Annotated in this window: 39 protein-coding genes (1 of these 39 running past the window's edge); 26 read left to right on the top strand and 13 right to left on the bottom strand. The window is 68.5% G+C overall.

The genetic code is table 11. The features are described from left to right. The first annotated feature begins 214 nt into the window (after nucleotides 1-214). Nucleotides 215-1,765 (top strand): serine/threonine-protein kinase, encoded by a 1,551-nt coding sequence (locus tag AC4D14_RS17305; protein ID WP_490903902.1) that lies wholly within the window; start codon nucleotides 215-217, stop codon nucleotides 1,763-1,765. Next, nucleotides 1,762-2,433 (top strand): hypothetical protein, encoded by a 672-nt coding sequence (locus tag AC4D14_RS17300; RefSeq protein WP_490903901.1) that lies wholly within the window; start codon nucleotides 1,762-1,764, stop codon nucleotides 2,431-2,433. The genes AC4D14_RS17305 and AC4D14_RS17300 overlap by 4 nt, the downstream gene beginning before the upstream one ends. Nucleotides 2,434-2,449: 16 nt before the next feature. Here AC4D14_RS17300 and AC4D14_RS17295 read toward each other — a convergent pair whose 3' ends face one another. From AC4D14_RS17295 to AC4D14_RS17285, 3 genes are all read right to left on the bottom strand, one after another. Further along, a complete protein-coding gene (locus AC4D14_RS17295) occupies nucleotides 2,450-4,291 on the bottom strand; it encodes an acetyl/propionyl/methylcrotonyl-CoA carboxylase subunit alpha (RefSeq protein WP_490903900.1) in 1,842 nt (613 codons plus the stop codon). 122 nt (nucleotides 4,292-4,413) lie between these two features. Next, nucleotides 4,414-5,046 carry a Maf family protein gene (locus AC4D14_RS17290; protein WP_490903899.1) on the bottom strand — a complete coding sequence of 211 codons (633 nt, stop codon included), beginning with the start codon at nucleotides 5,044-5,046 and terminating at the stop codon, nucleotides 4,414-4,416. Nucleotides 5,047-5,079: 33 nt separating this feature from the next. Continuing rightward, nucleotides 5,080-6,807 (bottom strand): DUF885 domain-containing protein, encoded by a 1,728-nt coding sequence (locus AC4D14_RS17285; protein WP_490903898.1) that lies wholly within the window; start codon nucleotides 6,805-6,807, stop codon nucleotides 5,080-5,082. A gap of 134 nt (nucleotides 6,808-6,941) precedes the next feature. Between AC4D14_RS17285 and AC4D14_RS17280 the strand changes: the two genes are divergently transcribed. Then, the gene (locus AC4D14_RS17280) at nucleotides 6,942-8,195 is read left to right on the top strand and encodes a serpin family protein (protein ID WP_490903897.1); all 1,254 of its coding nucleotides are present in this window, start codon (nucleotides 6,942-6,944) and stop codon (nucleotides 8,193-8,195) included. 48 nt (nucleotides 8,196-8,243) lie between these two features. On the opposite strand, the gene AC4D14_RS17275 is transcribed toward AC4D14_RS17280, so the two are convergent. Continuing rightward, nucleotides 8,244-8,462: an acyl-CoA carboxylase subunit epsilon gene (locus tag AC4D14_RS17275; RefSeq protein ID WP_490903896.1), complete on the bottom strand. Its 219-nt coding sequence runs from the start codon at nucleotides 8,460-8,462 to the stop codon at nucleotides 8,244-8,246. Further along, complete coding sequence (locus AC4D14_RS17270) at nucleotides 8,459-10,042, bottom strand: acyl-CoA carboxylase subunit beta (protein ID WP_490903913.1); 1,584 nt, start codon at nucleotides 10,040-10,042, stop codon at nucleotides 8,459-8,461. The genes AC4D14_RS17275 and AC4D14_RS17270 overlap by 4 nt, the downstream gene beginning before the upstream one ends. 241 nt (nucleotides 10,043-10,283) lie before the next feature. Between AC4D14_RS17270 and AC4D14_RS17265 the strand changes: the two genes are divergently transcribed. The 6 genes from AC4D14_RS17265 to ligA all read left to right on the top strand — a co-directional run bounded on the left by AC4D14_RS17265 (nucleotide 10,284) and on the right by ligA (nucleotide 17,094). Next, nucleotides 10,284-11,150: an SDR family oxidoreductase gene (locus tag AC4D14_RS17265; protein ID WP_490903895.1), complete on the top strand. Its 867-nt coding sequence runs from the start codon at nucleotides 10,284-10,286 to the stop codon at nucleotides 11,148-11,150. A gap of 36 nt (nucleotides 11,151-11,186) precedes the next feature. Next, entirely contained in the window at nucleotides 11,187-12,068 is an 882-nt protein-coding gene (locus AC4D14_RS17260; RefSeq protein ID WP_490903894.1) for a biotin--[acetyl-CoA-carboxylase] ligase, read from the top strand. A gap of 44 nt (nucleotides 12,069-12,112) precedes the next feature. Further along, on the top strand, nucleotides 12,113-12,700 hold the full coding sequence (locus tag AC4D14_RS17255) for a PH domain-containing protein (protein ID WP_490903893.1): 588 nt from the start codon (nucleotides 12,113-12,115) through the stop codon (nucleotides 12,698-12,700). Further along, nucleotides 12,697-13,863 (top strand): adenylate/guanylate cyclase domain-containing protein, encoded by a 1,167-nt coding sequence (locus tag AC4D14_RS17250; protein WP_490903892.1) that lies wholly within the window; start codon nucleotides 12,697-12,699, stop codon nucleotides 13,861-13,863. Before AC4D14_RS17255 ends, AC4D14_RS17250 begins: the two co-directional genes overlap by 4 nt. A 148-nt stretch (nucleotides 13,864-14,011) precedes the next feature. Continuing rightward, nucleotides 14,012-14,782 carry a PP2C family protein-serine/threonine phosphatase gene (locus AC4D14_RS17245; RefSeq protein WP_490903891.1) on the top strand — a complete coding sequence of 257 codons (771 nt, stop codon included), beginning with the start codon at nucleotides 14,012-14,014 and terminating at the stop codon, nucleotides 14,780-14,782. A 44-nt stretch (nucleotides 14,783-14,826) separates the two neighbouring features. Next, nucleotides 14,827-17,094, top strand: a complete 2,268-nt coding sequence (ligA, locus tag AC4D14_RS17240) for an NAD-dependent DNA ligase LigA (protein WP_490903890.1) — start codon at nucleotides 14,827-14,829, stop codon at nucleotides 17,092-17,094. Between the two features lie 132 nt (nucleotides 17,095-17,226). On the opposite strand, the gene AC4D14_RS17235 is transcribed toward ligA, so the two are convergent. From AC4D14_RS17235 to AC4D14_RS17220, 4 genes are all read right to left on the bottom strand, one after another. Next, nucleotides 17,227-18,762, bottom strand: coding sequence for a glycoside hydrolase family 3 N-terminal domain-containing protein (locus AC4D14_RS17235; RefSeq protein WP_490903889.1), 1,536 nt, complete (start codon nucleotides 18,760-18,762; stop codon nucleotides 17,227-17,229). Further along, on the bottom strand, nucleotides 18,759-19,646 hold the full coding sequence (locus AC4D14_RS17230) for a carbohydrate ABC transporter permease (protein WP_490903888.1): 888 nt from the start codon (nucleotides 19,644-19,646) through the stop codon (nucleotides 18,759-18,761). The genes AC4D14_RS17235 and AC4D14_RS17230 overlap by 4 nt, the downstream gene beginning before the upstream one ends. Further along, nucleotides 19,643-20,515 carry a carbohydrate ABC transporter permease gene (locus AC4D14_RS17225; protein WP_490903912.1) on the bottom strand — a complete coding sequence of 291 codons (873 nt, stop codon included), beginning with the start codon at nucleotides 20,513-20,515 and terminating at the stop codon, nucleotides 19,643-19,645. Before AC4D14_RS17225 ends, AC4D14_RS17230 begins: the two co-directional genes overlap by 4 nt. 108 nt (nucleotides 20,516-20,623) lie before the next feature. Beyond that, nucleotides 20,624-21,898 carry a sugar ABC transporter substrate-binding protein gene (locus tag AC4D14_RS17220; protein WP_490903887.1) on the bottom strand — a complete coding sequence of 425 codons (1,275 nt, stop codon included), beginning with the start codon at nucleotides 21,896-21,898 and terminating at the stop codon, nucleotides 20,624-20,626. A 194-nt stretch (nucleotides 21,899-22,092) separates the two neighbouring features. On the opposite strand from AC4D14_RS17220, the gene AC4D14_RS17215 reads away from it, so the two are divergent. Beyond that, nucleotides 22,093-22,638, top strand: a complete 546-nt coding sequence (locus AC4D14_RS17215; protein WP_490903886.1) for a GNAT family N-acetyltransferase — start codon at nucleotides 22,093-22,095, stop codon at nucleotides 22,636-22,638. Between the two features lie 11 nt (nucleotides 22,639-22,649). On the opposite strand, the gene AC4D14_RS17210 is transcribed toward AC4D14_RS17215, so the two are convergent. Beyond that, nucleotides 22,650-23,021, bottom strand: a complete 372-nt coding sequence (locus AC4D14_RS17210) for a nuclear transport factor 2 family protein (protein ID WP_490903885.1) — start codon at nucleotides 23,019-23,021, stop codon at nucleotides 22,650-22,652. Nucleotides 23,022-23,213: 192 nt separating this feature from the next. On the opposite strand from AC4D14_RS17210, the gene gatC reads away from it, so the two are divergent. The 10 genes from gatC to ectB all read left to right on the top strand — a co-directional run bounded on the left by gatC (nucleotide 23,214) and on the right by ectB (nucleotide 35,071). After that, nucleotides 23,214-23,510, top strand: a complete 297-nt coding sequence (gatC, locus tag AC4D14_RS17205) for an Asp-tRNA(Asn)/Glu-tRNA(Gln) amidotransferase subunit GatC (RefSeq protein ID WP_490903884.1) — start codon at nucleotides 23,214-23,216, stop codon at nucleotides 23,508-23,510. A 3-nt stretch (nucleotides 23,511-23,513) separates the two neighbouring features. Next, the gene (gene gatA, locus AC4D14_RS17200) at nucleotides 23,514-25,019 is read left to right on the top strand and encodes an Asp-tRNA(Asn)/Glu-tRNA(Gln) amidotransferase subunit GatA (protein ID WP_490903883.1); all 1,506 of its coding nucleotides are present in this window, start codon (nucleotides 23,514-23,516) and stop codon (nucleotides 25,017-25,019) included. Beyond that, complete coding sequence (gatB, locus tag AC4D14_RS17195) at nucleotides 25,019-26,533, top strand: Asp-tRNA(Asn)/Glu-tRNA(Gln) amidotransferase subunit GatB (protein WP_490903882.1); 1,515 nt, start codon at nucleotides 25,019-25,021, stop codon at nucleotides 26,531-26,533. Before gatA ends, gatB begins: the two co-directional genes overlap by 1 nt. Before the next feature lie 205 nt (nucleotides 26,534-26,738). Then, a complete protein-coding gene (locus AC4D14_RS17190; protein ID WP_490903881.1) occupies nucleotides 26,739-27,704 on the top strand; it encodes an aminoglycoside phosphotransferase family protein in 966 nt (321 codons plus the stop codon). A gap of 230 nt (nucleotides 27,705-27,934) precedes the next feature. Beyond that, entirely contained in the window at nucleotides 27,935-28,978 is a 1,044-nt protein-coding gene (tdh, locus tag AC4D14_RS17185) for an L-threonine 3-dehydrogenase (RefSeq protein WP_490903880.1), read from the top strand. Between the two features lie 18 nt (nucleotides 28,979-28,996). Then, nucleotides 28,997-30,196, top strand: coding sequence for a glycine C-acetyltransferase (locus AC4D14_RS17180; RefSeq protein ID WP_490903879.1), 1,200 nt, complete (start codon nucleotides 28,997-28,999; stop codon nucleotides 30,194-30,196). A gap of 98 nt (nucleotides 30,197-30,294) precedes the next feature. Continuing rightward, nucleotides 30,295-31,422, top strand: coding sequence for an NAD(P)/FAD-dependent oxidoreductase (locus AC4D14_RS17175; RefSeq protein WP_490903878.1), 1,128 nt, complete (start codon nucleotides 30,295-30,297; stop codon nucleotides 31,420-31,422). An 88-nt stretch (nucleotides 31,423-31,510) separates the two neighbouring features. Beyond that, nucleotides 31,511-31,993 (top strand): cation:proton antiporter regulatory subunit, encoded by a 483-nt coding sequence (locus tag AC4D14_RS17170; protein WP_490903876.1) that lies wholly within the window; start codon nucleotides 31,511-31,513, stop codon nucleotides 31,991-31,993. A gap of 3 nt (nucleotides 31,994-31,996) precedes the next feature. Then, the gene (locus AC4D14_RS17165; RefSeq protein WP_490903875.1) at nucleotides 31,997-33,181 is read left to right on the top strand and encodes a cation:proton antiporter; all 1,185 of its coding nucleotides are present in this window, start codon (nucleotides 31,997-31,999) and stop codon (nucleotides 33,179-33,181) included. A 570-nt stretch (nucleotides 33,182-33,751) separates the two neighbouring features. Next, entirely contained in the window at nucleotides 33,752-35,071 is a 1,320-nt protein-coding gene (gene ectB, locus AC4D14_RS17160; protein ID WP_490903874.1) for a diaminobutyrate--2-oxoglutarate transaminase, read from the top strand. A 157-nt stretch (nucleotides 35,072-35,228) separates the two neighbouring features. Here the strand turns inward: ectB and AC4D14_RS17155 are convergent, their stop codons facing one another. Next, nucleotides 35,229-36,236, bottom strand: a complete 1,008-nt coding sequence (locus tag AC4D14_RS17155) for a M20/M25/M40 family metallo-hydrolase (protein ID WP_490903873.1) — start codon at nucleotides 36,234-36,236, stop codon at nucleotides 35,229-35,231. Between the two features lie 178 nt (nucleotides 36,237-36,414). Between AC4D14_RS17155 and AC4D14_RS17150 the strand changes: the two genes are divergently transcribed. The 4 genes from AC4D14_RS17150 to AC4D14_RS17135 all read left to right on the top strand — a co-directional run bounded on the left by AC4D14_RS17150 (nucleotide 36,415) and on the right by AC4D14_RS17135 (nucleotide 44,171). After that, nucleotides 36,415-37,143: a 4'-phosphopantetheinyl transferase family protein gene (locus AC4D14_RS17150; RefSeq protein ID WP_490903872.1), complete on the top strand. Its 729-nt coding sequence runs from the start codon at nucleotides 36,415-36,417 to the stop codon at nucleotides 37,141-37,143. A gap of 199 nt (nucleotides 37,144-37,342) precedes the next feature. After that, on the top strand, nucleotides 37,343-38,656 hold the full coding sequence (locus tag AC4D14_RS17145) for an aspartate kinase (RefSeq protein WP_490903911.1): 1,314 nt from the start codon (nucleotides 37,343-37,345) through the stop codon (nucleotides 38,654-38,656). Between the two features lie 155 nt (nucleotides 38,657-38,811). Beyond that, complete coding sequence (locus tag AC4D14_RS17140; protein ID WP_490903871.1) at nucleotides 38,812-42,969, top strand: Pls/PosA family non-ribosomal peptide synthetase; 4,158 nt, start codon at nucleotides 38,812-38,814, stop codon at nucleotides 42,967-42,969. A gap of 320 nt (nucleotides 42,970-43,289) precedes the next feature. Next, nucleotides 43,290-44,171, top strand: a complete 882-nt coding sequence (locus AC4D14_RS17135; protein ID WP_490903870.1) for an AfsR/SARP family transcriptional regulator — start codon at nucleotides 43,290-43,292, stop codon at nucleotides 44,169-44,171. A 28-nt stretch (nucleotides 44,172-44,199) separates the two neighbouring features. Here the strand turns inward: AC4D14_RS17135 and AC4D14_RS17130 are convergent, their stop codons facing one another. Further along, complete coding sequence (locus tag AC4D14_RS17130; protein ID WP_490903869.1) at nucleotides 44,200-45,030, bottom strand: siderophore-interacting protein; 831 nt, start codon at nucleotides 45,028-45,030, stop codon at nucleotides 44,200-44,202. Between the two features lie 102 nt (nucleotides 45,031-45,132). Then, nucleotides 45,133-46,734: a histidine ammonia-lyase gene (gene hutH, locus AC4D14_RS17125; protein WP_490903868.1), complete on the bottom strand. Its 1,602-nt coding sequence runs from the start codon at nucleotides 46,732-46,734 to the stop codon at nucleotides 45,133-45,135. 85 nt (nucleotides 46,735-46,819) lie between these two features. Between hutH and AC4D14_RS17120 the strand changes: the two genes are divergently transcribed. Together AC4D14_RS17120 and hutU are read left to right on the top strand one after the other, a co-directional pair. Further along, nucleotides 46,820-47,506 (top strand): IclR family transcriptional regulator, encoded by a 687-nt coding sequence (locus tag AC4D14_RS17120; protein WP_490903867.1) that lies wholly within the window; start codon nucleotides 46,820-46,822, stop codon nucleotides 47,504-47,506. Then, a protein-coding gene (gene hutU / locus AC4D14_RS17115) for a urocanate hydratase (protein ID WP_490903866.1) crosses the window boundary here: on the top strand, nucleotides 47,503-48,025 show its 5' portion. 1,175 nt of this gene lie beyond the right edge of the window; only the first 523 of its 1,698 coding nucleotides appear in the window; it begins with the start codon at nucleotides 47,503-47,505; its stop codon lies beyond the right edge, outside the window. The genes AC4D14_RS17120 and hutU overlap by 4 nt, the downstream gene beginning before the upstream one ends.

Here is a 48,025-nt window from a genome sequence, read left to right as displayed (position 1 = left end):
CCCCCCCCCCCCCCCCCCCCCCCCCCCCCCCCCCCCCCCCCCCCCCCCCCCCCCCCCCCCCCCCCCCCCCCCCCCCCCCCCCCCCCCCCCCCCCCCCCCCCCCCCCCCCCCCCCCCCCCCCCCGCCGCTTGTGCCTGCCATCCCGTTGCCGGGGAACACCGGCCTGCCCGTACAATCGGATAAACGAAGCTGGCTTACGATAAGGACTGCGTGCATGACTGGGGAGACACTGGCGGGTGGCCGCTACGCCCTGGGCCGCCGCGTGGGGGCCGGCGGGATGGCTGACGTATACATCGCGCGGGACATCCGGCTCGACCGCGACGTCGCCGTCAAGGTGTTCCGGCCGGGCACGGCCGACGGCATTGCCCGCGGCTCAGCGGAGGCCCGGCTGCTCGCGGGCCTCGACCATCCGGGCCTGGTGCGGGTGCTCGACATGGACACAGGGGAGCGGCCGGGCGACAGCGCCTACCTCGTCATGGAGTACATTCCGGGCCCTGACCTCGGGCAGCTGCTGCGCGGGGGCCCGCTCGACCGTGAAGGGGTACGCCATCTTGGCCTTGACCTCGCGCGGGCGCTAAGCCACATCCACCAGCGCGGAGTGGTGCACCGCGATATCAAACCATCGAATATCCTCACCCGCGACGCCGACCCGGACAGCGGGATCTTCACCTACCTGTTGACCGATTTCGGCATAGCGCGCTTCTTCGACGGCGGCGGCATGACCGCCACCGGGCAGGTGATCGGCAGCGCCGCGTACTTCAGTCCGGAGCAGGCACGCGGGGACGCCGTGGGCATGGCGACGGACATCTACTCGCTGGGGCTGGTCCTGATCGAAAGCCTCGCCGGCGAACGCGCCTTCCCGGGCACCGGCGTAGAGAGCGCTTTGGCCCGGCTCCAGCGCAGCCCGTCCATACCGGCGTCGGCCGGTCCGGAGCTGACCGAACTGCTTGCCGCGATGACACTCGACGACCCCGCGGCGCGCCCCGACGCCCAGGCTGTTGCCGCCGCGTTCGGCGCGCTGCACGCGCGCCCGGGGCCGCCTCCCGTGCTCCCTTCGCCGCCTGTCCCCGCGGTGCCGCTCACGTCCCCGACGAGCGTCCTGCGGCCGCACGGGGCAGCGGCGGCCCCCGCGGAAAGTGCCGCTGACGCAACGGCGCCTTCACCGGCTGCCGGCGCCGCGGCCGCAACGGCACCGCTGAGGGGCGCCGAGCAATCAGCGCCGGTTGGCAGCGGCTGGGCGGAACCGGCCACCGAGGCTTTCGAGCGGGTCCACCAGGACGCCGCGGGGCACCCCCCGGCCACCCGCGCCCTTCCAGGGCACCCGCCCGCGCAGGCTCCCCGCGCCGGCGGCCCGGAGGTTCCAGCGGGGTATCCGGTGGGGCTCCAGGGCGGCTCAGGGCGCCGGCCGCAGCTTCCGCCGCTGACGGTTGACGACGACGGTGAAGCCGAGTGGAACCGAGCTCCGCACGCGGACCCCGTCGCGGGCGGCTATTCGACGGGCGGCCCAGCCCGAGGGGGCGTCGTCTCAGGAAACCCGGCCCAGGGTTCCCGGCAACCGCGCGGAAACGCGGCGGGAACCGGGGGCAGGCGCAGGGGGGCCCGGGTGGGTTTAATCCTGATGGCGGCCGCGCTGCTGGTAGTCGCCGTGCTCGCCGCCGCCGTTACGCTGGTCCCCGAAAGGCGCGCCACGCCCGAGCCGCTGCCCGCGGTGTCGGGGCCGGCCGGTGAAAAGCTCAAGGAACTCTACGAAAGCGTGACTCCGTGAATCCCAACGCTCCGCACCGCCGCCCGCGGCGGCTCGCACTGACCGCAGTCCTCGCCGGAGGCCTCCTGCTCCCGGGCTGCGGGAGCCCGGCCCTTGACCCGGCCGCCGCGGAGGGGCTCCAGGCCGCCGTCCGCGAAGTAGCCTCACTGGCGGCATCCGGTGACGAGGCGGCGGCGATAGCGCGGGCGGAGCGGCTGCGCGGCGACGTTGACACAGCGCAGGCCGAGGGGTCGGTTTCACTGGACCGTGCCGCGCGCATTACGGCGCGCATCGACGAGGTGATCGAGTCGCTCCGTGCGGCGGGGGACGACGCTCCCGCGCCGGTCGAATCAGCTCCGCCGGCTCCGGTTCCGGTGCCGACTCCCGAGCCCGAAGTACCGGCACCCGCGCCCGCGAACCCGGAACCGGGCGTCGAGGAACCCGCGCCCGCCGAGCCCGAGGCCCCGGAGGAGGATCAGCCGGACCCGGGCAGCGGGGACTCCGACGAGGATAAACCTGACAAGCCGGACAAGCCGGACAAGCCGGATAAGCCTGACAAGCCCGACCTTGACTCGTTCAAGAAGGAAATGCAGGAGAAGTTCGACAAAGCCGGAGAGAAAGCGGCAGAGAAAGCGGCAGAGAAAGCAGGGGAAAAGGCCGGGGAGAAAGCCGGAAAAGACAACGGCTGACCCTCCGCTGCGGCGGTCAGTCGCGGATTGCCGCGATCACCGTACCGGCCGAGACTGTGTCTCCCGCTGCGGCGGTCAGCCCCGCGACAGTGCCTGACTTGTGGGCGGTGAGGGGCTGTTCCATCTTCATCGCTTCGAGCACGACGATCAGGTCTCCCTCCGAAACCCGGTCGCCATCGGACGCGGCGACCTTCACGATCGTGCCCTGCATCGGCGAGGTGAGTTCGTCTCCGTTGGCCACGACTGCCCCGGCACGGGGCCGTGTTGACTTCCGGGGCTTGCCTGGGGCGGCCTGCCGGGGGGTGCCCGCGCCGAGGCCGGCCGGGAGCACGACTTCGAGCCGCTTCCCGGCAACCTCGACGGTGATGCGCTGCCGGGCATCGTCCTCGGGTGCCGAGGGATCGGCGCCGTCGGGAACCCAGGGCGCGATCCGGTTGTCGAACTCGGTCTCGATCCACCGGGTGTGGACCCGGAAGGGCCCCGCCGAAGGGGCGAACGCAGGGTCGGACACGACGGCGGCGTGGAAGGGCAGTACCGTCGGCATCCCCTCGATCTGCATTTCGGCAAGTGCCCTGCGTGAGCGCTGCAGGGCCTGGTCGCGGGTGGCGCCCGTGACGATGAGCTTGGCGAGCATTGAGTCGAAGTTCCCGCCCACCACCTCTCCGGCTTCGATGCCGGAATCAACGCGCACGCCCGGGCCGGAGGGCAGCCGGAGGGTCTGTACGGTGCCGGGGGAGGGCATGAACCCGCGGCCGGCGTCCTCGCCGTTGATGCGGAACTCGAAGGAGTGGCCCCGGATCTCCGGGTCCGGGTAGCCCAGCGCTTCACCGCGCGCGATCCGGAACTGCTCGCGCACCAGATCGATTCCGGTTACCTCTTCGGAGACGGGGTGCTCGACCTGCAGGCGCGTATTGACCTCGAGGAAGGAGATGGTGCCGTCCTGGCCTACGAGGAATTCGCAGGTGCCGGCACCCTGGTAGTTGGCTTCACGGAGGATCGCCTTCGACGCCGAATAGAGCCGCTCGTTCTGCTCGGGGCTCAGGAAGGGAGCCGGTGCCTCCTCAACCAGTTTCTGGTTGCGGCGCTGCAGCGAGCAGTCACGCGTCGAGACGACGACGACGTTGCCGTGGGCGTCGGCCAGGCACTGGGTTTCGACGTGGCGCGGGGCATCCAGGAAACGCTCAACGAAGCATTCGCCCCTGCCGAACGCGGCGGTGGCTTCGCGGACGGCAGATTCGTAGAGTTCGGGGATTTCCTCGCGGGTCCGGGCGACCTTGATGCCGCGTCCGCCGCCGCCGAACGCGGCCTTGACCGCCAGCGGCAGCCCGAATTCGTCGGCGAAGTCGAGGACTTCCTGCACGGATTCGACCGGGTCCTTCGTGCCGGGCACCAGGGGCGCGCCGACGCGTTCGGCGATGTGGCGGGCCTGCACCTTGTCACCAAGCTTGGAGATCGACTCGGGGGAGGGGCCGATCCAGGTGAGGCCTGCATCGAGAACGCGCTGGGCGAACTCCGCGTTCTCGGAGAGGAACCCGTAACCGGGGTGGATGGCGTCGGCGCCGCTGCGCCGGGCCGCCTCCAGAATGCGGTCCATGACCAGGTAGGAGTCGGTTGCCGTGTTGCCGCCGAGCGCAAAGGCCTCGTCGGCGAGGCGCACGTGCAGCGCGTCGCGGTCGGGGTCCGCATAGACGGCGACCGAGGCGATCCCCTCATCCTGCGCCGCCCTGATCACCCTCACGGCGATCTCGCCCCGGTTGGCGATCAGGACCTTCGTGACGGAGGCCGGGCCGGCAGGGGACGTTGCGGTGTGGGGGGCTGCAACAGGCTGCTGTGCTGCTCCGGAGGGGGTCTCACTCATGGGGTTTCGTGCTCCTTCGTTCCTGTTCGGAGCCTAGCGTCTATTTGTTGGATCCGCCTATAAACCGTGGCCATGGCGCGTGTTGTGCCCCCTTCCTTTGTAGGGATGCTACAAAGCCCGGCTCACACGTCAGTCGGAGGCGCCCACAGGTCCGTGATTCCCACGCCTGCCTCGGCGAGCAGGTTCCGCAGCGTCGAGATGCTCAGCCCGACCACCGCGTGGTGGTCGCCCTCGATGCGGTCGATGAAGGCTCCGCCCAGGCCGTCGATGGTGAACGAGCCCGCACAGTGCAGCGGCTCGCCGCTGGCGATGTAGGCCTCGATCTCCTGCTCGGAGAGGGCGGAGAAGTGGACCGACGCGGAGGTGACGGCGCCGACCCCGGCGCCGTCGCCGCCGTCCCGGTTGTCGATGAGCCAGTGGCCCGAATGGAGCACCCCGGAGGATCCGCTCATCCGGCGGATGCGCGAGCGCGCCACCTCGGGAGTGTAGGGCTTGCCGTGCGCTTCCCCCTCGAACTCGAAGATCGAATCGCACCCGATCACCAGCGCCCCGCCGGCGGCAGGCACGGCCGCCACCGCCTCCGCCTTCGCCCGGGCGAGCAGCAGGGAGGTGTCGTGCGGGTTCAGCTCCCCGGCGGCAGCGGCGACGGCGTCCTCGTCGACGTCGGAAACCAGTACGTCGTGCGCGATGCCGGCCTCACGCAGGAGTTTGCTGCGGGCGGGGGAGGCCGAGGCGAGGATGAGGCGCTGAGTCATCCCCCTACCCTATGCACCGGTTCCGGCGCGGTCCTAGCCGAGCAGCGCACGCCGCAGCGTGTCAAGGCCGACCGAGCCGAGGTTCAGGGCCCTGGTGTGGAAGCTCCGGAGGTCGAAGGCGTCCCCCTCGCGCTGCCGGACCTCGTCGCGGATCTGCTCCCACAGCCGCTGGCCGATCTTGTAGGACGGCGCCTGGCCGGGCCAGCCGAGGTAGCGGTTGAACTCGAAGTTCAGCTGGCCCTCGCTGATGGCGATGTTGCGCCGCAGGAAGTCGTACCCCTTTTCCGGGGTCCAGGTTCCGGTGCCCCACCGCTCGGGGACTTCAAGCTCGAGGTGCACGCCGATGTCGAAGACAACGCGGGCCGCCCGCATCCGCTGGGCGTCGAGCATGCCAAGGCGGTCCCCGGGATCGTCGAGGAAGCCGAGGTCCTGCATGAGCCGCTCCGCGTAGAGGGCCCAGCCCTCGCCCTGGCCCGACACCCACACGGCATTGCGCCGCCAGGAATTGAGCAGGCGCCGCTGGTAGACCGCCGTGGCGATCTGCAGGTGGTGGCCCGGGACGCCTTCGTGGTAGACCGTCGTTGTCTCCTTCCACGTGGTGAAGGAGTCCTCTCCCTCGGGCACCGACCACCACATGCGGCCCGGCCGCGAGAAGTCGTCGCTTGGCCCGGTGTAGTAGATGCCGCCCTCATGGGTCGCGGCGATCCGGCACTCGAGGGTCCTCATGATGTCGGGAATGTCGAAGTGCACTCCGGCAAGGGTCGCGACCGCACGGTCGGAGAGCTCCTGCATCCAGGACTGCAGGGCGGCAGTGCCCTGGAGTTGGCGCGCATGGTCCTCATCGAGGAGCCGCATCGCCTCCTCGATCGATGCGCCTTCCCGGATTTCCGCGGCGACAGCTTCCTGCTCGGCGATGATCCGGTCGAGCTCCTCGACGCCCCACTTATATGTTTCGTCGAGATCGACGGCCGAGCCGAGAAAGAGCCGCGACATGAGGGAATAGTGTTCCCGGCCCACCGCATCCTTCTCGGGGGCGGCGGGAAGCAGTTCCTCCTGCAGGAAGGTTCCGAGATCGCGGTACGCCTGCCGGGCCGACTCGGCGGCGGCACGCAGCTCGGCGGCAAGCGGCCCGGGAAGCTGCCCGTCCTCGGTCACCGCGCCGGCGGCGAAGCTGTCGAAAAAGCCTCCGTCACCGGCGTACCGGGAGGCCTGCTCGATGACGTTGAGGACCTGCCGGCGGGCGGCAACGATTCCGCGGTCCCGGGCGGCGCCAAGGGAGGAGGCGTACTGCGAGAGCGCCTCCGGCACGTTGGCCAGCCGGCCGGCGATGAAACCCCACTGCTCGGCGGTGGCCGTGGGCATGAGGTCGAAGATGTCGCGGATCTCCTGGGCGGGCGACTCAAGGTTGTTGAGTTCGGCGAGGCGGAGGCCCGTTTCGTGGATCTCGAGTTCAAGGCCGAGCCGCTCGCGCATCGCGTCGAGGGTGACGGCGTCGACGTCGTCGGCCGGCTCGAGGCCGGAGAGGCGTTCAAGTGCCTCCCGGGCAGCCTGTGCGAGCGCCTCAAGGCCGGCGGGGGAGAAGTCCCGGTATTCGCTTTCGTGGCCGGAGACCCCGAGCACCGTGGCGAAGCCGGGGTTCAGTTCGATGAGCCGCTCGGTATAGGACTCGGCGACGGCGTCGACCGCCGTCGGCTGGCGCACGGCGGCACCGGCGGAGCCCGGGTCGGAGGAGTCAGGGGCAGGAGTGGTCTCGTTGTTCACAGCCCGAGCCTAGCGCCGTCCGTTGCCCCGGGCTACGGGTCGCCCGAAAAACCCCCACAGTCCCGGCGCGGCCGGGTTGCACCGTCTGCGGCCGATGAACCCCGCGCGCCTCGATGAGCACCTAGGGTGGGGGAATGAACGAAGCGGCGGGGGACCCGCAGAAGCAGCCACAGGACAGCGAGCGGAAGAACGGATTGGGCAACGCGCAGGGGCCCGTTCCGCCGCCGGAGGAGGCGCTGCGCCGGTCGGCCTACCGGGTGGGCGCGGCGCTGCTGGCAGGCCCGGGCGGAAAGAACCGCGTCACCAGCCCCGTCAGCGCCCTGTGCGCCCTGATATTGCTGCGTGCCGGTGCCGGCTCGAGCACGGCCGCCGAGCTTGACGAGGTGCTCGCCCTTCCGGTGACGGGCCGCGACGAGGCGATGGGATCGCTGCTGGCCCGGCTGCGCCGGTACGACGGTGATCCCGGCGCGGTGAACGAGGACGAGCTTCCGGTTCGGCCGGTGCTCCATCTGGCCAACGGGGTGTTCGTCGATCGGGGGACGCCCACAGGGGAGACGTTCCTCGCCACGCTGGCGCAGCATCACGGGGCCGAGGTCCACCCCGTCGACTACGCCGATGCCGCCACCAAGGCGGTGCTGGACGGCTGGGTGGCGACCCATACTGGCGGACGGATCGAAACGGCACCGGTGGGATACGACCCGTCGACAACCCTGTCGCTGCTGAACGCCGCGTACTTCGCTGCCGCCTGGGCTGATCCCTTCGACCCGTCCGGCACCTACCCTGAGGAATTCCGGCTGACCGACGGAACCTCCGTTGACGTCGAGATGATGCACAACCTCACCACCGCCCGGTATGCAGCAGGGCCGGACTGGCAGGCGGTTGACCTCCCCTACACGGAGGGGTTCGTCCTTCGGCTCGTGCTGGCTGGGGCCGGTACCTCCTCCGCCGGTGCCTCGTCAGCCGGTGCCGGAGAGCCGCCGTCCCTGCCGGCACAGACCGAGGAGGCGCTGCTTGAAGTTTCCCGGGTCATGGACGGCGCCGGGGAGGTCTTCCTGCGGCTTGGCCTGCCTCGCTGGGAGTCGGACACCGCCCTGGACCTGCTGCCGCTGCTGCTGGGACTCGGGCTGCGGGAGACCCTGGGGGAGGCGCCGGACCTCGACGCCATCCAGCCCGACGCAGTCGTCTCGGCAGCGGCTCAGAACGCCTCGATCACCGTTGGCGAGAAGGGAACGGTCGCTGCGGCGGTGACCCAGTTCGACATGATCGCCACTTCGGTCCCGGCCGACCCCGAGTTGGTCCTTGAGGTCGACCGGCCGTTCCTTTACGCCGTCGTGCATGAAGCCACGGGCCTGCCGCTGTTCCTCGGGACCGTCACCGACCCGCGCTGACCGGGCGCTGTTGACCGCCCCTGCCGGCCGGCAGGGGCGCGGCGCCGCCTACCTGCCGCTGCGGCGCCAGGAGCCCGGACCGGGCAGCGGGTGGAGGCGCAGCATCGCCCGGCGCAGCCAGGAGCGGCCCTGGCCCCTGCGCTCCTCGGCGGCGTTGTCGGCCTGGACGGCGAGCACGACCGCCGTGAGCGCTGCAAGCTCCTCGTCGGTGGGGTTCCCCGAGACAACCGAGAGCAGCGGTTCCTCCGCCGCAGGGCTGGTGCTCACAGCGGGATGTTCCCGTGCTTCTTGGCGGGCAGGCTCGCCCGCTTGTCGCGCAGGGCGCGCAGCCCGCGGACAACCTGGATCCGGGTGTCCGACGGCGCGATCACGGCGTCGACGTAGCCGAGCTGGGCCGCCTGGTAGGGGTTGAGCAGCTCCTCCTCGTACTGGGAGACAACCTCGGCCCGTGCGGCCTCGACATCCCCTCCGGCGTCGGCCACGGCCTTGAGCTGTCCCCGGTAGAGGATGTTCACCGCCCCCTGCGCTCCCATCACGCCGATCTGCGCCGTGGGCCAGGCAAGGTTGAGGTCCGCCCCCAGCTTCTTCGAGCCCATGACGATGTAGGCTCCGCCATAGGCCTTGCGGGTGATCACCGTGATTTTGGGAACGGTGGCCTCGGCATAGGCGTAGAGCAGTTTCGCACCCCGGCGGATGATGCCGTTGAACTCCTGGTCCTTGCCCGGCAGGAACCCGGGGACGTCGACGAGGGTAAGGATGGGGATGTTGAAGGCGTCGCAGTGCCTCACGAACCGGGCCGCCTTCTCCGAGGCGTTGATGTCGAGGGTTCCGGCGAACTGCATCGGCTGGTTGGCGACGATGCCGATGGTGTGGCCCTCGACCCGCGCGTAGCCGATCACCACGTTCGGGGCGAAGAGGGACTGCATCTCGAGGAAGTGTCCGTCGTCGACGATCGCCGTGATGACGGCGTGCATGTCGTAGGGCTGGTTCGCCGAATCGGGGATGAGGGCGTCGAGGGCTTCGTCCTCCTCCGTGTGTTCGAGCAGCTCGGCGAACGGGGCAAGGGGCGCCTCGGCCAGGTTGTTCGAGGGAAGGAAATCGAGCAGCTCGCGCACGAAGCTGACGGCGTCCTGCTCGTCGGTGGCGAGGTAGGTCGAGGTTCCCGTTGTCGTGTTGTGCTGGCGCGCCCCGCCGAGCGTCTCCATGTCGACGTCCTCGCCGGTGACCGTCTTGATCACGTCGGGGCCGGTGATGAACATGTGGGAGGTCTTGTCGACCATCACCACGTAGTCGGTGAGGGCGGGGGAGTACGCGGCACCGCCGGCGCACGGGCCAAGGATGAGCGAGATCTGCGGCACCACCCCCGAGGCGTGCACATTGTTGCGGAAGATGTCGGCGAACATCGCCAGCGAGGCGACGCCCTCCTGGATGCGCGCGCCGCCGCCGTCGTTGATCCCCACGATCGGGCAGCCGTTGCGCATCGCGAATTCCTGGACCTTGACGATCTTTTCCCCGTTGACCTGGCTCAGCGACCCTCCGTACACGGTGAAGTCCTGGCTGTACAACGCCACGAGGCGCCCGTCCACCGTCGCGTAGCCGGAGACGACGCCGTCGCCGAGGGGTTTCTTCTTCTCCATCCCGAAGGCGGTGGACCGGTGTACGGCCAGGGCGTCGAACTCGACGAAGGACCCGGGATCAACGAGCAGGTCGATGCGCTCGCGGGCGGTGTTCTTTCCGCGCGCATGCTGCTTCTCCACGGCCTCGGGCCCCGACGGCAGCTCGGCCTGGAGCGAACGTGCCCGGAAGTCGGCGAGCTTCCCGGCGGTCGTCGTGAGGTCGGGTTTCAGGTCTTGGTGCATCGAGTCTCCGGGTGCGCATCGGTAACGGTCAGGGGCGCCTCCCGCTTAAGTAGGAATCCTCCAAAAAAGCGGGCGACTGTCCCAGTCTAATGAGGCCCGGGGCCGTCCCGGCTGTAGAACCCCTACAGTTTCTCCCCCAATCGCTTAGCCGGAACCCGGCAGGTTACCGCGCAGTAACCCTTCGGTGAGTCGCTCCGTCGGGGGGCGCCCCGGTGCGTATTCTTGGGGCATGACCGCGAGCAACGACGCTTTCCCACCGGCCCCCGCACCAGCGCAGTCCCTCAAGGGACGCACGATCCTGATGTCGGGAGGCAGCCGGGGCATCGGCCTCGCGATCGCCCTCAGGGCCGCCCGCGACGGCGCCAACGTGGCGCTGCTGGCCAAGACCGGCGAGCCCCACCCCCGCCTCGAAGGCACAGTCCATACGGCGGCGGCCCAGATCGAGGAAGCCGGCGGTGCCGCGCTTCCCCTCGTCGGGGACGTGCGCAACGACGACGACGTCGCCGGTGCCGTGAAGGCTGCGGTCGAGGTCTTCGGCGGCATCGACATCGTGATCAACAACGCCTCGGCCATCGATCTCTCGCGCACCCGGGAAGTCGACATGAAACGCTACGACCTGATGGCGGACATCAACGTGCGCGGAACGTTCCTGCTGAGCAAACTCTCGCTCGATGCCCTTCAGCACTCGCGGAACCCGCACATCCTCACGCTTTCCCCGCCGCTGAACCTCGACCCGCGGTGGGCGGGAAGGCACCTTGCGTACACCCTGGCGAAGTACGGAATGAGCCTGACCACCCTCGGCCTGGCCGAGGAGCTGCGCGGCGAAGGGATCGCCGTCAACTCGCTGTGGCCCCGGACCCTCATCGACACCGCCGCCATACGCAACATGCCCGGGGGAGGCTCGCTGGCGCAGGCCGCCCGCAGCCCGGAGATCGTCGCCGACGCCGCCGCCGCCATCCTGGGCCGCGACTCCCGCGAGTGCACGGGGAACTTCTTCACCGACGAGGAGGTGCTCCGGGCGGAGGGCGTCACCGATTTCACCCCCTACAGCCTCGGCGCCCCCGAAGACCGGCTCGTGCAGGACATCTTCCTTTAGCCGGTCCGGCGTGCCCGGCTGGGTAGAATCGAGTGTATGACCTCCCGCTACTCCAACCTCGAGCGCCCCGGCCTTGACGCGGCGGCCCTCTCGGCGGCGCTTTGCGCTCCGGGGGGACCCTTCGCCCGGTTCGAGCTCGTGCAGGAGACGGGATCGACAAACGCCGACCTCGTCGAGCGCGCCGGGCTCGGCCCAGGGGAGTGGCCCGACCTCAGCGTGCTCACCGCGGAAATGCAGCGGGCAGGCAGGGGACGCCTCGGCCGCAGCTGGGTGGCCCCGGAACGCTCATCGCTCATCGTCAGCATCCTGCTGCGCCCGGTCGGCGCCTCCGGACGCCCGCTGACCACCACCAGCTACTCGTGGCTCTCGCTGCTGGCCGCCCTGGCCCTCGCCGAGAGCATCGAGGCCCGCACCGAGATCCGCGCCCGGCTCAAGTGGCCAAACGACGTCACCGTCGACGGGCGGAAGCTCGCGGGCATCCTCGCCCAGTTCGTTCCGTCAGCCGACGGCGCACCCCCGGCGGTGGTCGTGGGGGCCGGGCTCAACGTCAGCCTCACCGACTCGGAACTGCCCGTTCCCACCGCGACGAGCCTGCTCCTCGAGTACGCGGGAACCACCGACCGCAACATCCTCATCAAGTCCTTCCTCCGGACCTTCGCCGCCCTCTACGCGGAGTTCTGCGCCGTCGAAGGCGACGCCCTCGCCGCCCTTGGCGACGGCAAGTCCCTGCGGGCGAAGGTCTCCGAGCGGACGCACACCCTCGGCCGGGAAGTGCGGGCGGAGCTGCCAGGTGGCGGCGAACTGAACGGGCGCGCCCTCTCGCTCGACGCATCCGGGGCCCTTGTCGTGCGCGACGGCGACGGCGAACGGCACGTGGTTTCAGCGGGGGACGTCGTGCACCTCCGCCCGGCGGGTTAGGGCGCTGGAATGACAATCTTCAGCCGGCCGGAACCAGCGGTGCCATGCGCCTGAAGCTCGCCCCCGGGGAACAGGTCCTCGTGCGCACCCGGCCCAGCCCGCGTCCGCTTCTCTGGCCCACCGCCGCCGCCTTGGTGCTGCTGGCAGCCGCAGGGTACGCCCTCGGCTGGCTCGGCAGGCCCGCGCTGCGCGACCAGCTCCAGGAGTGGCAGCCGGTGGGGCTGCTCCTGGTCGCCGGCGTGGCCGCGGCGCTGCTGACCCGCATCTTCCTCCGGCCGCTGCTGCGCTGGCTGAACAACCGCTACATCCTGACCAACATGCGGCTCGTCCACCGCCGGGGGGCAACACGGCGCAGCGACAACGAAGTTCCCCTCGCCGCCGTGTACCAGCTCGGCACAACGCAGTCCCTGGTGCAGCGGATGCTGGGCAGCGGCACGCTCACCCTTGATGTCGGCTACGGCAGGGTCCTCCGGTACCGGGACGTGCCCCAGGTCTCCACCTTCCGGGAGTACCTTGTCGAGGCGGTGCGGGGCCTGCCCCGGACGGCGATGTTCGATGGTGCGGACAGGGAAATCCCCGCCGAGGACTGGCGGAACCGGTACGAGCAGGTCGAAAGAGGTGATGCGGGATGACGCTGGACAACAGCGCCGACTCCGCCGTTCCGGTTCCCAAGGCCGTGTGGCAGCCCGAGCTCGCCGACCCCGCCCCCGAGCTCCTGGTCCCGCCCGGGCCGGGCGGCGGGAGCACGCCGCCGGAGCTGAGCCGGGAGACCATCCGCCAGCTCGAGATCGAGCTGCTCGGGGCCGAGCGCACGCTTCGCCGCCGCGAAGTCGCCGCCCGTGCGGGCGTCTCGCTGCTCTCCGCCCGCAAGCTTTGGCGCGCGATGGGGTTTCCCAACATCGGCGACGAGGACATCGCCTTCACCGAGAAGGACAAGGAAGCCCTCACCACGATCATCGAACTGGTGCGCCGGGAAAAGCTCACCGAGGACGCGGCGATCTCCATCACCCGTGCGGTGGGCCAGATGACCGACCGCATGGTCGTGTGGCAGATCGAGGCGATCGTTGAGGAGATGGTGGTCCAGCGGGGCATCCCCGACGCCGTCGCGCGCAGGACACTCGTCAGCGAGCTCCCCGACCTCATCGCCCCGCTCGAAAAGACGCTCGTCTATGCCTGGCGCCGGCAGATGAACGCCGCGGTGCAGCGCCTTGCGCTGCGCGCCGAGTCGGGGCTGCGGGCCAGCGAGGAGGGCCGGGACGGCGACGAGGACGACGCCCCGCTGCCGCTTGCCCGCGCCGTCGGCTTCGCCGACCTCGTCTCCTACACCAGCCTGTCCCGGCAGATGAACGAGCGGACGCTGGCGCAGCTGGTCCAGCGCTTCGAGAACAAGTGCGCCGAAATCATTTCCGTCGGCGGCGGGCGGCTGGTCAAAACCATCGGCGACGAAGTGCTCTACATCGCCGAATCGCCGCAGGCCGGTGCCGAAATTTCGCTCGCCCTCGCCAAGGCCTTCACCGAGGACGACCTCCTTCCCTCCGCGCGCGTCTCGATGGTGTGGGGGCGCATCCTGTCGAGGCTGGGCGACATCTACGGCCCGACGGTGAACCTCGCCGCGCGGCTGACCTCCCTCGCCGAACCGGGCACCGTCCTCATCGACGCCTCGACAGCGGCGACCCTCAGCGGGGACGAGAAGTTCATCCTGATCCCGCAGCAGGCGCGGACAGTGCGCGGATTCGGCGACGTCCATCCGGTGACGCTCGCCCGCGGGAGCGGCCCCGGACTCGTCCTGGACTGAGCGGTGGCAGCGGCACCCCACACCCCGGAAGGGGGCCGCTGGTGGATGGCTGCGCCCGGGCAGTGCAGAATGGGAAAATGACGGATCAGCTGATCGGCCCCCCGAACCTCTCCGAGCCAGGCACCCCGGCGCACCTGGCGGGGTGCGCATGAGCGGACCCGCCGACGCGCAGGAAGCGGCGCTCCCGTTCAGCATTTCGGTCGGATACGGGACGGACAAGGGCCTGCGCCGCGACAACAACGAGGACTCCCTTATCGCATCGCCGCCAATCTTCGCCGTCGCCGACGGCATGGGCGGACACGAGGCCGGTGAGGTGGCAAGCGGCATCTGCGTGCGGACCCTCGAGGGGAGCCCGATCAGCGGAGTTTCACTGCCGCAGTTCACCTCCGGCGACCTCGAAGCGCTGATCCGCAAGGCCGACGCCGATATCCGGGCCGCAGCCGCGGGAATGGCAGGCACAACGGTCTCCGGGGTCGTGCTCGTCGAGGAAGCCGGCGCGCCCCACTGGCTGGTTTTCAATGTCGGCGACTCGCGCACGTACCGGCTGAGCCAGGGCCGGTTCGGGCAGGTCTCGGTCGACCACTCCGAGGTCCAGGAACTTGTCGACAGCGGCCAGATCACCCCCGCCCAGGCGCGCACCCACCCCCGCCGCCACGTTGTCACGAGGGCGCTCGGCACGGGCGACGACGCCGAGCCCGACTGCTGGCTCCTGCCGGTTGAGGAAGGGGACCGGATCCTCGTGTGCTCCGACGGGCTCACCGGCGAACTGAGCGACGACGCGATCTACGAAACGCTGAACACCATCGCCGACCCGCAGGCCGCGGCGGACTCGCTCATCGACCAGACACTGCGCGCGGGCGCCCGGGACAACGTCACCGTCATCGTCATCGACGCCGCAGGAGTGCCGGCCCCGGCCTGAGCGCGGCGCTAGAACGCACAGTTGCCTTAGTGCAAGATGGAACGGTGACTTCCGATACAGACGCCGTTTCCCTGTCCAGCCCGGAAGGCGGCGCGCCCAGCGACGCCCTGCGGGAGGAGTACCAGAGCCTCGCGGACCAGATCCGCGCCCACCGGTTCGCGTATTACCAGGAGAACGCGCCGACAGTCTCCGACGCCGAGTTCGACGCGCTGTTCCGGCGGCTCGAGACGATCGAAGCCCTCCACCCGGAACTCGTTGCCAACGACTCGCCCACCCAGGAGGTCGGGGGTGAGGTCTCCTCGGCCTTCGCCGCGGTCAAGCACCTGCAGCGCATGTACAGCCTCGAGGACGTGTTCTCCCTCGACGAACTGACGGTGTGGCTGCGGAGGGCCGCCGCGGGCGTGGAGCAGCGCAGCCCGGGCAGCACCATCTCCTGGCTGACGGAGCTGAAGATCGACGGCCTCGCGGTGAACCTGCTCTACCGCAACGGGACCCTGGTGCGCGCTGCCACCCGCGGTGACGGGGTGACCGGCGAGGACATCACCCACAACGTGCTCACCATCGCCTCAATCCCGCAGCAGCTCACCGGCACCGGCTTCCCCGAGGAGGTTGAGGTCCGCGGCGAGGTCTTCATTCCCTCGAAGGAGTTCCTCAAGCTCAACGAGCGCATGGTCGCGGCAGGCAAGGCACCCTTCGCGAACCCCCGGAACGCTGCGGCCGGCTCCCTGCGGCAGAAGGACCCCGCACTGACAGCGGAACGGCCCCTCGATGCCTACATGCACGGCATCGGGGCACGCACCGGCCTCGCCGCCGAGACGCAGTCCGAAACCTACGACCTGCTCCGGAACTGGGGGCTGCCCGTCTCCCCGTACTCGGAGGTGCTTCCCGACGAGCAGGCCATCGTGGAATTCATCGAACGCTACGGCAGCAAGCGCCACTCGCTGCGCCACGAGATCGACGGCATCGTGGTGAAGGTCGACAGCTTCGCCCTGCAGCGCGCCCTCGGCCACACCTCCCGGGTGCCGCGGTGGTCCGTCGCCTACAAGTACCCGCCCGAGGAGGTCAACACCAAGCTCCTCGACATCCTCGTCAATGTGGGCCGTACGGGACGGGTGACGCCCTTCGGGCTGATGGAACCGGTCAAGGTCGCGGGCTCGACCGTGAGCATGGCCACCCTCCACAACCAGGAGGTGGTCAAGGCCAAGGGCGTGAAGATCGGTGACATCGTTGTGCTGCGCAAGGCCGGGGACGTCATCCCCGAGATCGTGGGGCCGGTCATCGCGCTGCGCGATCAGCAGGATCCGCCGGTCCGCGACTTCGTCATGCCCACCGAGTGCCCCTCCTGCGGGACCCCGCTGCAGCCGGCGAAGGAGGGCGACGTCGACATCCGCTGCCCCAACGCCCGCTCCTGCCCCTCCCAGCTGCGCGAACGCGTCTTCCACCTCGCCGGGCGGGGCGCCTTCGACATCGAGGCACTCGGCTGGGAAGCGGCGATCGCGCTCACCCAGCCGGCCGAACCGGCGGTGCCGCCGGTGACAAGCGAGGCTTCGATCTTCGACCTGACCCCCGGACTGCTGGCCGACGTGAAGATCGAGCGGGACAAGAAGGTCAAGGGCGTCGTCGTCGGGCGCGAACTCGTTCCCTACTTCTACTCCAAGGGCACCGACAAGAAGCCCTCCGAGCCCACCGCCACAACCCGCAAACTGTTCCAGGAACTCGAGAAGGCGAAGAAGCAGCCGCTGTGGCGGGTCCTTGTCGCCCTGTCGATCCGGCACGTCGGGCCCACGGCCTCCCGGGCGCTTGCCACGGCCTTCGGCTCGATGGACCGCATCCGCGCCGCAAGCGAGGAGGAGCTGGCCCATGTCGACGGCGTCGGGCCGACAATCGCCGCGGCCCTCAAGGAGTGGTTCGCCGAGGACTGGCACCGGGAGATCGTTGACTCGTGGGCGGCGGCCGGTGTGAGGATGAAGGACGACGTCGACGAATCGATGCCGCGCACCCTCGAAGGCCTGACCGTCGTCGTCACCGGATCCCTCGAGAACTACAACCGCGACGAGGCGAAGGAAGCGATCATCCTGCGCGGGGGAAAGGCGGCCGGCTCTGTATCGAAGAACACGAGCTACGTTGTGGCCGGCGACAACGCCGGAACCAAGCTCGACAAGGCCGAACAGCTCGGCGTCCCGGTCCTTGACGAGGAAGGCTTCGTCCGCCTCCTGGCCGAGGGGCCCGCAGGCGTCGCCGCGCCGGACGGCCCTGCGGATGCGGAACCGTCCGATGCCGGACACGTTTCCCTGGAGCCCGAGGAGGAGTAACCGCCGGGGTCCGCGCTGCGTCCCCCGCCTTCCCCGTCGAAACTGCACGTCACCACGCTTGCGGCGCCGCAAAGGGTGGTGAGCTGCAGTCTCGGCGGTGGGGTGGTGGGTTGGTGGGGTGGGGTGAACCCCTCAGCCGAGGAGCCGGGCGGCCAGCGCTTCTGCGCCGGCCCGGGAGGTGCCGTGGGTGTACAGGACCGGTTGGCCGGGATCGTCGCCTGGAACGATTCCGGTGTGCACCCAGACGGCCCGCGGCAGCAGGCCACGGACGGCCTGCGCCGCCTCGAGCTGGACGCTGCGCGGGGAGAGATCGTCGGTCAGCACCAGGACCCGGCTCTCCGGGGTCAGCCCGAGCGCGTTGACCAGCGAAGCGGCCCCGCCCGGACCGGCGAGGGTGTCCCGCTGGACGGCGGTGCGCCGCGCGATGGCAGCGGAGAACACGTCGCTGAGCGGGCCGGCGGCGATATTGGAACGGCCGCGGGCGTCAAGGATCCGGACCGGGTCCGACGTCGTGCCGTTCCCTGACCAGGATGGTCCCGCGCCGGTGATCGCGCGTCCGGCGGCGTCCACCCAGTCCCTGCCGGAGGGACCCGCCGGCGCGTTGCCGGCTGGGTCCGGGGTCTCCGCGCGGGCCTGCCGTGTCCACTTGACAAAGCGCCGGACGCGCCCGGCCGCGGCCTCGAAGTGGGCCGGCGCCAGGGTGCCGTCGCCAAGGGCGGCAAGGAGCGCGTCGCGCACCTCGAGGTAGTCGTCTTCGTCGGAGGAGCTGCCGGCCTTGGGGCCGAGGTTCGAGGGATTCCCGACGCACAGCAGATCGGCTCCGGCCTGCAGTGCCATCACCGCGCCGGGCCCGGAGCCCACCGTCGAACGGACCGCCGCCATGTCGAGGGCGTCGGTCACGAGCAGCCCGTCGTAGCCGAGCTCCCGCAGCAGTAAAACGGCCGCCGGGTTGAGGGTCGCGGGCAGCCCGCCGAGCTCCGGAATCACGATGTGCGCGCTCATCACCGCCTGAACCCCCGCCTCGGCCGCGGCCGCGAACGGCGGGAGGTGGCCCCTGAGCACCTCCTGAAGCGTCAGGTCGACCCGCGGCAGGGCCAGGTGTGAGTCAGTGCTCGTGTCCCCGTGCCCGGGGAAGTGTTTGGCACAGGCCCCCACGCCCGAGGACTGAAGCCCACGCACCATCGCCGACACGTGGGCGGAGACCCGGCCGGTTTCGGCACCGAAGGAGCGTACGCCGATCACGGGGTTGAGCGGGTTGGTGTTGACATCCGCCACCGGTGCGAGCACCAGGTTCACCCCGGCCGCACGGGCCAGTGCCCCGATGTCCCGTCCGGCGTCCTCGGTGAGGCCGACGTCGTCAAGGACACCCAGGACGGCGGCACCGGGGATGTCCGAGCCCCGCGCACACTGGAGCCGCGTGACGTTGCCGCCCTCCTCGTCGATACCGATGACGGCATCGGGATTGGCCGCGAGCACCGACGCCGAAAGCTCCCGCACCGCCTCCGGAAAGGCGGCATCGATGTTCTGGCTGAAGTAGACGACGCCGCCCAGGCCCCCGTGCAGCGCCGATTCGAGCCACGGCGGCAGGGTGGTTCCAAGGAAACCGGGGAGGATGACGCTGTTGACGAGGCGGAGCAGGCCGGGATCCGTCATCCCTTCACCGCTCATCCCTTCACCGCTCCCGCGACGAGCCCGCCGCTGAGCCGGCGCTGGACGAGGACGAAGAAGATCATCACCGGCAGGGTGATGAGCGTCGAGCCGGCCATGACGTAACCCCACTCGTTTGAGTTCTCGCCGAAGAACTGCTGGAGCCCGACGGCCACCGTGTACTTGCCGGGGGTGTCGAGGAAGGTCATCGCGAAGATGAACTCGTTCCAGGCCATGATGAACGCGAAAACGCTCGTCGCAACGAGTCCGGGCGCGACGAGGGGCAGCAGCACCGACCAGAACATGCGGCCCCAGCCTGCCCCGTCGATGTACGCGGCCTCCTCGAGCTCCTCGGGCACCGCCGCGACAAACCCGCGGAGCATCCAGATCGCGAAGGGCAGGGAAAACGCGACGTAGACGATGACGAGCCCGAGCAGGTTGTTGAGCATCTGCAGGTCCCGCACCTGGATGAACAGGGGGATCACCAGCGCCTCGAGCGGGACCATCTGGATGATAAGGATCAGCATGAGGATGGCGGTGCGGAACCTGAACTTGAACCGTGCGACGGCGATCGACGCGAAGAGGGCGAGGATCCCGGAGAGCAGGACGGTGAGCAGGGCGACCACGGCGGAGTTCCGCAGGAAGGTGCCGAACCCTCCCTCGGTGAGGACGTAGCGGAAGTTCTCCCAGGTCGGCTCCGAGGGCAGGAACGACCGGGCACCGCTCGAGGCGCGTCCGTCGAAGGCGCTGCTGATCATCCAGTAGGTGGGAAACAGCGTGAACAGCAGGAGTGCCGCGACGGCGACGCAGCGGCCCGCGAGGATCCACCGCGCCCGGCGGCTGCGGGGACGGCGGAGCGGGACACTGCCCAGCGGCACCGGGGCCGGGAGCGGAGCGGTTGTCATTTTTCCTCCTTGAACAGCGTCCGCACGTAGACGACGCTGATGAGAAGCAGCAGCACGGTCAGCAGCACGGCGATGGCCGAACCGAACCCGTACCGGTTCTGGGCGAACGACTCGACGTAGGACCACACCCCGAGGTTGAACACTGAGCGGTTCGAGCCCGAGCCTCCGGGCATGAGGTAGATCTGCGCGAACACCTTGAAGTCCCAGATCGTCGAAAGGATCACCACGACGGCGAAGACCGGTTTGAGGGTGGGGAAGGTGATCGAGAAGAAGCGCCGGATGCTTCCGGCGCCGTCGACGGTTGCCGCTTCGAGCATCTCCTTCGAGACCCCGAGCAGGCCGGCCAGGACGGTGATCGCCACGAACGGGAAGCCGTGATGGATGATGTTCACCAGGACGACGGCGTAGAAGGACCAGCGGTCGGTGAACCAGTTGTGCGGCCCGTCCAAAATCCCCGCGCCCTGCAGCAGCTGTCCTACGAGGCCGCGGTCGGCGTCGAAGATCCAGATCCACACGTAGGTGCCGGTGACCGCCGGCATGGCCCAGGCGACCATGATCGCGCTGCTGACAATCGTGCGCCACACCCGGTTGAGGGTGGCAAGTAGCAGGGCGACGAGCGTGCCGAGAACGACGGTGCCTCCCACGGCGACGACGGCGAAGCCAACGGTGTTGGGCAGGACCACCTGCCACAGCATCGGGTCCCGAAAGATCTCGGCGTAGTTGGCAAGGCCGATGTAGTTGGAGCGTCCGCTGACGATCTCGCGCAGCCCGTAGTCCTGGAAGGAGAAGAGGGCGACGCGGGCCAGCGGCCACAGGAGCAGGACGGCGAGCACGATCAGGGTGGGCGCCAGCAGCAGCCACGGCCGCATCGCCGCAAGGCGCAGGACGCGCGGGCGCCGGCGGGGGTAGGGGAAACGGCCTGTGGCCGCACGCGTTTCCTGGCGTGCGGCCACCGCCTTCGTTGGGGTGCTCAAGAACTACTTCCCGTTCAGTAGTTCTTCGATTTCGGCTGCGGCGTCAGCGGTCGCCTCATCGACGCTCTTGTCTCCCGAGAGGATCGACTGGATCATGGCCGGCACCGTCTTCTTCGCTTCGACGGCGCCCCATCCCGGAGCCACCGGCACCGAGGTGCCGGCCTCGACCATCTGCGTGGCGAACGGCTCGACCATCGGGTCATCGGAGGCTGTCGATTCCTTGAGCAGCGACGCCTGGCCGGGGAAGTAGTTGGTCTGTTCAGCCCACTCGGCGGCTTTTTCACCGGTCGTCATCATCTCGACGAACTTCCAGGCAAGCTCCTGCTTGTCCGAGCTCTCGAATACGCTCAGGTGCGAGCCGCCCAGGAATGACGGGCTGTAGCCCTCCTCCGGTCCGGGGATGGGGAACGCGCCGATCTTGCCTTCCAGGTCGGGGTTCTGCTCAAGGATTGTCGGCATGGCCCACGAGCCCATTGTCGCCATCGGCAGGGTGCCCTTGACGAAGTTGTCGAGCACGTCCTTTTCGTTCCACGTTGTCGCACCGGCCGAGGAGAGCCCGTGCTCAAGGGCCAGGTCTGTGTAGAACTTGACGCCTTCGCGGGCTTCGGGGGAGTCCAGGCCGGAAGTCCAGGTTTCACCTTCCTGGGTGGCGAGCTCCGCGCCGGCGCCCCAGATGAACGGGTAGGCAAGGTAGGCGGAGTCACCGGGTACCGCGAACGGCGTCATATCGGGCTTTGCCTTCTTGAGGGCGAGGCCGACCTCAAGAAGTTCGTCCCAGCTGGTTGGCGGGGTGAGGCCGAGATCCTCGAAGATGTCGGTGCGGTACACCACCGAGCGCACGCCGGCGTACCAGGGCATGCCGTAGAGGCTTCCGTCGAGCGTTCCGGCCTCGACGAGGCCCTCCACCAGGTCGTCCTTCAGGCCGGCGGCTTCAACCTGCTCGTCAAGGGGGGCAAGCGCCCCGGCCTCGGCGAACTCCGCGGTCCAGGTGGTTCCAGTTTCGGCGACGTCGGGCGTGGAGTTGCCTGCAATGGACGTCACGAACTTGTCGTGGGCGTCGGCCCACTGGACGAACTGGACGTCGAGGGTTGCGCCGGTCTCCTCCTTGAACTGTGCCTTCACGTCCTCGAAGTACGTTTCCGCATCCGGGTTCGTCCCCTCCATGATCCACACGCTGAGGGATTCCCCCTCGGCGTTTGAATCGTCACCGTTTCCACAGGCCGTCAACGCCAGTGCTGCAACCGCAGTCACGGCAATGGAGCGCTTTAGTCTTTTCACTTGCTGCTGTCCCCTCAATCGTGGCGAGGGCGGTAGCAGCGGAATGTGCCACAGCCCATAAGATGAAAGTAATCTTCATCACAGTCTAAGTCAACGGAACAAAATTGCAGCGCGGGCGGACCGGCGTGGCGGCAGGCCCTCGCAGCGGGCGTGCAGCGCCGCCGGTCCAGCACGGTAAAATTGGTCTTTTCTCGATGAAGGACACAGTGGAAACCGCCAGCAATTCCAGCCCGCTTTCGACGGACACGACAACCATCCGTGCCGTTCGGCCTGAAGATTATGACGACGTCCGGCGGATCACCCGCACCGCCTATCTCGAAGCCGGGTACTTCGACAGCGAAGACCACCCCTACATGGCGGTGCTTTCCGACGTCGAGCACCGCGCCGAGCACGCCGAAATCTGGGTGGCAGAACGCGGCGGGCGGGTCGTCGCATCGGTGGCGCTGACCTTCGAGGGCCAGCGTTACACCGACATCGCCGTCGCCGGGGAGCTCGAGTTCCGCATGCTCGCCGTCGACCCCGCCGTGCAGCGCGCCGGCGTGGGCCGGGCCATGGTCGAAGCGATCATCGCCCACGCCAAGACCCTGCCCGGCATCGACGCTGTCAGCCTCACCAGCGGCTCCGACATGGTCCGGGCCCACCGGCTTTACGAGTCGCTGGGGTTCCACCGCGTCCCCGAGCGCGACTGGCTGGTGCCCAATGAGGACATCCTGCTCTGGGTCTTCCGCCTGGAGCTGTAGGCACCCGCCCTTCAGGAGCCGGCTGCCGCGGCAAGCGCCTCGGCAAGGGTGTCGAAGCGCAGCGCCGCAGCCACCCTGCCGCCCTCAAGCTCGAAGAGCGTCGCGGTCCGCACCGGCTCCCCGGCCCCGGCGGACTCAGGGTGCCGGGGCCACGACGCCTCCTGTTCCACAACGACCCGCATGCCGTCGACGGGGTGCCACGCCACCGGCACCAGGTGGATGCCGGCCCTGGAGATCCACTCCAGCAGGGAATTCACCCCGGCCACTTCGCCCCGGGGTCCGCCAAGCCGTACCGTGTCGGTGCTGACGGCGCGCGCTGCCGCCTGGTCCTGCTCGTTCACCGCACGGTGCCATTCCTTCACCGGCGCCCAGTCCCCGGACATCCCGCCTCCTTCTGCCTGTTGTTCCACCATTAAAGCCCCGGGTTACGTCCGGCTCGTGGCTCGTCCGCGCGGGTGCGGCGGTGGGGCCGCCCCGCCGTGCGCGGCAGGGGCGAGGCGCCGGGGCAGTACCTTCACCGGCGTCCGGCCCCCGTAGACTAGAGGCAGATACCCATCCACTTCCAGGGGAGATCCATGGCTGAGATTAACCGTGAGGACGTCGCGCATCTGGCGCGGCTGGCCCACATCGACATGAGCTCCGAGGAGCTCGACCGCATGGCCGTTGAGCTGGCGGTGATCGTCGATTCGATCAAGAGTGTCAGCGAGGTGGCCGGCGACGACGTCCCCGCCACCAGCCACCCGATTCCGCTGAGCAACGTCTACCGCGACGACGTCGTGGGGGAGACCCTGAGCAACGAGGAGGCGCTGGCCGGCGCTCCCGACAACGCCGACGGACGCTTCAAGGTCCCGGCCATCCTGGACGGGGAGTAACCGATGAGCGACATCATCCGACTGAGCGCCGCGGCGCTCTCGCAGAAGCTGCAGTCCGGCGAGGTTTCCGCCGTCGAGGCCACCCAGGCCCACCTTGACCGCATTGCGGCCGTTGACGGCGCCGTCAACGCCTTCCTCCACGTCAACACCGAAGAGGCGCTGCTCGTGGCGGCAGAGGTCGACAAGGCCCGCGCCGACGGGGACGTGCTCCACCCCCTCGCCGGCGTGCCCATCGCGGTCAAGGACCTCATCGTCACCAAGGGCCAGCCCACGACCGCCGGTTCGAAGATCCTCGAGGGCTGGCACAGCCCGTACGACGCGACCGTCGTCCGCCGGCTGCGCGATGCGCGCATGCCGATCCTCGGCAAGACGAACCTCGACGAGTTTGCCATGGGGTCCTCGACTGAGCACTCCGCATACGGGCCCACCCGCAACCCCTGGGACCTCGACCGGATTCCGGGCGGCTCCGGCGGAGGCTCCGCGGCCGCCGTCGCAGCCTTCGAGGCGCCCCTGGCCCTCGGCACCGACACCGGCGGCTCGATCCGCCAGCCCGGCGCCGTCACCGGCACCGTCGGCGTCAAGCCCACCTACGGCGGCGTCTCGCGGTACGGGGCGATCGCCATGGCCTCCTCGCTCGACCAGATCGGCCCCGTGTCGCGCACAGTGCTCGACTCCGCGCTGCTCCACGAGGTGATCGGCGGCCACGACCCGCACGATTCGACCTCGCTGACCGACCCGGTGGGGGCGCTCGTCGAGGCAGCCGCCCGCGGCGAGGTCAAGGGCCTGCGCATCGGCGTCATCAAGGAACTCTCGGGCGAGGGCTACCAGGCCGGCGTCCTGAACCGCTTCGCGGAATCCCTCGACCTGCTCCGCGGAGCAGGCGCCGAGATCGTCGAGGTCTCCTGCCCGAACTTCAAGTACGCCCTTGGCGCCTACTACCTGATCATGCCCTCGGAGGCCTCAAGCAACCTGGCCAAGTACGACGGCGTGCGCTTCGGCCTGCGCGTCGTGCCCGACGGCGCCCCGACCATCGAGCGCGTCATGGGGGCCACCCGGGCCGCGGGCTTCGGCGACGAGGTCAAGCGCCGCATCATCCTCGGCACCTACGCCCTGAGCGCCGGCTACTACGACGCCTACTACGGCTCGGCCCAGAAGGTGCGCACGCTGATCCAGCGCGACTTCGCCGCCGCCTTCGGGAAGGCCGACGTCCTGATTTCCCCGACCGCGCCCACGACGGCGTTCAAGCTCGGCGAAAAGCTCAACGATCCGTTGGCGATGTACCTCAACGACGTCGCCACCATCCCCGCCAACATGGCGGGGATCCCCGGGCTCTCCCTGCCCGGCGGGCTCGCCGACGAGGACAACCTGCCGGTGGGCATCCAGCTGCTTGCCCCCGCACGGAAGGACGCCCGGCTCTACCGCGTGGGCGCCGTGCTCGAAGCGCTGCTCGAAGACAAGTGGGGCGGACCGCTCCTGGCGCAGGCCCCCGACCTTGCAGGAGTGAAGTAATGACGGCCGTTACCGAAGAAATCCTTTCCTTCGACGAGGCAATGGAAAAGTACGACCCGGTCCTCGGATTCGAGGTGCACGTCGAGCTGAACACCAAGACCAAGATGTTCTCCTCGGCCCCCAACGCTTTTGGGGACACCCCGAACACGAACATCACCCCGGTGGACCTCGGCCTGCCCGGGGTGCTGCCCGTGATCAACAGGGTCGCCGTCGAGTCATCGATCAAGATCGGTCTGGCCCTTGGCTGCAGGATCGCCGAACGGTGCCACTTCGCGCGGAAGAACTACTTCTACCCGGACACCCCGAAGAACTTCCAGACCTCCCAGTACGACGAGCCGATCGCCTACGACGGCTCGATCGACATCGAGCTCGCCGACGGCACGGTGTTCACCGTCGAGATCGAGCGCGCGCACATGGAGGAGGACGCCGGGAAGCTGACCCACATGGGCGGCTCGACCGGGCGCATCCACGGGGCTGAGTTCTCCCTCGTCGACTACAACCGGGCAGGCGTTCCCCTCGTGGAGATCGTGACGAAGCCGATCGTCGGCGCCGGTTCGCGCGCCCCCGAGCTGGCCAAGGCCTACGTCGCCGCAATCCGCGAGATCGTGAAGAACCTCGGCGTATCCGATGCCCGGATGGAGCGCGGCAACGTGCGCTGCGACGCGAACGTGTCCCTGATGCCCAAGGGCACGACGAAGTTCGGCACCCGCACCGAGACCAAGAACGTCAACTCGCTGCGCTCCGTCGAGCACGCCGTCACCTACGAGATCCAACGGCACGCCGCCGTCCTCGACTCCGGTGCCGCAATCGTGCAGGAAACCCGCCACTGGCACGAGGACACCCGTTCCACGACGGCCGGACGGCCCAAGTCCGACGCCGACGACTACCGCTACTTCCCGGAGCCCGACCTCGTTCCCGTCGTCACGAACGAGGCCTGGATCGAGAAGCTGCGCTCCGAACTGCCCGAGCCCCCCGCCGAGCGCCGCAAGCGCCTGCAGGCCGACTGGGGCTACTCCGACGCCGAGTTCCGCGACGTCGTCAACGCAGGCGTCATGACGTCGGTCGAAGACACGATCGCCGCCGGAGTCACCCCCGCCGTCGCCCGCAAGTGGTGGATGGGCGAGATCTCCCGCCGCGCCAAGGTCGCCGACGTCGAGCCCGCCGAGCTGGGGGTCACCCCCGAACTGATCGTCGAGCTCAACGCGCTGATCGAATCGGGCAAGATCAACGACAAGCTCTCCCGCGAGGTGCTCGACGGCGTCCTGGCCGGTGAGGGCACCCCGGCCGAGGTCGTTGAGGCGCGCGGCCTTGCCGTTGTCTCCGACGACGGGCCGCTCCTTGAGGCGATCGACGGAGCCCTTGCGGCCCAGCCCGACGTTGCCGACAAGATCCGCGGCGGCAAGGTCCAGGCCGTCGGCGCGATCGTCGGGGGCGTCATGAAGGCAACCCGCGGGCAGGCCGACGCCGGCCGCGTGCGCGAGCTGATCCTGCAGCGCCTCGGCGTCGAGGGCTGAGGGCCGGCAGCCCTCATCACTGATCACCCCTGCCCACCGACAGCACCGCGTCGGTGGGCAGGGGTGTTTCCGGGCGTGCTTCCGGTCGCCCCCTGGGAGGCATCCAAGCACGGGTGCCCACTGACACAATGGCACCGGTGGGCATGTCCGGACCTGCCCAGTGAAACGGGCCGGTCGGTGGGCAGCCCCGCAGACGGAGCCCGCGATGTGGGAACACGAACCGAAGGGGAGGACGCCGGTGGCCAACATGCCGGGCGCCGAGGTCGGGATAACCCCGGGACTCGTCCGCGCGCTGCTCGAGGAGCAGCACCCCGACCTCGCCGGGCTCGAGCTGCGGCCCGCCGACGAGGGCTGGGACAACCGGCTCTACCGGCTTGGCGGCTCGCTTGTGGTCCGCCTGCCCCGGAGGGCCTCCGCGGCGCAGCTGATGCTCAACGAACAGCGCTGGCTCCCCGGCCTTGCCGCCGCGCTGGGGCCTTCCGTTGCCGCCGGCACATCGACGCCGTTGCGTACAGGATCGCCGTCCGCCCTCTACCCCTGGCACTGGAGCATCTGCGCGTGGCACCCCGGGCGCAGTGCGGCAACGGCTTCCCCCGCCGGACGGGACCAGGCAGCCGAACCGCTCGCCGCATTCCTCACCGCCTTCGGCACGCCGGCCCCGCCGGAAGCGCCGGTCAGCCCCGTCGGACGCGGCGGACCCCTCACGGGAAGGGACGCCGCAGTGCAGGAGCGCCTCGCCCAGCTCGCCCCGGTCCTGGGACCCGGGCCGACGGGACGGCTGGGCGAGGTGTGGGCAGCCGCGTGCGCCGTTCCCGCATGGACGGGGCCCGCGCTGTGGCTGCACGGCGACCTCCATGCCGGGAACCTCGTACTCACCCGCGCGGGCGGGCTCTCGGCCGTCGTCGACTTCGGCGACCTCACCAGCGGTGACCCCGCCACCGACCTCGCCGCCGCGTGGCTCGTCTTCGCCCCCGACGCCCGGCGCAGGTTCATGGCCGCGGTCGATGCGGTGCGGCCCACCGACGCCGCCACCTGGCAGCGGGCCCGCGGCTGGGCGCTGAGCATGGCCGGCGCCATGCTTGCCTCCTCCGACGACCAGCCGGTGTTCCGCAGCCTCGGACGCCACGGCATCCGGGCCGTCCTCGAGGACGCCGGTCCGGGACCCGGCTGACCGCACAACCAGCCTGCCCGGTCAACTCCTCTCATCGGTGGGCATATCCGGACGTGCCCACCGGACGGCGGCCGTCAGTGGGCAGAACCGCGGCGGGCTCCGGAGGTTGGGGATGGCCGGTCCTTCCGCGACCACTGATAATCTGAATCCGGCTGTCACCGCAGCCACACAGGAAACCTCCTCCGTGCAGCGCAACCCGCCGCCCGTGCGGGAGGTGGGGAAGGACGCACGTGAAGGCGCTGTACAAGGCCGGGGCAAAACCCGGCTTCGAAATGGTCGACCGCCCGGAACCCACAGTGGGACTTGGCGAAGTGAAGATCCGCGTGATGACCACCGGGATCTGCGGAACCGACCTCCACATCGAATCCTGGGACTCCTGGGCGCAGGGCATGATCAACGCCCCGCTCATTCCAGGCCACGAATTCTACGGCGAGGTTGTTGAACTCGGCGGCGGGGTCCGCGACGTGCGCATCGGAGACCGGGTCTCCGGCGAGGGGCACATCGTCTGCGGCATCTGCCGGAACTGCCGCGCCGGCCGCCGCCAGATGTGCATCCACACTTCGAGCGTGGGCGTGCAGCGCGACGGCGCCTTCGCGGAATACGTGGTGATCCCCGAAACAAACGCCTGGGTGCACCGCGACGAGATCAGCCCCGAGCTCGGCGCCATCTTCGACCCCTTCGGCAACGCCGTCCACACCGCCCTGAGCTTCCCGCTGGTCGGGGAGGATGTCCTGATCACCGGCGCCGGGCCGATCGGCCTCATGGCCGTCGCCGTCGCCCGCCACGCCGGAGCGCGCAAGATCGCCATCACCGACGTCGCCGCACCGAGGCTTGAGCTGGCACGCGCCGTCGGGGCAGACATCGCCGTGGACGTCAGCCGCATGCGCATTTCCGAGGCGCAGCGGGAACTGGGAATGAAGGAGGGATTCGACATTGGAATGGAAATGTCGGGCCACGCCTCCGCCCTTCCCGAAATGATCGACAACATGAACCACGGCGGGAAAATCGCCATGCTCGGCCTGCCCTCGGACTCCATTTCGATCGACTGGGGCAAGGTCGTCACCCACATGCTGACCCTCAAGGGCATCTACGGGCGGGAGATGTTCGAAACCTGGTACGCGATGAGCGCGATGCTTTCCTCGAATGCGGGCCTGCGCGACGCCGTCGCGAGCGTGGTCACCGACACCCTTCCCGCATCGCGCTGGCAGGAAGGCTTCGACACGGCCCGCCGCGGTGCAAGCGGCAAAGTGGTCCTCGACTGGACAGCCCTCTAAGACTCAAGGAGAAGCACAATGTACACCTCAGTTCGGGACCAGCTCACCGGTGAGCTTGACGACATCCGCGGTGCGGGCCTCTTCAAGCATGAGCGCCGCATCTCCTCACCGCAGTCGAGCCACATCCGCGCCGGAAGCCTCGACGGCGGCTCGGCGGACGTGCTCAACTTCTGCGCCAACAACTACCTCGGGCTCGCCGACCACCCCGACATCATCGCCTCGGCCAAATCCGCCCTCGACGAGCGCGGCTTCGGCATGGCCTCGGTGCGGTTCATCTGCGGCACCTCGGACCTTCACCTGGACCTCGAGAAGCGGGTCTCGGAGTTCCTCGGAACCGAGGACACCATCCTCTTCTCCTCCTGCTTCGACGCCAACGGGGGAGTCTTCGAATCGCTGCTGAGCGCCGAGGACGCCGTCATCTCCGACGCCCTCAACCATGCTTCGATCATCGACGGCATCCGGCTGAGCAAGGCCAAGCGTTTCCGGTACGCCAACCGGGACATGTCCGATCTCGAGGCGAGACTCAAGGAGGCGTCGACCGCCCGACGCCGCCTGATCGTCACCGACGGCGTCTTCTCGATGGACGGCTACCTCGCTCCGCTTGAGGCGATCTGCGACCTCGCGGAGAAGCACGACGCCCTGGTCATGGTCGATGACTCGCACGCCGTCGGGTTCATGGGAGCCACCGGCGCGGGCACCCCGGAGCACGCAGGTGTGAGCGGGCGCGTGGATATCTACACCGGCACCTTCGGCAAGGCCCTCGGGGGAGCCTCCGGCGGTTACGTCGCGGCCCGGAGCGAGATCGTTGCGCTGCTGCGCCAGCGCGCCCGCCCCTATCTCTTCTCCAACTCGCTGGCCCCGTCGATCGTCGCAGCGACCCTCACGGCCCTCGACATGGTGCAGAACAGCGCAGACCTCCGCGCCGCCCTGACGGCGAACGCCGCTCACTTCCGGCGCCGGATGACCGAGGAGGGCTTTGACCTGCTCGAAGGCGAGCATGCAATCATTCCGGTGATGTTCGGCGACGCAGTGCTTGCGGCACGGACCGCCGACGCAATGCTGGCCCACGGCGTCTTTGTCACGGCGTTCAGCTACCCGGTTGTACCCAAGGGCGCCGCCCGCATCAGGGTCCAGCTCTCCGCGGCCCACAGCAGCGAAGACATCGAAGCCTGCGTTGCGGCGTTCGTCGCCGCACGTGCTGAAACCGCCGGCAGCTGACACCTCCGCCCGGTCTCCCCGCACCAGGCCGGCGCCCAGCAGCCGGGGCGCCGGCGTGCTGGGACGTGCCCGGCCAGGGATTCGCCTAGGATGGCGCAATGAAGCTCACCTGCGAGGTGCTGATCATCGGCGGAGGCATTGCTGGCCTGTCGCTGGCCTCCGAGCTGGCCGGCCATCCGGCCTACCGGGTGGCTCCCGGGCGGGCGCCCAGGGTCATCCTGGTCGAGGCGGAACCGACCCTCGGCTACCACACCTCGTCCCGTTCGGCCCGCCAGCTGATCCCCAGCTACGGTCCGCCCGTCGTCCGAAACCTCACCCGGCGCACCCTCGACCTCCTTGCCGGCGTGCAGGAACGGACCTCGCTTGCACTGACCGCGCCGCGGAGCTTCCTGCTCATCGGCAGCGAAGCTGACGTGGAAGCCAAGGCGAGCGGGTCGATGCGGGAGGTGTCGCACGCCGAGGCGCTGCGGCTGTGCCCCCAGCTGCTTCCCGAAACCTTTAAGGCCGCCGGGCTCGACACGACCTGCGTCGGGACGGACACCGACGCGCTGCTTGAGTACCACCGGGCCGAGGCAGCGGCGTACGGCGCGCTGATCGTGACGGGCGCGCGCGTCACCGCGGCCCACCGGGAGGCCCGGGGATGGCACGTCACGGCGGGGGAGCACACACTGTCCGCCCGGGTGATCGTCAACGCGGCGGGCGCCTGGGCCGACGGGGTCGCCGGGATGTGCGGAGCCCAACCCCAGGCGCTGGTGCCCTACCGGCGCACCGCAGCAGTGGTCACCGCCGCGGCACAGCCCGCGCCGGGCACGCCGATGGTCGCCGCAGCCGACGACTCCTTCTACTTCCGCCGCGACGAATCCGGCGTGCTCATCTCGCCGAGCGAGAGCGTGCCGAGCATTCCCGAGGACGCACGCCCCAATCCGGGGGACGTGGAGGCCCTGATCGGTCGGCTGAACCGGCTGACGACCCTCGGCATCACGGGCGTCGTCAGGAAGTGGACCGGGCTCAGGACCTCCCCGCCGAGCGGCCTTCCGGTCGTGGGCTTCGATCCGGAGATTGACAGTTTCTTCTGGTTGGCAGGCCAGGGCGGGTACGGGTTCCAGACATCCTCGGCCGTGGCCGAACTTGCTGCGTCCCTGCTGACCGGATCAGCGCCGAGGGACCCGCAGGCGGCCTCCGAACTGGCCCCAGCCGCCGCGCGCCGGAATTCCTCCTCCGGATAGGCTGATCGTTCCGTAAAGTCATACCAAAGTGCGCACCCGCGTTCCCGAGGCTGGCAGCGGCACAGCCGGTCGGGCATAGAATCCTTCAATGAACGTTGATGAAGTACCCCTGCCCGGAATTGGGGTCCGCCGGGACATCGAAACGGCCTCGGGCCGCCGCATCGGCATCGTCGCACACCGGGAAGGGAGCCTTGACCTGATCATCTCGGCGGTCAGCGACCCGGATGCCTGCGTCGCTTCGATCCCGCTGACCCCCGATGAGGCTGCAACGATCGGGAACCTGCTCGGCGCGCGGCAGCTCGTGGCCCGGCTCACCGAGGAGCACCGCGACCTCCCCGGGGTGACCACGCGGCAGTTCCTCGTTGAGCGCGGCTCACCCTTCGCCGGCCGGCCCCTCGGTGATACGCGCATGCGGTCCCGGTCGGGCGCCTCGGTGGTGGCCGTGCTCAGCTCCGGCGAGGTCCAGGCCTCGCCCACCCCGGACTTCGTCCTTGCAGCCGGTGACCTCCTGGTGGTCGTTGGAACCTCGGAAGGTCTGGACACCGCGGCGGAAATCCTGCGGCACGGCTAAGCAGTGCACACAACTGCGCTCACCCTGATTGAACTCGGCGCTGTCCTGCTGTGCCTCGGAGTGCTGGGCCGCCTGGCGGGGCGCTTCGGCCTTTCGCCGATCCCGCTCTACCTGGTGGGAGGGCTCTTCTTCGGGCAGGGCGGGTTCCTCGAGCTGGAAGGGATTGCGCGGTTCAGCGAGGTGGCCAGCGAGATCGGCGTCGTCCTCCTGCTGCTGATGCTGGGGCTCGCGTACACGGCAACGGAGCTCGTCACGGGTATGCGCCAGTCCTGGATGGCCGGGGTGGTCGACGCCGTCCTCAACTTCCTGCCCGGGGCAGCCGTGGCCCTGATCCTCGGCTGGGGGCCTGTCGGCGCGCTCGTCATGGGCGGAGTGACCTACATTTCCTCCTCCGGGATCGCGGCGAAGGTAATCAGCGACCTCGGGCGCCTCGGTAACCGGGAGACACCGACCGTCCTGGCCATCCTCGTCTTCGAAGACCTTGCGATGGCCGTGTACCTCCCGGTCCTCACCGCGGTCCTCGCCGGGTTGAGCTTCGTCGCTGGAGTCCAGACGGTGGGCATCTCCCTCGTCGCTGTGACAGTTGTGCTTGTCGTTGCGCTGCGCTGGGGCAACGTCGTCTCTGCGATCGTTGACAGCAAGGACCGTGAAGTTTTCCTCCTGACCCTGATCGGAGCGGCGCTGCTTGTGGCAGGGCTCGCTTCGGCAGTGCAGGTCTCCGCTGCGGTCGGGGCATTCCTCCTCGGCATTGCCATCTCCGGGGTCACCGCCGAAAGTGCCGCGCGGGTGCTTGAACCGCTGCGTGACCTCTTCGCTGCAATCTTCTTCGTTGTGTTCGGGCTGAACACCGACCCGGCCTTGATACCGCCCGTCCTCGGCTGGGCGGTCCTGCTCGCCGTCGTGACCGCGGCAACCAAGATCGCCACCGGATGGTGGGCGGCAGCCCGGCAGGGCGTCGGCCCCCGCGGCAGGGCACGAGCCGGAACGGCGCTGGTGGCCCGGGGCGAGTTCTCAATCGTCATTGCCGGTCTGGCCGTCGCCTCGGGTGCCGTGCACAGTGAGATCGCTCCGCTGGCTACGACCTACGTCCTCATCATGGCCATCCTTGGGCCGATCCTCGCACGGCTCGCGGAGCCGGCAATGGGGCTGCGCAAGCGCTGGCGCGCGCAACAGCCGCTTCAGGCCTGACCTGCCCGCTCCTGGGTCGGAAGGGCTCCCCGGGACTCGGGCAGACCCCATGGGAGTTTCCGGCCCAGAAAAGATGCTCTGGTCAACCTCAGTAGATGACGCTACGGTGATTGAACGGTGAATTCGCCCGCCGAGCAGCAGGGCGAACCAGCGTAGGTCTCGCGCTACCGGTGCTGTTCGTGGTCTCCACTGCTCTCCTTGGTCTCCACTGCCGCGCCGGTCATGGCAGGCCGACGCTGCCCGAAGGGTTATCCCTCCGTTGGCCTCGACAGTGCACGTGATGTGCGGACCCTACCCGCCGGATCGTGCGCTAGGCCCCAGCCAGCCCGTCTGGCATTCATTCCCGCGCACCTCGGCGTTCCGCAGTGAACCTGCCCACGCGCGGCACCACACTTCCCAGCCCCGCATCGAAAATTCCCTTGACACCGAGATGGATCAGGAAGGCCACCGCCTCGACCTGACTTCCGTAGCCGGAGGACGGCGCGCTCCGGCGGCCGCCCAACCGGATCCGATGACGAGCTGCCTGGACAGAGACCGCGAGACGGGCAGCGACAGACCGAAGGAAGACCAGTGACGGATATTTTTGAAACCCTCGAATCCGAAGTCCGCAGTTACTGCCGCGGTTGGGACACAGTCTTTGAACGCGCCGCGGGAAGCATGCTCTACAGCGAAGACGGCAAGGAGTACGTTGACTTCTTTTCCGGCGCCGGGGCACTGAATTACGGGCACAACAATCCGCTGCTGCTCAAGCCGCTGATCGAGTATCTCCAGTCGGGTGCCATTGTCCATTCCCTCGACATGAAGACTCCTGCAAAGCGGAACTTCCTTGAGACCTTCCGCGAGCTCATCCTCGCGCCGCGGGCCCTTGACTACAAGGTGATGTTCCCCGGCCCCACGGGGACGAACACGGTTGAGTCGGCGTTGAAGCTTGCCCGGAAGGTTACCGGAAGGCATCACATCCTCGGCTTCACCAACGCATTCCACGGCATGACCCTCGGCTCGCTGTCCGTCACGGGCAACTCAATGAAGCGCCGGGGGGCCGGGATTCCCCTGACGAACACGTCGAGTATTCCCTATGACGGATACCTCGACGGCGGTGAGGATTTCCAGTGGCTCAGCCGCATCCTCGAGGACAGCGGCTCAGGTCTCGATCTGCCGGCGGCGGTTATCGTCGAGACGGTCCAGGGCGAAGGCGGGCTCAGGACCGCGCGCCCGTCCTGGCTCAGGGCACTCGCCGAGATCTGCCGCCAGCATGGCGTACTCCTCATCGTCGACGACGTGCAGGCAGGATGCGGGCGCACCGGAACCTTCTTCAGCTTTGAGGAGGCGGGCATCATTCCGGATATCGTCTGCCTCTCGAAGTCGATCTCGGGCTTTGGACTGCCCATGGCCCTGACGCTGTTCAGGCCGGAACTCGATATCTGGAAGCACGGTGAGCACAACGGCACCTTCCGCGGCCACAATCCCGCCTTCGTGACCGGTGCGGCGGCTCTGCGCCACTTCTGGTCGGGGCCTGAATTCGAAGCCCAGATTGCCGCGCGGTCGGTTCAACTCCACGACGGGCTCGAACAGATCGCAGTGCGCACCGAGGGAGCCCGGGTGCGCGGACGCGGAATGATGGCCGGCATCTACTATCCCGACCCGAACACGGCGGGGAACATCGCCTCCGAAGCCTTTGCCCGGGGTCTGCTCGTCGAAACCTCAGGACCGAAGGGGGAGGTGCTGAAGGCCCTTCCCGCACTGACCATCGACCCGAGCGAGCTGCGCCGGGGACTGGGCATCCTCGCCGATGCCGCGGGAGCTGTCACCGGATCGGTTCCGCAGCAGGTCCCGGAAGCGGCTGCCCCGCCGTTCGACGGGGAGACCGTCAGCTACAGCGGAGCAAGCTAGGGCCCGCTGCGGCACACGGCCCGGGCCCGCTCGGGCCGTATGCCGCACGATGCGGGTCCTGCTGCAAGGGCAGCCCCCGCTGGGCCATTGAAGCGCGTCCAGGCGGAGATGGCGGACCCGGGCCGGGTCCTGCGGCGGACCTACTCCGGCGGCGGACCTACTCCGGCGGCGGAGCCATTGCGAAAGCCCTTGTCGCGTAGGCCAGGGCCCCTGTCATTTCGCTGAGCATCTCGGGGTCAACATTGTCGATGGTGTCGCAGCTCTCGTGGTAGCAGGGGTCGTGGACCCGCCCTGCCGTTCCACCATGAAGCCGCGCCTCTGAGTCGGTCTTGATTCCGGTGTCCCCGGTGAATAGCCCGCCGACCGCGATCCCGGCCTCCTGAAAGGCCAGGTAGTCCGACCCGCCGTCCAGGAACGCTGGCTCGGTGGCCAGCTCGTTCTGTTCGAAATAATCGAGGAAGACATTCTCGATGGCGTCCGAGCCCTTCGGCCCGCCGTCCGAATCCGAGCCGTCGCCGTCGTAGACGAAACGGACACCGTTCGGTGATCCGACCATGTCGAGATTGAGGTTGAGGGCCGTCCTGTCGACCTCCTCCCCGCTCAGTTCGGCGACATAGTGGTTTGAGCCATAGAATCCGTCTTCCTCGCCGCCCCAAAACGCAAAACGGACCCGGTTGGCCGGCTCGATCCCGCTTTCCGCCAACCAGGCGGCAGTCTCGAGGATGGCGGCCACACCGGTTGCGTTGTCATTGATCCCGGGGCCTTCGGCCACGGAGTCGAGGTGCCCGCCCACCACAACGGTGTGCTCGGCGCTGCCCGGGCTGTCCGCCAGGATGTTGAAGGATTGAACTTCCTGGCCGGTCCAGTCATTGCGGTAGCTGAAATGCTGCCGGACGGGTACATACCCGGCCTCGCGCAGCTGCTCCTCGACATACCGGGCCGACTCCTCGTAGCCGGAGGTGCCGGAGGCGCGGGTTCCCCCCTCCGCGTCGGCGACGGCCTGCAGTGCCTCAACATGGGCGAAGACATCGCGATCGCCGACGTCTTCCCGAATCTCGTCGGCGTCGCTGGCCGACGTCGGGACAAGCGGCGGCGGGGAAGAACATGAGGTGAGCGCTGCAACCACCAGGCCGGCGGCGACCGCCAATCGTGTTCGGGATTTCATTCAGGTCCTCCTTCGATGAACCTCATCGGTCGCCCATCGACGCAGAAGTGCCTTTGAGACGGCCAAGCCTACCTACCATTCGTAGGCATAGGCTGTGATGGATGTCACCAACTACGGAAAAGTCAGGGTCCGGCCGCGAAGGCGGACACCGGCTCTTCCCGCCGGCTCCGGAGGCGAAATGGAAAACGCGGCAGAAGGCCTCGTCGACGGCGTTTTTCTCGCCGCGCGGCGCCTCTCCGAAGTGGACCCCGCACTCGCCGTCCTGCTCGATGACACGGAGCGGCGCAGGGCCGCCGCCTTCCGCCAGCCGGCCCAGCGCCAGCGGTTCCTTGCCGGGCGCATCCTGCTCAGGCAACACGCCGCCCGGCTGGTGCAGGAGGCCCCCGAGCGGCTGCGGGCAGACTACCGGTGTCCCACCTGCTCCCCGGGAGACGGTGCCCACGGCCAGCCCTGGTACACCCTGCCCGGACACGGCACCGAACCCGCCCTCCGAATGAGCCTCAGCCGGTCCGGGGACTGGTGCCTGAGCGCGGGAAGTGTTGATCCCGGCATCTCCGGCCTCGGGGTCGACCTTGAAGGCCCCCCGCTGCCGGGACCTGACGGCTTCGAGGAGGTTGCGTTGGCGCCGGGGGAGCTGAAACAGCTCTCCCGGGTATGGAAGGCACGGCGCACCGCCTCGACGATACGGTTCTGGGTCCGCAAGGAGGCGGTGCTGAAGGCATTGGGCACCGGCATGGACCTTGATCCGTCGAGTCTTGACGTCTCCGCGGCCGTTCCGGTCATGCCTGGCGGGCAGCAAATGAGTGGCCAGTGGCAGACCCGGGACATCACGCCCCGTACCGTCGGGCTGCCCCGGGGATTCACCGCGGCATTGGCGGTATTCCGCGGATCACGGGGCACTGCCTAGGTCAAGAACGGCTCCCGCCCAAGGTTTTTCCAAGGTGCTGGTCACACAGTCGAAAGGTGACCGAAGCCCAAACCCTGCACCCCGCTCCTGATTGACCCAGGAGGCCGCCTTGAATAATTTCCTGCATGGATCCGATGCTCCATCCGGGCCCGAGCTTTCCTCTGTAGCGCCCCTGCTGCCGGAACCTGCGGTCACCTCGGTGGTCCCGGCGGGCGCCCCGGGAGGAGCACCACGCCCGGCGGGTCCCGACACGAGCCTCATCGTGCAGAAATACGGCGGTTCCTCGGTCGCCGATGCGGCCGGGATCCTCCGCGCCGCCCGCCGCATCGCGGAGACCCGGGCCGCAGGGCACCGCGTTGTCGCAGTGGTTTCGGCAATGGGCGATACAACTGATGAGCTGCTCGACCTTGCGGCTGCGGTCTCGACCCGCCCGCATCCCCGGGCCCTCGATGCCCTGATCGCCACCGGAGAGCTGGTGTCGATGGCTGCCCTCGCGCTTGCCCTGGCGGACCTCGGGGAGGACGTAACCACCTTCACGGGCAGTGAGGCGGGGCTCATCACCGACAACCTCCACGGCAAGGCGCACATCCTCGACGTCCGGCCCGAGCGGATCGTTTCCTGCCTGGAGCGGGGCGGAATCGCAGTCGTCGCCGGATTCCAGGGCCGGACCCGCAGGAAGAAGTCACTCACAACGCTTGGACGGGGCGGGTCCGACCTCACCGCCGTCGCGCTTGCCGCAGCGCTTGGCGCAAGCATCTGCGAGATCTACACCGACGTCGACGGCGTCTACACCGCCGACCCGCGGGTTGTCCCCACCGCCCGCAAGATCGATGTGATCTCCAGCGAGGAGATGCTGGAGTTCGCCGCATCCGGGGCGAAGATCCTGCACCTGAGGTGCGTCGAGTACGCGCGCCGGTTCGGAGTCCCCCTCCATGTGCGCTCTTCGTTCGCCCAGCACCGCGGAACGCTGATCCTGCCGAGCCTCGACCGGCGGGCCGGGGAACCCGCACGGGAACAACCGGTGATCACCGAGGTGGTCGGCGCCAATTCCAGCGCCCGGATCACTGTTGTCGGGGTGCCGGAGGGCCCGGACTCCACGGCCCGGATCGTGCACGACCTCGCCGGATCGGGCCTGACCCTGGAAACGATCGTCAAGAGCCCAAGGCCCGCCGACACCGGACGTACCGACATCTCCTTCACCATTCCCGCAGCCCAGGCCCCCGCCGCCATGGAAGCGCTCGAGTCGGCGCGGACCGACATCGCGTTCGAAGGCATTGAGGTCAACGAGCATGTGGGAAGGGTATCGGTCGCCGGACTTGGTATGCGGTCCTCGCCCCATGTCTTCTCAACGTTCTTTCGGGCACTATCCGACGCCGGCATCGACATGGAGCTTGTCGAGATCTCCGAAATCTGCATAGCGGCGGTCACCCGGACCAGCCAGCTTGACGCCGCCGTCCACGCCGTCCGTGCGGCTTTCGGCCTGGTCCCTGCCGGCGAGGAGGCGTCGGCCTAGCCGGGACCATGCAGTTCATCGACGCTTCCGCGGGCACCACCGCGGTTGGAGAAACCCGGCACCGGCCACTTGGCCCGGCGTCACCACCAGGGACGGCAGGAAAGCACCCCGGCGCACGGCGCCGTCCCGACACGCAGAAGAGATTGGAGACCTGAATGGGGCGACATGTAGCCGAACCGGTTACCGCCAGCAGGGCGTTCACCCGCACCCACCGCTCGAAGGGGCGCGTCATGGATGGCGTGCGCACAAAGCCGCTGGCCCGCCCTGAACAGGGCGTCCGGTGGACACCGGGCGAGCGGTTGAACCACCTGTTCGAGGACCGGTGTGACCGGCTGCGGAACGAAGGCCGAAGCAGCCAGCTCGCTGTCGATGCCGAAGATGTCGCCCTCACCTATGACGAACTCGATGCACGGGCCAACCAGCTCGCCCGCCACCTGCTGGCGCAGGGAGCGCGCCCCGGTGACCGGATCGCCCTGCTGTTCGACCTGCCCTGGTGCGCTTACGTCGGAATGCTCGCCGTCCTGAAGATCCGTGCCGCGTATGTCCCTTTGGACCCGGGATTCCCACCGGACCGGCTGAAGTACATCCTCGACGACGCGAACGTGGCGCTTGTGGTTTCACTGTCCCACCTCGAGGAGCTCGTGCCCGAAGGGCGCAGGGCCCTTTTCGTCGACACGGAACAGCCCCGGATCGATTCCCAGAATCCCTCACGGCTCGACGCAATCCCCGGACAGGACGGGGCAGGCGAGCTGGCCTACATCATCTACACCTCGGGCTCGACGGGCAGGCCCAAGGGCGTGGCGATCGAGCACGCCAGCATCTGCAACTTCGTTCGGGTTGCCGCCGATATCTACGGAGTGGCACCCACCGACCGGTTCTACCAGGGCATGACAATCGCCTTCGATTTCTCGGTCGAGGAAATCTGGGTGCCGTGGATAGCGGGCGCGACCCTCGTTCCCAAGCCCCGCGGTTCGAGCCTTCTCGGTGCCGACCTCGCCGACTTCCTGCGCGAGAAGCACGTCACCGCCATGGCCTGCGTCCCCACTCTCCTGGCGACAATCGACGACGACCTGCCCGAGCTGCGGTTCCTCCTCGTCTCCGGAGAGGCCTGCCCGCGCGATTTGATTGCCCGCTGGCATCGATCCGACCGGCGGTTCCTCAACGTCTACGGCCCCACCGAAGCCACGGTCACCGCCACGTGGACCGTCGCTGATCCGCGCGAGCCGGTCACCCTCGGCGTTCCCTTGCCCACCTACTCCGCCGTTATCCTCGACCCGGACGAGTCCCGGGAGCTTCCGCGCGGGGAGGTGGGCGAGATCGCCCTGGCCGGCATCGGGCTCGCCAAGGGCTATGTCAACCGCCAGGACCTCACCGACCGTGCCTTCATTCCGGACTTCCTCAACCTCGCCAACAACCCGTCGGGGCGGATCTACCGAACAGGGGACCTCGGCCGGTTCACCGAGGAGGGCAAGATCGACTACCTCGGCCGGATCGACACCCAGGTAAAGATCCGCGGTTACCGCATCGAACTGACGGAAATCGAATCCGTGATGCTGAAGATCCCTGGGATAGCGCAGGCGGTCGTCACCACCCACGAGTCGAGTCCGGGAAACACCGAGCTGGCCGCCTACTACAGCCTCCGCAAGGACACCGAGGTGATCGACGAGGCGATGATCTTTGAGGTGCTCCGCGATCGGCTGCCCGGGTACATGGTGCCGGCCTACCTGGACCGGCTCGACGTCATCCCCATGCTCACCAGCGGCAAGGCCGACCGCAAATCCCTGCCGAAGCCCGTCAGCAAGCTCAGCGCCGTCAGCAGCAGCGGACCCTACACCGCACCCGTCACCGCCACAGAGGAGATCCTCGCAGATGCCCTAGCCAAGGTGCTCCAGGTCGAGAAGGTCTCGACAACCGACCACTTCTTCAACGACCTCGGCACGAACTCCTTGCTGCTTGCGCACTTTTCGGCCCGGCTGCGCAAGGACGGGCGGGTCCCACCGGTTCCCATGCGCGAGATTTACCTCAAGCCGACGATCGCGTCCCTCGCCGCCTCGCTGGGCGAACCGACGGGAGCCACGGCGGCACAGCTGGTGCGCCCGGATACCCCGCCACCCGCGCCTGTCAGCACAGCGTCCTACATCCTGTGCGGCACGCTTCAGGCCCTGTTCTTCCTTGGATCGACCTTCGCCGCGTCCCTGGTGCTGCTCGCCGGATATCGGTTCGCGTCCGGAGGGGAGAACCTCGGCGAGGTCCTCCTGCGTTCGTTCGTGTTTGGGGTTGTCAGCTTCGTGGCCTTCGCCCTGCTGCCGATCGTGGCCAAATGGCTGCTCATCGGCAGATGGAAGGTTCAAGAAATACCGGTGTGGTCACTGCGCTACTTGCGGTTCTGGGTGGTCAAGGTGCTCATCCAGAACAGCGCCTTGCGCATGTTCGTGGGGACGCCCGTTTATCCGCTTTACCTGCGCGCGCTTGGAGCGAAGGTAGGCCGGAACGTCGCGATCTTCGCCTCAGCCGTGCCCGTCTGCACCGACCTGCTGACGATCGGCGCCGGAACGGTCATCCGCAAGGATACGGTGTTCCTCGGCTACCGGGCGTACCGCGGGCAAATCCAAACCGGGACCGTGACGATTGGGGCCGATGTCCTCATCGGTGAGGCCGTCATCCTCGACATCGGCTCGTCGATCGGTGAGGGTTCACAACTCGGACACGCTTCATCGCTGTATGCGTCTCAGGCCATCCCGGCGAACGAGCGGTGGCACGGGTCGCCGGCGCAGCCCACGACCACCGACTACCGGGCCGTGGCCCCGGCGAAATGCAGCACCCGCCGGCGGATCACCTATGGCACCTTCGCGGTGATCAACCGAGTCTTCCTCGTGGCTCCGATCGGCCTGGCCGGCCTCGCGACGCTTATCCCGGCGTACACCTCCACGGAGCACCTGGACCACTCCAACCTGCAGTTCTATGTGGACACCCTTGCCGCGTCCTTCGTGCTCTTCGTCACCGCTGTGGTGACCGGCCTGATCGCCGTCGTGACCATACCCCGCCTGCTGAACCTGTTCCTCACGCCGGGGAAGGTGTATCCCCTGTACAGCCTGCCGTACATGCTCCAAGGGGCCATCGCCCGCCTGACGAACCTGCCATTCTTCATGCATTTGACCGGGGACAGCTCGCTGATTGTCCATTACCTGCGCCTCTTGGGATACAAGCAACCGGGCCTGGTCCAGACCGGCTCGAACTTCGGCGTTTCGCTCAAGCATGAGACTCCCTACGCCGCGACGATCGGCAGCGGCACAATGGTCGCGGACGGCCTGTCGATCGTGAACACCGAGTTTTCTAACAGTTCGTTCAAGATCTCACCAACCTCAATCGGCGCACGCAGCTTCTTCGGCAACAACATCATCTATCCCTCGGAGGCCCGGACCGGGGACAACTGCCTCTTCGCCACGAAGGTGCTTATACCCGTCGACGGCCCAGTTAGGGAAAACGTTGGTTTGCTTGGCTCGCCGCCGTTCGAAATCCCGCGGTCGGTGCAGCGGGACAGCGAGTTCAAGGCGATTCGGCCCGAGGAGGTGAAGACACGCCTGCCCGCGAAGAACAACCACAACGGGATCACCATCGCCTTCTACCTGCTCAGCCGGTGGATCTTCACCTTCGTTGCCCTCATAATCGGCTCCTTCGCCGTTGCCCTCCACACCATCTTCGACGTGCTGATCGTTGCCGCATGCTTCACCGGCATGCTTGTGTTCACGGTCTTCTACTTCACCCTCATCGAGCGGGCCGCCACGGGGTTCCGAAGGATGAGCCCCGTGTTCTGCTCGATCTACGACAGCCGCTTCTGGAGGCACGAGCGGTTTTGGAAACTCAACGCAGCCTTCCAGCCGCTGTTCAATGGAACCCCGTTCAAGAGTTTCGTCTGGAGAATGCTCGGTGTGCGGGTCGGACGGAGGGTCTTCGACGACGGTTGCGGCATCCCCGAAAAGACGATCGTCTCGATTGGTGATTACTGCACGCTCAATGCCCTGAGCACCATCCAGTGCCACTCGATGGAAGACGGCGCATTCAAGCTCGACGGGATCACCATCGGCGCTGGCTGCACCCTCGGGGTCAACGCCTTTGTCCATTACGGCGTCACCATGGGCGACGGTGCGGTGCTTGAGGCCGACTCCTTCCTCATGAAGGGCGAGGACCTCCCCGCAGGCAGCCGCTTCGGTGGCAATCCGGCCCAGGAGCTCACGTGCTCCGCCGTCGGCCTTCCCGCGGCAGCGAAGGCCGAAACGCATCCGCGCAGTAAGGCACTGCCCTACGTGGGCTGAAAAGAAGGTGCTTACCCGCAGAGCAGCGGGGCAGCGACGCTGCCCCGCTGCTCTGCTACTCGTACGGATACTCATAGACAACACGGTTCACACTTGTCTTCCGCCTGAAACCGCGGAACGAGTACCCGTGTTCCTTGTCCGAGGTGTTCGGGCCGTGCCACGGTTGCTGCAGACCGTCCGATATGGTCCGACAGAGAGGATTTTGGCCAGGCACTTCGGACGATTGTAAGAGTGTTGTCTCGGAGAAATTGAAGAACCTTATGGAACTAGAGGCGGAATTCCCAAGGTCCATCTCCGTAAAGTTGATCGGCGACTTTTCAGTGACGCGTGGGGACGGCACGGTCCTGCGCGCCGGAGATTTGGGTGGATGTAAGACACGGCTGATCCTTGAGGTGCTCCTGGTGCAGCTCGGCACTCCCGTGTCGAAGGACCGTTTGATCGAAGTGCTGTGGGGCAGGCGGGCTCCAAGCGGTGCAGTGGCCACACTGGAGAGCTATGTCAGTGCCCTGCGCAGAACCATCCAGCCGGGGCACACGCGGACCGGGCCTCTGCGTACCGCCAACGGCGGATACGTGCTCGACGCGAAGCTAGTCGACCTGGATCTGGTGCGCTTCCGCCATCTCGTCCGCTCCGCGGGGCGGTGCACGCCGGCCGAAGCGTATTCCCGCCTGCTGGCGGCGCTTGAGTTGTGCACGGGACCGTTGCTGGGGCATGAGCTGACATCGGAGTGGGCGGAGGAAGCCCGCCTCGACCATGCCGCTACGGCTCAGGAGGCACGGATCAAGGCCGCAGAAACCGCATCACTGCTTGGCGAACCGGGTGAAGCGATCCGCCTGGCACAGACCGCCGTCTCGAATGACCAACTCAGCGAACGGGCCTGGAACTCATTGATCGTCGCCTTCGAAAACGCGGGGATGGCGGCCGAGGGTCTTTCGGCGTTCGAGCGCTGCCGGAGAATTTTCGGCACCGACCTCGGCTGCAGTCCGGGCCCGGCCCTCCAGGCCGCCTACCGGCGGCTGCTTCGACAGACGGCCGAGGCCGACACCGACCTGTCCGACGAGCTCGCCGCGCTGCTGTACCTTGGCAGGCGTCTTCACGGAACCGGCGCATCCCAGGTCACTGACAACGGCCGCGAATTCAACAGCGAGATCGCCGGCCGGATCCTCGACACCTTCATCCAGCGCGCACGCGAAGCAAGTTAGGGGCGTCAGGGCCGACCCGGCGCCCCGTTCAGTCGAGGATCTTGCCGATCGGTTCACGCTTCTCGGCCTGGAACCGGTCCTCGGCCCGGCCGTAGGCCCAGTAGCCCGACAGGGAGACCTGGGCGCGCTCGAGGCCGCGCTGGGCGAACAGGACATCGCGCAGCGCCTTCATGGCGCCGCGCTCGCCGTGGACGAATGCGTCAACCCGTCCCTCGGGCCAGTCGGCGGAGGCCACCGCGTCGGCCAGCAGCGACGTCGTGCCCGCCGGGCGGCCGCGGCGGAACAGCCAGTGGACCGTGACGCCCTCGGGCGCAATGAGGGGTATGGTGTCCGCCTCGGAGTCCACCTCGAGCCAGGCCGTGCCTGTGGCACCCTTCGGGAGTGCCTCAAGGCCTGCCGCGATGGCGGGGAGGGCCGCCTCGTCGCCGGCAAAGAGGTACCAGTCCGCGTCGGGCCGCGGAGACCACGCCCCCGACGGCCCCATGAGCACTAGACGGTCGCCGGGCCGGGCGCGTGCGGCCCACGGGCCGGCGATCCCTTCGTCGCCGTGGACAACGAAGTCGATGGCGAGCCGCTGCCGTGCCGGATCCATCCACCGGACCGTGTAGGTGCGCTTGACCGGGAGATCCTCCGGCGGGAGCTGGCCCGCAAGCGCCTCAAGATCGTAGGGGGGATGGAGTCCGAGCTCGGGACGGGCGAAGAGCAGCTTGACGTACTTGTCGGTGTTGTCGTTGGGGTTCAGGTCGGCGAATCCCTCACCGCCGGCAATGACCCGGACTAGGTGCGGGCTGACCCGGGTGGTCTCGAGGACGCTGAGCACCACCTGGCGGCGGGGCTTCTTCACGGCAGGTGCGGTCATGGCAGGGTGCGGCTCTTTTCCGAGGAGGGTTTGTTAGCCAACCCTAACAAACGTCGGTGGCACCCCCGGGCGGCCGGTGCACCAGCGGCCCGCGCCGTCACGTCAGACCAGTGCCGCTCCCAACGCCTCCTCGGCGGCTCCTACCAGCGCGCCGTTGTCCACGAGCACGCGAGCCGCCTCGATCTCCGGGGCGAGGTAACGGTCGGTTCCGGGGCCTTCGACCTCCCGGCGCAGCGCCCGCCGGACGGCGGCGATAGCCTCGGAACTGCGCGCCGCCGCGATGCCGCCGTCGCGCATGTCGAGTGCGCGGGCGGCGGTGAGGATTTCGATGGCAAGGACGCGGGTGAGCCCGTCGAGGGCGCGGCGCAGCTTCAGGCCGGCCGCCCAGCCCATTGAGACGTGGTCCTCCTGCATGGCGGAGGAGGGGATGGAGTCGACGGATGCTGGATTGGCCAGCCGCTTCAGTTCGGAGACGATGCCGGCCTGGGTGTACTGGGCGATCATGTGGCCCGAATCAACGCCCGGGTCATCGGCGAGGAAGGCGTTGAGCCCGTGACTGCGTGCCTTGTCCAGGAACCGGTCGGTGCGGCGTTCGCTCATCGAGGCGACGTCGGCGACGGCGATTGCGAGGAAATCGAGGACGTAGCCGACCGGGGCGCCGTGGAAGTTGCCGTTCGACTCGATCCGGCCGTCCGGGGTGATCACGGGATTGTCGATGGCCGATCCGAGCTCGATGTCCGCCACCGAGCGGGCGTGGGCAAGCGTCGCGCGTGCCGCCCCGTGGACCTGCGGCGCACAGCGCAGCGAGTAGGCGTCCTGGACGCGGGTGAAACGGTGCCGGCCGGTCTCCGAGGTGAGCTGGTCGCTGATGAGCGCCGAGCCCCTGAGGAGCGAGCGGATGTTGGCGGCGGAGTCGCGCTGGCCCGGGTGGGGGCGCAGCGCATGGAGGTCCTCGGCGAAGACGGCGTCGGTGCACAGCAGCCCCTCAACGCTCATGGCTGCGGCAAGATCCGCCGTTTCGAGCAGCCGCTGCAGGTCCGCTGCGGCGAGGATGAGCATCCCCAGCATCCCGTCGGTGCCGTTGATCAGGGCGAGGCCCTCCTTCTCCCGCAGCTCAACCGGAGCGATGCCTGCTTCGGCGAGGGCCTCCACCGCGGGAACAAGCGCCCCGCCGCCGGTCCGCACTGTGCCCTCGCCCATCAGCGCCAGCGCCACGTGGGAGAGGGGGGCGAGGTCCCCGGAGCAGCCGAGCGAGCCATACTCGCCAACGACCGGGGTGATTTCCGCGTTCAGCATCTGTGCGTACGTCTGCGCCACAACCGGGCGGACGCCCGTGCGTCCGGTCGCCATCGTCGAAAGCCGCCCCAGCATCAGCCCGCGCACCACCTCGCGGTCCACCTCAGCGCCTGAGGAAGCGGCGTGGCTGCGGATCAGGCTGCGCTGGAGCTGGGTGCGCTGCTCGAGGGGAATGTGCTTGGTGGCCAGGGCTCCGAAGCCCGTCGAGACCCCGTAGTGGGGAGTGGGGTCGTCGGCGAGCTGCTCGACGACGCGCCGCGAGGCGGACATCGCCTCGACGGCTTCCGGAGCCAGAGACACCGGGGCACCATAGCGGGCCACGGCAACGACGTCGTCCGGGCTGAGCGCGCCGGTACCGATAGTGACGGTGCCGGGGGTGACTGTCTCGGCGGTCGGATGAGCGGTCATGGGGGAGCCTCGCTTCGCGGAGCACTCAAGAGTATTGCCATTGAGTGAAAATGGAGTTTCAATAAGTGAAATACAAATGGGACCTATGCGCAAGGGGATTCCGGTGGCCGATGCCTCAACCCGAACCGTCGAGCGGGCGTTGCTGCTCCTCGGCGCCGTGTGCGAGCGCGGAACCCTCACCCTGGCCGAGGCGGCGCGCGACGCGGGGCTCTCCGCCTCAACAGCGCTGCGGCTGCTGCGGACCCTCGAATCCACAGGCTTCGTACGCCGTGACGACGCCGGCGGGTACCGTCCAGGGCTGCGGGTGGTGCAGCTCGGGGCGCAGGCGCTCAGCTCCGAATCGCTGGTTTCCCTCGCCGAGGCCGCGCTCGACCGGCTCGTGGGCCTCACCGGGGAATCGGCCTACCTCAGCGTCCCCTCCCACGACGGGCACGGCGTCTACCTCGCCGTCAGGGAAGGAACGCACTCCGTCCGGCACGCCAGCTGGGTTGGCCGGAGCATTCCGCTCCAGGGGACGGCGGTGGGTGCCGTGCTCTCCGGCGACGTCCCCGAATCCGGCTACGTCGTGGTGCGCGACGGCGTGGAGTCCGACGTCACCGCCATCGCCGCCCCGGTCCACGCCGGAGGGCGCATCGCCGCTGCCCTGAGCGTCGTAGTGCCCAGCTACCGCATCAGTGAAGACCAGTCAGCCGGGATCGGCGCGCATGTGGCCCGCGAGGCCGCAGGCATCCTGCCCGGCATCCCAGAAACCCCTGAAGGAGAAACAGCATGAGCCCCACCGAGGCCAGCGGCACCGCGTCCCCTGCCACAACCCACGATCCGTCCCGGAACATCCGCGCAGCCCGCGGAACGGCGCGGACGGCCAAGAGCTGGCAGACCGAGGCGCCGCTGCGGATGCTCATGAACAACCTCGACCCCGAGGTGGCCGAGCGGCCCGAGGACCTGGTGGTGTACGGCGGAACGGGCCGTGCCGCCCGCAGCTGGGAGGCCTACGACGCCATCGTGCGCTCGCTCGAGGACCTCGAGGACGACGAAACCCTGCTGGTGCAGTCGGGCAAGCCCGTCGGTATCTTCCGCACCAACCCCTGGGCCCCCCGGGTGCTGCTGGCCAACTCGAACCTTGTGGGGGACTGGGCCACCTGGCCCGAGTTCCGCCGGCTCGAGGCCGAGGGACTGATGATGTACGGGCAGATGACCGCCGGGTCCTGGATCTACATCGGCACCCAGGGGATCCTGCAGGGCACCTTCGAAACCTTCGCCGCCATTGCAGAGAAGCGCTTCGGGGGCACCC

The sequence above is a fragment of the Arthrobacter sp. TJ-254 genome (genome assembly GCF_058269175.1).
This window is presented reverse-complemented; position numbering and strand designations above follow the sequence as displayed.

Bases quoted from the DNA above. Each gene is read 5' to 3' on its own strand.
- AC4D14_RS17305 (WP_490903902.1), top strand. From the start codon at position 215: ATGACTGGGGAGACACTGGCGGGTGGCCGCTACGCCCTGGGCCGCCGC.
- AC4D14_RS17295 (WP_490903900.1), bottom strand. From the start codon at position 4,291: ATGAGTGAGACCCCCTCCGGAGCAGCACAGCAGCCTGTTGCAGCCCCC.
- AC4D14_RS17290 (WP_490903899.1), bottom strand. From the start codon at position 5,046: ATGACTCAGCGCCTCATCCTCGCCTCGGCCTCCCCCGCCCGCAGCAAA.
- AC4D14_RS17280 (WP_490903897.1), top strand. From the start codon at position 6,942: ATGAACGAAGCGGCGGGGGACCCGCAGAAGCAGCCACAGGACAGCGAG.
- AC4D14_RS17265 (WP_490903895.1), top strand. From the start codon at position 10,284: ATGACCGCGAGCAACGACGCTTTCCCACCGGCCCCCGCACCAGCGCAG.
- AC4D14_RS17260 (WP_490903894.1), top strand. From the start codon at position 11,187: ATGACCTCCCGCTACTCCAACCTCGAGCGCCCCGGCCTTGACGCGGCG.
- AC4D14_RS17255 (WP_490903893.1), top strand. From the start codon at position 12,113: ATGCGCCTGAAGCTCGCCCCCGGGGAACAGGTCCTCGTGCGCACCCGG.
- AC4D14_RS17250 (WP_490903892.1), top strand. From the start codon at position 12,697: ATGACGCTGGACAACAGCGCCGACTCCGCCGTTCCGGTTCCCAAGGCC.
- AC4D14_RS17245 (WP_490903891.1), top strand. From the start codon at position 14,012: ATGAGCGGACCCGCCGACGCGCAGGAAGCGGCGCTCCCGTTCAGCATT.
- AC4D14_RS17235 (WP_490903889.1), bottom strand. From the start codon at position 18,762: ATGAGCGGTGAAGGGATGACGGATCCCGGCCTGCTCCGCCTCGTCAAC.
- AC4D14_RS17230 (WP_490903888.1), bottom strand. From the start codon at position 19,646: ATGACAACCGCTCCGCTCCCGGCCCCGGTGCCGCTGGGCAGTGTCCCG.
- AC4D14_RS17225 (WP_490903912.1), bottom strand. From the start codon at position 20,515: ATGCGGCCGTGGCTGCTGCTGGCGCCCACCCTGATCGTGCTCGCCGTC.
- AC4D14_RS17215 (WP_490903886.1), top strand. From the start codon at position 22,093: ATGAAGGACACAGTGGAAACCGCCAGCAATTCCAGCCCGCTTTCGACG.
- AC4D14_RS17210 (WP_490903885.1), bottom strand. From the start codon at position 23,021: ATGTCCGGGGACTGGGCGCCGGTGAAGGAATGGCACCGTGCGGTGAAC.
- gatC (WP_490903884.1), top strand. From the start codon at position 23,214: ATGGCTGAGATTAACCGTGAGGACGTCGCGCATCTGGCGCGGCTGGCC.
- gatA (WP_490903883.1), top strand. From the start codon at position 23,514: ATGAGCGACATCATCCGACTGAGCGCCGCGGCGCTCTCGCAGAAGCTG.
- gatB (WP_490903882.1), top strand. From the start codon at position 25,019: ATGACGGCCGTTACCGAAGAAATCCTTTCCTTCGACGAGGCAATGGAA.
- AC4D14_RS17190 (WP_490903881.1), top strand. From the start codon at position 26,739: ATGTGGGAACACGAACCGAAGGGGAGGACGCCGGTGGCCAACATGCCG.
- AC4D14_RS17180 (WP_490903879.1), top strand. From the start codon at position 28,997: ATGTACACCTCAGTTCGGGACCAGCTCACCGGTGAGCTTGACGACATC.
- AC4D14_RS17175 (WP_490903878.1), top strand. From the start codon at position 30,295: ATGAAGCTCACCTGCGAGGTGCTGATCATCGGCGGAGGCATTGCTGGC.
- AC4D14_RS17170 (WP_490903876.1), top strand. From the start codon at position 31,511: ATGAACGTTGATGAAGTACCCCTGCCCGGAATTGGGGTCCGCCGGGAC.
- AC4D14_RS17155 (WP_490903873.1), bottom strand. From the start codon at position 36,236: ATGAAATCCCGAACACGATTGGCGGTCGCCGCCGGCCTGGTGGTTGCA.
- AC4D14_RS17150 (WP_490903872.1), top strand. From the start codon at position 36,415: ATGGAAAACGCGGCAGAAGGCCTCGTCGACGGCGTTTTTCTCGCCGCG.
- AC4D14_RS17140 (WP_490903871.1), top strand. From the start codon at position 38,812: ATGGGGCGACATGTAGCCGAACCGGTTACCGCCAGCAGGGCGTTCACC.
- AC4D14_RS17130 (WP_490903869.1), bottom strand. From the start codon at position 45,030: ATGACCGCACCTGCCGTGAAGAAGCCCCGCCGCCAGGTGGTGCTCAGC.
- hutH (WP_490903868.1), bottom strand. From the start codon at position 46,734: ATGACCGCTCATCCGACCGCCGAGACAGTCACCCCCGGCACCGTCACT.
- AC4D14_RS17120 (WP_490903867.1), top strand. From the start codon at position 46,820: ATGCGCAAGGGGATTCCGGTGGCCGATGCCTCAACCCGAACCGTCGAG.